At 43.9% G+C, this 57,671-nt stretch carries 47 protein-coding genes and 1 other annotated feature (1 of these 48 running past the window's edge); of the genes, 6 read left to right on the forward strand and 41 right to left on the reverse strand.

The window, feature by feature from the left end:
* Positions 1-141: 141 nt before the first annotated feature.
* The 6 genes from KHM83_RS00005 to KHM83_RS00030 form a co-directional block, all read right to left on the reverse strand.
* Positions 142-1,833, reverse strand: a complete 1,692-nt coding sequence (locus KHM83_RS00005) for a bifunctional diguanylate cyclase/phosphodiesterase (protein WP_213234839.1) — start codon at positions 1,831-1,833, stop codon at positions 142-144.
* A 59-nt stretch (positions 1,834-1,892) separates the two neighbouring features.
* A complete protein-coding gene (locus KHM83_RS00010; protein WP_246542784.1) occupies positions 1,893-3,170 on the reverse strand; it encodes a cation:proton antiporter in 1,278 nt (425 codons plus the stop codon).
* Positions 3,171-3,332: 162 nt separating this feature from the next.
* On the reverse strand, positions 3,333-3,755 hold the full coding sequence (locus tag KHM83_RS00015; RefSeq protein WP_213234840.1) for a Fur family transcriptional regulator: 423 nt from the start codon (positions 3,753-3,755) through the stop codon (positions 3,333-3,335).
* 1 nt (position 3,756) lies between these two features.
* The gene (locus tag KHM83_RS00020) at positions 3,757-4,572 is read right to left on the reverse strand and encodes a metal ABC transporter permease (RefSeq protein ID WP_213234841.1); all 816 of its coding nucleotides are present in this window, start codon (positions 4,570-4,572) and stop codon (positions 3,757-3,759) included.
* A complete protein-coding gene (locus KHM83_RS00025) occupies positions 4,569-5,231 on the reverse strand; it encodes a metal ABC transporter ATP-binding protein (RefSeq protein ID WP_213234842.1) in 663 nt (220 codons plus the stop codon). Before KHM83_RS00025 ends, KHM83_RS00020 begins: the two co-directional genes overlap by 4 nt.
* Positions 5,224-6,273 (reverse strand): metal ABC transporter solute-binding protein, Zn/Mn family, encoded by a 1,050-nt coding sequence (locus KHM83_RS00030; protein ID WP_213234843.1) that lies wholly within the window; start codon positions 6,271-6,273, stop codon positions 5,224-5,226. Before KHM83_RS00030 ends, KHM83_RS00025 begins: the two co-directional genes overlap by 8 nt.
* A gap of 245 nt (positions 6,274-6,518) precedes the next feature.
* Between KHM83_RS00030 and KHM83_RS00035 the strand changes: the two genes are divergently transcribed.
* Positions 6,519-8,255, forward strand: a complete 1,737-nt coding sequence (locus KHM83_RS00035; protein ID WP_213234844.1) for a methyl-accepting chemotaxis protein — start codon at positions 6,519-6,521, stop codon at positions 8,253-8,255.
* Positions 8,256-8,411: 156 nt separating this feature from the next.
* Here KHM83_RS00035 and KHM83_RS00040 read toward each other — a convergent pair whose 3' ends face one another.
* Positions 8,412-9,428, reverse strand: coding sequence for a pirin family protein (locus KHM83_RS00040; RefSeq protein WP_213234845.1), 1,017 nt, complete (start codon positions 9,426-9,428; stop codon positions 8,412-8,414).
* Positions 9,429-9,592: 164 nt separating this feature from the next.
* Positions 9,593-9,795: a binding site (T-box leader), on the forward strand.
* A 124-nt stretch (positions 9,796-9,919) separates the two neighbouring features.
* On the opposite strand from KHM83_RS00040, the gene serA reads away from it, so the two are divergent.
* Together serA and KHM83_RS00050 are read left to right on the forward strand one after the other, a co-directional pair.
* Complete coding sequence (serA, locus tag KHM83_RS00045; protein ID WP_213234846.1) at positions 9,920-11,500, forward strand: phosphoglycerate dehydrogenase; 1,581 nt, start codon at positions 9,920-9,922, stop codon at positions 11,498-11,500.
* 11 nt (positions 11,501-11,511) lie between these two features.
* Positions 11,512-12,582 (forward strand): tartrate dehydrogenase, encoded by a 1,071-nt coding sequence (locus KHM83_RS00050; RefSeq protein ID WP_213234847.1) that lies wholly within the window; start codon positions 11,512-11,514, stop codon positions 12,580-12,582.
* Positions 12,583-12,790: 208 nt separating this feature from the next.
* Here KHM83_RS00050 and KHM83_RS00055 read toward each other — a convergent pair whose 3' ends face one another.
* The 9 genes from KHM83_RS00055 to KHM83_RS00095 all read right to left on the reverse strand — a co-directional run bounded on the left by KHM83_RS00055 (position 12,791) and on the right by KHM83_RS00095 (position 23,116).
* Positions 12,791-13,789 (reverse strand): lipoate--protein ligase, encoded by a 999-nt coding sequence (locus tag KHM83_RS00055; RefSeq protein WP_213234848.1) that lies wholly within the window; start codon positions 13,787-13,789, stop codon positions 12,791-12,793.
* Positions 13,790-13,894: 105 nt separating this feature from the next.
* Entirely contained in the window at positions 13,895-15,280 is a 1,386-nt protein-coding gene (gene lpdA, locus KHM83_RS00060; protein WP_213234849.1) for a dihydrolipoyl dehydrogenase, read from the reverse strand.
* A 214-nt stretch (positions 15,281-15,494) separates the two neighbouring features.
* Entirely contained in the window at positions 15,495-16,901 is a 1,407-nt protein-coding gene (locus KHM83_RS00065) for a dihydrolipoamide acetyltransferase family protein (protein WP_213234850.1), read from the reverse strand.
* Positions 16,902-16,912: 11 nt separating this feature from the next.
* Positions 16,913-17,890 carry an alpha-ketoacid dehydrogenase subunit beta gene (locus KHM83_RS00070; protein WP_213234851.1) on the reverse strand — a complete coding sequence of 326 codons (978 nt, stop codon included), beginning with the start codon at positions 17,888-17,890 and terminating at the stop codon, positions 16,913-16,915.
* A complete protein-coding gene (pdhA, locus tag KHM83_RS00075) occupies positions 17,891-18,976 on the reverse strand; it encodes a pyruvate dehydrogenase (acetyl-transferring) E1 component subunit alpha (RefSeq protein ID WP_213234852.1) in 1,086 nt (361 codons plus the stop codon).
* The gene (locus tag KHM83_RS00080; RefSeq protein WP_213234853.1) at positions 18,976-19,833 is read right to left on the reverse strand and encodes a lipoate--protein ligase family protein; all 858 of its coding nucleotides are present in this window, start codon (positions 19,831-19,833) and stop codon (positions 18,976-18,978) included. Before KHM83_RS00080 ends, pdhA begins: the two co-directional genes overlap by 1 nt.
* A gap of 300 nt (positions 19,834-20,133) precedes the next feature.
* Positions 20,134-20,904, reverse strand: a complete 771-nt coding sequence (ygiD, locus tag KHM83_RS00085; protein ID WP_213234854.1) for a 4,5-DOPA-extradiol-dioxygenase — start codon at positions 20,902-20,904, stop codon at positions 20,134-20,136.
* Between the two features lie 79 nt (positions 20,905-20,983).
* Positions 20,984-22,180, reverse strand: a complete 1,197-nt coding sequence (locus KHM83_RS00090; RefSeq protein WP_213234855.1) for an HD-GYP domain-containing protein — start codon at positions 22,178-22,180, stop codon at positions 20,984-20,986.
* 123 nt (positions 22,181-22,303) lie between these two features.
* Positions 22,304-23,116: a 4Fe-4S binding protein gene (locus KHM83_RS00095; RefSeq protein ID WP_213234856.1), complete on the reverse strand. Its 813-nt coding sequence runs from the start codon at positions 23,114-23,116 to the stop codon at positions 22,304-22,306.
* 140 nt (positions 23,117-23,256) lie between these two features.
* On the opposite strand from KHM83_RS00095, the gene KHM83_RS00100 reads away from it, so the two are divergent.
* Positions 23,257-23,928: a uracil-DNA glycosylase gene (locus KHM83_RS00100; RefSeq protein ID WP_213234857.1), complete on the forward strand. Its 672-nt coding sequence runs from the start codon at positions 23,257-23,259 to the stop codon at positions 23,926-23,928.
* Positions 23,929-23,998: 70 nt separating this feature from the next.
* Here KHM83_RS00100 and KHM83_RS00105 read toward each other — a convergent pair whose 3' ends face one another.
* On the reverse strand, positions 23,999-24,910 hold the full coding sequence (locus KHM83_RS00105; protein ID WP_213234858.1) for a LysR family transcriptional regulator: 912 nt from the start codon (positions 24,908-24,910) through the stop codon (positions 23,999-24,001).
* A gap of 378 nt (positions 24,911-25,288) precedes the next feature.
* On the opposite strand from KHM83_RS00105, the gene KHM83_RS00110 reads away from it, so the two are divergent.
* A complete protein-coding gene (locus KHM83_RS00110; RefSeq protein ID WP_213234859.1) occupies positions 25,289-26,650 on the forward strand; it encodes an amidohydrolase in 1,362 nt (453 codons plus the stop codon).
* Between the two features lie 49 nt (positions 26,651-26,699).
* Positions 26,700-27,989: an SLC13 family permease gene (locus KHM83_RS00115; RefSeq protein ID WP_213234860.1), complete on the forward strand. Its 1,290-nt coding sequence runs from the start codon at positions 26,700-26,702 to the stop codon at positions 27,987-27,989.
* Between the two features lie 105 nt (positions 27,990-28,094).
* On the opposite strand, the gene KHM83_RS00120 is transcribed toward KHM83_RS00115, so the two are convergent.
* The 24 genes from KHM83_RS00120 to ilvD form a co-directional block, all read right to left on the reverse strand.
* A complete protein-coding gene (locus KHM83_RS00120) occupies positions 28,095-28,859 on the reverse strand; it encodes a Na-translocating system protein MpsC family protein (protein WP_213234861.1) in 765 nt (254 codons plus the stop codon).
* Between the two features lies 1 nt (position 28,860).
* Positions 28,861-31,101 (reverse strand): ATP-binding protein, encoded by a 2,241-nt coding sequence (locus KHM83_RS00125; protein ID WP_213234862.1) that lies wholly within the window; start codon positions 31,099-31,101, stop codon positions 28,861-28,863.
* A 254-nt stretch (positions 31,102-31,355) separates the two neighbouring features.
* Complete coding sequence (locus tag KHM83_RS00130) at positions 31,356-32,855, reverse strand: tripartite tricarboxylate transporter permease (protein WP_213234863.1); 1,500 nt, start codon at positions 32,853-32,855, stop codon at positions 31,356-31,358.
* A gap of 8 nt (positions 32,856-32,863) precedes the next feature.
* A complete protein-coding gene (locus tag KHM83_RS00135; protein WP_213234864.1) occupies positions 32,864-33,355 on the reverse strand; it encodes a tripartite tricarboxylate transporter TctB family protein in 492 nt (163 codons plus the stop codon).
* 165 nt (positions 33,356-33,520) lie between these two features.
* On the reverse strand, positions 33,521-34,582 hold the full coding sequence (locus tag KHM83_RS00140) for a Bug family tripartite tricarboxylate transporter substrate binding protein (protein WP_213234865.1): 1,062 nt from the start codon (positions 34,580-34,582) through the stop codon (positions 33,521-33,523).
* Positions 34,583-34,703: 121 nt separating this feature from the next.
* Complete coding sequence (gene citX / locus KHM83_RS00145) at positions 34,704-35,219, reverse strand: citrate lyase holo-[acyl-carrier protein] synthase (protein ID WP_213234866.1); 516 nt, start codon at positions 35,217-35,219, stop codon at positions 34,704-34,706.
* Positions 35,194-36,648, reverse strand: a complete 1,455-nt coding sequence (gene citF / locus KHM83_RS00150; protein WP_213234867.1) for a citrate lyase subunit alpha — start codon at positions 36,646-36,648, stop codon at positions 35,194-35,196. Before citF ends, citX begins: the two co-directional genes overlap by 26 nt.
* A 7-nt stretch (positions 36,649-36,655) precedes the next feature.
* On the reverse strand, positions 36,656-37,525 hold the full coding sequence (gene citE, locus KHM83_RS00155) for a citrate (pro-3S)-lyase subunit beta (protein WP_213234868.1): 870 nt from the start codon (positions 37,523-37,525) through the stop codon (positions 36,656-36,658).
* Positions 37,518-37,823, reverse strand: a complete 306-nt coding sequence (gene citD / locus KHM83_RS00160) for a citrate lyase acyl carrier protein (RefSeq protein ID WP_213234869.1) — start codon at positions 37,821-37,823, stop codon at positions 37,518-37,520. The genes citE and citD overlap by 8 nt, the downstream gene beginning before the upstream one ends.
* Positions 37,824-37,833: 10 nt before the next feature.
* Entirely contained in the window at positions 37,834-38,871 is a 1,038-nt protein-coding gene (citC, locus tag KHM83_RS00165) for a [citrate (pro-3S)-lyase] ligase (RefSeq protein ID WP_213234870.1), read from the reverse strand.
* Positions 38,872-39,079: 208 nt separating this feature from the next.
* A complete protein-coding gene (locus KHM83_RS00170) occupies positions 39,080-39,943 on the reverse strand; it encodes a triphosphoribosyl-dephospho-CoA synthase (RefSeq protein WP_213234871.1) in 864 nt (287 codons plus the stop codon).
* A 241-nt stretch (positions 39,944-40,184) separates the two neighbouring features.
* A complete protein-coding gene (locus tag KHM83_RS00175) occupies positions 40,185-43,118 on the reverse strand; it encodes an ATP-binding protein (protein WP_213234872.1) in 2,934 nt (977 codons plus the stop codon).
* A gap of 1 nt (position 43,119) precedes the next feature.
* Positions 43,120-44,238 (reverse strand): ABC transporter substrate-binding protein, encoded by a 1,119-nt coding sequence (locus tag KHM83_RS00180; protein ID WP_213234873.1) that lies wholly within the window; start codon positions 44,236-44,238, stop codon positions 43,120-43,122.
* Positions 44,235-45,686, reverse strand: coding sequence for a GGDEF/HDGYP domain-containing response regulator (locus KHM83_RS00185; protein ID WP_213234874.1), 1,452 nt, complete (start codon positions 45,684-45,686; stop codon positions 44,235-44,237). The genes KHM83_RS00180 and KHM83_RS00185 overlap by 4 nt, the downstream gene beginning before the upstream one ends.
* On the reverse strand, positions 45,683-46,093 hold the full coding sequence (locus KHM83_RS00190; protein WP_213235082.1) for a response regulator transcription factor: 411 nt from the start codon (positions 46,091-46,093) through the stop codon (positions 45,683-45,685). The genes KHM83_RS00185 and KHM83_RS00190 overlap by 4 nt, the downstream gene beginning before the upstream one ends.
* Entirely contained in the window at positions 46,086-48,680 is a 2,595-nt protein-coding gene (locus KHM83_RS00195) for an ATP-binding protein (protein WP_213234875.1), read from the reverse strand. The genes KHM83_RS00190 and KHM83_RS00195 overlap by 8 nt, the downstream gene beginning before the upstream one ends.
* A gap of 385 nt (positions 48,681-49,065) precedes the next feature.
* Entirely contained in the window at positions 49,066-49,671 is a 606-nt protein-coding gene (locus tag KHM83_RS00200; protein ID WP_213234876.1) for a hypothetical protein, read from the reverse strand.
* Positions 49,634-49,936, reverse strand: coding sequence for a hypothetical protein (locus KHM83_RS00205; protein ID WP_213234877.1), 303 nt, complete (start codon positions 49,934-49,936; stop codon positions 49,634-49,636). Before KHM83_RS00205 ends, KHM83_RS00200 begins: the two co-directional genes overlap by 38 nt.
* A gap of 293 nt (positions 49,937-50,229) precedes the next feature.
* Positions 50,230-51,597: a tripartite tricarboxylate transporter permease gene (locus KHM83_RS00210; RefSeq protein WP_213234878.1), complete on the reverse strand. Its 1,368-nt coding sequence runs from the start codon at positions 51,595-51,597 to the stop codon at positions 50,230-50,232.
* An 11-nt stretch (positions 51,598-51,608) separates the two neighbouring features.
* Positions 51,609-52,022 (reverse strand): hypothetical protein, encoded by a 414-nt coding sequence (locus tag KHM83_RS00215; RefSeq protein WP_213234879.1) that lies wholly within the window; start codon positions 52,020-52,022, stop codon positions 51,609-51,611.
* 12 nt (positions 52,023-52,034) lie between these two features.
* The gene (locus tag KHM83_RS00220) at positions 52,035-53,306 is read right to left on the reverse strand and encodes a hydroxymethylglutaryl-CoA reductase, degradative (RefSeq protein WP_213234880.1); all 1,272 of its coding nucleotides are present in this window, start codon (positions 53,304-53,306) and stop codon (positions 52,035-52,037) included.
* A gap of 50 nt (positions 53,307-53,356) precedes the next feature.
* A complete protein-coding gene (locus KHM83_RS00225) occupies positions 53,357-54,280 on the reverse strand; it encodes a hydroxymethylglutaryl-CoA lyase (RefSeq protein ID WP_213234881.1) in 924 nt (307 codons plus the stop codon).
* Between the two features lie 241 nt (positions 54,281-54,521).
* A complete protein-coding gene (locus KHM83_RS00230) occupies positions 54,522-56,096 on the reverse strand; it encodes a sigma-54 interaction domain-containing protein (protein ID WP_213234882.1) in 1,575 nt (524 codons plus the stop codon).
* A gap of 199 nt (positions 56,097-56,295) precedes the next feature.
* Positions 56,296-57,671, reverse strand: the 3' portion of a protein-coding gene (gene ilvD / locus KHM83_RS00235) for a dihydroxy-acid dehydratase (RefSeq protein WP_213234883.1). The gene runs 295 nt beyond the window's last position; the window shows 1,376 of its 1,671 coding nt (coding positions 296-1,671); its start codon lies off the right edge, out of view; its stop codon occupies positions 56,296-56,298.

Consider the following 57,671-nt stretch of genomic DNA (forward strand, 5'->3'; position numbering starts at 1 on the left):
AATCATCGGCTATTTTGATTTGGTTGGTCTTTCTGATATACATGAGGCGCCTCCATCTGCAAGGTTTTTGTGGAAGAAATGTTAAAATCCTTGCATTTATTATATCAAAAAAGCGTTTCAAAGTCAGTATTCTCAATGGTTTTAACTTCGTTCAGCAAGCCCTAAGTATGCCTCCGCTGCCGCAGCCTTCATCGGTTTGGCATAATAGAATCCCTGCAAATAGTCTGTTTGCAATTCTGCAACCTTGTCACACATCACTGCTGTCTCAATGCCTTCACTAATGACCATTAATCCCTTTGAATGGCAAAGATACATCAATGCACCCATAAAAATTTTTATTTCCGAATCCATAACCATCTTATGGATAATCGCTTTGTCAATCTTAATAAAATCAAATGGAATATTGAGAATGGAAGCAAGTGATGAATAACCGGAACCAAAGTCGTCAAGGGCGATCTTAATCCCAAGTGCACGAAAAAGCTTAATGACTTCTATTGTCCTCGTCGTCATGTCGAGCGCCACGGACTCTGTGATTTCAAAAATAATATGTGCGCCTGACAGCGAATACTTTGCAAGCGTTTTAAGAACATATTGATAGAAGCTGGAATCAAAAAGCTGTATGGCTGAAATGTTAATCGAAATCGGTATGCTGACATTGGCGGTATCAAGCATCTTTCTAACGGTTTGGCAAGCGCTGTCAAGCGCAAATTCACCGAGCTTAATAATCGTACGCGTCTTTTCGGCGATCGGGATAAATTCATCCGGCATAATCATGCCAAACGTTTCACTCTCCCACCGCATAAGCGCCTCCATCATGGCAACGCGTTCACTTCCAAGTGATACAATCGGTTGATACGTCATATAAAACTCATGATTTTGAAGCCCATTCAAAATGCCCGTTTCTATAAAGAGAACGCGTTTTGTATGTTGGCGAATCTCTTCATTATAATCAATACAATAGTCGAAGCCGCGTTTTTTACCATAGAGCATCGCCCACTTGGCTTCTTCCATCATCCGCAAAGAGCCGTCTGCTGCACTGGAAGTGTCCGAATGCATCGCACGGCCGATATTGATTGCGATCTCCATACCTGTGCCGAGCTCATGGAGGGCTGCTTGAAATTGTTCCTTTATCAAAATCAACTGACCTTTAAGTTTAATTTCTTCTATTGCCGAAGGCAGTAGAATGGCAAATTCATCGGCGTCTACTCGAAAGACATCCCCGATTTCTACAAAATAAACTTTTAATATGTTGGCAAATGCTCTAAGCACTTCATTGGCGCGCTCATAGCCATAGGTGTCGTTAATTGTCCTAAATTTCGAAAGATTTAAATACAGCATTTGCGCATGCTGTTCATAAATCAATTTTTTAACCAGCATTGCGCGGTTATAGAGCCCTGTCAGCTGATCATGATAAGCCAAATGATAAATCTGCGCCTCAGCATTTTTGCGATGCGAAATATTCGAATGTGAACCAACCATGTATTCAAACTTTCCCTGTTGATCAAACTTTGCCACACCCTTTGCTTCAATCCAAACAAATTCACCGCGCCGATTTCGAACGCGGTATTCACTGACAAAGTCTTCGATGCCGTTAAGCGTCTGATTAGAGACATTATTCGAAAAGCTGACGCGGTCCTCAGGGTGAATCAATGCTTTCCATTCCGTTAATGTCGAAGCCTTTAGATTCACTTCAAAATCTTTATAGAAATTCTGATTGAAAAACTTAACAGAGCCATCCGGCTGCATGTCCCACAGCCCCTCTTTTGAAGCATCAAATAGCATTTCCAGATGTTTGAGTTCCAATTTCGTAAATGAATTATTTTGCACTGTCATCAACTTCCTTCATTTGGAAAACTTTCACAGTTGAAAGGCCTACAAGATTCATTATAAATTTAATTGTTTAAAGGGTCAAGCGTCGTGCTTTTGCTTTGTTTTGATGATTTTTCAATTAAACCGAGCTTCGTTGCAACGATTTTCGTTGTTGTCGCCTGAAACATGAGGGTTAATAAAATGGTCATAAAGACAACTGCGGAAACAATGCTCGCATGCGGTATCTTTTCACTGACGATTACCCCGGTTAGTGCAGCGGGAATAACACCCGTTTCACGTACCCACATCATAAACAGAATTTCGTTTTTTTGCCAGCCCATACGTCTGTCCAGTTTCGTACAAATGAAAACTGTCAGCGGTCTTGCTATGAAGATAAGAACGGCGACAATGATGAGCGCCTCTTTCCAATATATCTGAAGCGCACCAAAATCAACATGAATCCCCAACAGGATAAATATTGATATTTTCATAATCGTCGTAACCGTTTCGCGCACATGCTTCTGAATTTCAAAATCAACTGTCGGCACCCACAACTTGAATTGTTTTTTATTGCCGCAAATCAACCCTGTCACAAAGGCGGACATGTAGCCGCTGCCGCCTAGAACCTCTGCGAGGGAATATGAAATAAGCACTGCCAAAATAGAGACCACTGGCGCGAATTCTGTAAACAAACCGTATTTGCCCTCTGATACAGAAAATGAAAACAACAAGCCGACAATGGCCCCGCTAAGGACGCCGAACAGGATCATTTGCACCAGTGATTCTAAATTGAGCATCAGTGAAAACTGTCCCGATTGAATAATGGCAATGATAGAGAGTACCAAAATGGCACCCGCCGCATCATTAAACGCCGATTCACTAATGACCGTTTGCTTGACGCGATCAACAATGCTAATTTTTTGAAAGATCGGCACCAGCGCCGCCGGGTCTGTCGACGCAATAACAGCACCAATTAAAAGACCGTAAATTGGTTCAATATGAAAAACAACAGTCGAAACGGCACCAATAATCGCAGCGGATAAAAAAACACCTGCTGTGGCAAGCAGTGCAACCGTAATCTTCACCTTATTCAATACTTTAAGCTTAATTTCCCGACCGCCATCATAAAGTATAAAGGCAGAGCCAAAAGTCAAAATAAATTGATTTGCCGCAGAAGTCGTCTCCAAATTCGCGATATTTAAAACGGCAGGTCCAATGATGACACCTGCCAATAAATAAACGACAATATCCGGCACTTGAAGCCACTTACTGATCTTCGCCGCCATGACACCCAAAAATAAAATTAGCGCTGGCAGCGCTAAAATCGTTGCATCCAAATTTCCAGCATTTCCTTGCATCATACCCACACCTTTCACATAAATTCAAAACTCAGTATACGCCGATTAAAATAAATTACAAGGCGCTAAAACATAAATTGTGTTAAAAATTTGTGAACGTTTTGTGAATGTTGTGCATTTATAGAATTAGTGGCATGCATTTTGCTTAATTAAATTTAAAGATGACTATTTTCCATGCTTTGCTTGGCACCTCGGACAAATACCGGTAATCTCCAGTTTGTGCTCTAGAATTTGATAATGAGTCGTCTTGCTTAAGTCTTCAACATATTGTTCCAGCGGACAACCTGAAATAGCCACAATTGAATGGCATTCAGCACAAATCAAATGATGCTTGTGTTCTTGTCTGTTTAGCTCATAAATAGCCGTCACCGACTGACCGAGTGTCGCTTTAATCGCAATGTCTTTTTCAACAAAACTTTCAAGAATACGGTACACCGTCGACAGATTAATGGATTCCGACAGCAATTCTTTATATATTTGTTCTGCATTAATCGGGACATCGGCCTTTTCAAGCACGTTATAAACGCATTCACGCTGTTTTGTGCGCTTCAAACCGCTTCGCTGCATCGCTTGTTGAAAACTACCCATGTCATCGCCTCCATTTCCGAATTAAAAAGAATACACCAAATAACATCGCATTAATCATTACAATCGTTGCTCCCGACGGCAAATTAAAGACATAAGAACCAATAACACCTAAAACGACGGCGACGACTGAGACAAATGCCGACAGAAAAATCGTCTCCTTAAAACTTCGCGCCACTTGAAGTGCCGTTACCGTTGGGAAAATGATCATACTGGAAATCAGCATGGTCCCGACAACCCGAATCCCCAGTGATATTGTGATTGCCGTCAATGCCGAAATCAAATAATTCATACGCTTCGTCTTGATGCCGATCACTCTGGAAAATGCCTCATCCTGTGTAATCGCAAACAAATCGTGATAAAAAAAGATGACAGTACCAATTACGACAGCCGCCAAAAAGAGCGACAAATAAACTTCAGAACTCCTGATAACGAGTATACTCCCAAAGAGATAGCTGAAAAGATCAATATTAAAGCCTGTGGATACAGACGAAATCAGCACCCCCACGGCAACCGAGAATGATGAAACGAGACCAATCGCCGCATCGCCGTGTACCCGTGCCGCATCATTGAGCTTTAATATAAAAAACGACGCCACCATGACGACGGGAATCGATATAAACAGTGGTGACTGATTCAGTAAAAGTGCAATGGCAACTGTTGCAAAACTCACGTGCGCCAGCCCATCGCCGATCATTGACATTTTGCGGAGCACTAAAAAAATGCCCAAAACTGCACTTGACAATGCAATGAGGACCCCCACCAACAATGCCTTCTGCATAAACTCATATTGAAATACCTCGCTTATTAATGCCATCATTTAACCTCGCCATTCCTTTGCATCGTCACCGTATTCCGCTCAATTACCATCGTCGTCTTTGCGTGTTCCTGAATGGCGTGCATATCGTGTGAAATGAGTATAATTGCCGTTTCATCTGTTTGATGAAATTCTTCAATCAGTCTGAAAAAATCTGATCGTATTTTAGGGTCTAGCGCACTGGTTGGCTCATCTAAAATCAGTAACTGCGGCTTATTCACCAATGCTCTTGCCAAGTAGACGCGCTGCTGTTGACCACCGGAGAGATCTCCGATGCGCCTATTTTTAAATGATAAAATATCGAGCCTTTCAAGCATCTCATCAATACGCTTATGATCCCCTATCGTGATGCGCTTTGGATATCGCTTTTCACCGAGCAAGCCGATCCCAACAATTTCACTAACTTTTGCTGGAAATAAATGATCATTGCTTAAAATAACCTGTGGCAAATAACCAATTTTGACTTGTCCTTCATAAGCGATTGATCCTCGCGTAACGGGCATCAATCCTAAAAGCGCTTTAATCAGCGTCGTCTTTCCAGCACCATTTGGTCCAACAACACCAATGTAGTCATTGGAGCACACTTTGAAATTGACATGCTCCAAGATAACATTTTTGCCGTAATTAATTTGAACATCATCCAGTTCAATGAGTTTACTCATCCACTAACCCTTCCTTGAGTCTTTCTAAATTATCATACATAATACTGACGTAGGTTACACCTGCATCGAGTTCTTCTTTCGTAACATTGTGGGCGCCGTGCAAGAGCAGCATATCAGCACCTGTTTCCTCAGAAATAACTTCCGCTACTTTTGGCGAAATCAGTTCTTCATAATAAATGGCCTTCGTATGCGTCGCTTCAATTGCATCAATTAACGAGGCAATTCGCTGCGGTGTCGGTTCTGCATCTGGCGAGAAGCCATTGTATGGAGATATATAGTCAAGCTCATAGCGTTCAGCAAAATAGGCAAATGCAAAATGACCGCCATAAATAATCGTCTTCTGAGGCGTTGCATCGAAAAACGCTTTTAAATCACGATCAAGTCCTTCGAGCGATTCGATATAAGCCGCCGCATTCGCTCGATAGATTGCTTCATGATCTGGGTCCACACGTACAAACTCATCAGCAATGTGTTCTGCCATGATGATCGCATTCGTCGGATCCAGCCAAAAATGGGGATCATACTCGCCATGGTCGTGCTCATCCGCATCGTGCTCGTCTGCATCATGCTCGTCTGCATCGTGCTCGTCTGCATCGTGCTCGTCTGCATCGTGCTCATCCGCATCGTGCTCATCTGCATCATGCTCATCTGCATCGTACTCGTCGCTGCTCTTTAATAGTGAAATACCCTCACTCAAATCGACGACATGCAGCTTATCCCCTTCAATCGTTGCCGCAATATCCGCAACCCAAGGCTCCATACCTTCTCCAGTATATAGCAATAAGTCTGCATTGCCAATATCGACGATGTCTTTTGGTGTCGGTTCAAAACTATGCGCTTCAACACCCGGCGGCAATAAAAGCTTTACATCAACATAGTCGCCGCCAATTGCCTTTGCAAAATCATATTGCGGAAAAAGTGTCGCCACGACTGTTATTATATCATTTGACGCTTTATTATTTTGTTCAACTTCCGCCGTTTTAGCTGTGCAGCCGCCGAGAACGAAAATGGACAGTAATATCATTAGTACTTTTCTTTTCATAATCAACCTCCTCATATGCAAATGCAAATTATTTGCAAATATTATACCACATCCTGAAACTTCTACGCATTCATTTTGTTAAAATTACGAAATGATTGTCAGAAGTCTTCTGTTTACTATATCTTTTCCAACGATCACTTCAACTTTACACATAAGTTTGTTAAGATTGTTGTAAACAATATGTTAACAATCTTAAGTTACAGGGTAAATAAAATAAAAATGATTTTTTTATTGGGGAGGCGCTTATGATCAAACACTTAAGCATCACAAAGAAACTCATGTCACTAATTCTACCGCCGATGCTCGCACTCATCCTGTTTTCTGCTTTTGCCATCACTCAAATGATAAACATTAGTGAAACGGCAGAGGTTTCGCTATATGAAGAAGCTTATGTCAGCACGGCCATGGTTCTCAATGCGGACCGCGATTTATACCAAGCAGCAATCGCGGAAAAAGAACTTATTCTCGACGATCGACTGGATGAAACATTAAAAGCAGATCTCATCGCATCCTACGAGGAAAATGCCGACCAAGCATACACCCGCGTTACCGATGCCCTTAATAATTTAAAAACCAACGAAATGCTATACAATCAATTCAAGCACAGTTCCGGCGCAACACTGTCAGATTTGGAAAGTGTCTTTATTACAGAATTCAACGCCTGGTACGATACCTTTGATCCCAATACCATAACGGGCGATTTCAAAGCCAATGCTATGCATTTTGAAACCGCACGTGAACAAATCGATATCATGACCGAAATTCTTGAAAGCTACGGTCAGAGCGAAGCTAAAGAACTTCTCAGCGGATCCAGACAAATGGCACTTTCAGCCGCTATCGTCATCGCTGTCATTATTCTTATCGTTTCATTTATGATGTATCACATCGTTAATCTCCTCAGAAAATCTATTCTGAGCGTTACCGATAATCTCGAACAAATGGCCAATAAGAACCTCGTCGTCACCATTGATACGAAAGTGACTGAATCAAAGGACGAACTGGGTACCTTGGCTAGATCCGGGCAAAAAATGATGACAACACTTCGCGATATCATTCACCAGCTCAAGTCCGGCATTGAAAGTTTGAACAATACTTCAGAGACCATGCGATCCAGTTCAAATGAGATTAACATAGCCATGAATGAAGTCGCAGAAGCGATTATGGATATTGCCAAAAGTGCAACATCTCAAGCCGAAGAAACACAAAATGCCACTGATGATGTTAACGAGCTCGGTCAGATGATCGTCGCCAACGGTGAAAACACTGCTCAAATTTATGATCTCAGCAATAACATTGAACTTATTACCCAAGATGGTCTTAAATTAGTTAATCAGTTAATGGACGATACGAAAAAGAATGTCATCATGTTTGATGAGATCTTTGATGTCATTACACAGACGAATAACAGCACCGCCAAGATTGGAGAAGCCAGTAAAATCATATCGGATATCTCAGAACAAACCAATTTACTCGCACTCAATGCAGCCATTGAAGCAGCGCGTGCCGGCGAAGCCGGTAAAGGCTTTGCCGTCGTTGCAGATGAAATCCGAAAACTCGCCGAACAAACATCTGATTCAACCGGTCTCATTGACAACATGCTGAATGAACTGATCAAAAACGTTCAAAATGCTCAAACCAAGAGCGACGCCGTTAAGCATGCCATTGGCAGCCAACAACATACTGTCAACAGTACCGAAACAAAATACCGTGAAATCGTCGATATCGTCGCTGAAATGAAAGTTCGCATTACCACACTTAAGGATTATACCGATAATATGTCGCAAAGTCGCAACAGCGTCACCGGCGTTATTCAAAGCCTAACAGGGATCGCGCAGGCAAATGCAGCTAGCACTGAGGAAACCTCTGCATCTACAGAACAGGTGCTCGCAACGGTTAACGAACTCGCCTATGCTGCTGATGATCTCAAATCTCTCGTCGAAGCACTTAACAACCTGATTAAAGATTTTCAAGTAGATGGTTAAACAGGCGCTCTACCTCCCTAGACGCCAAACACCATTCTTTCAAAACTTATAAAAAGTCCCGCATGACACTTCTTTCTTAAAAAGTGTTATGCGGGATTCTCACTTGAGGAAATTGCATCATTCAAAATGCAATGCGCTATTCGCTGTTCCATTCTCTTACGCTTTTGGAGATGCAACCGTGCCATCAGCATATTTGGCAACACGCCCTTCATGCCTAGGATGTACAGGATCTGCCTTTTCCCATGGCCATCCGCCAAAACGCGTTTTCTGATAATCTTCATACGCTTCTGTAATTTCAGCCCTCGTATTCATAACAAATGGCCCATAGGCCGCCACTGGCTCCCCAATGGGACGGCCTTGCAAAAGCAAGCACTTTGCTGTTTGCATCCCATTTTTAAGTGTTAGTGCATCTGCCGTTAACATCATGCCCGTTTTGGCATTGATCATCTCGCCGTCAACGGAGAGTTGCTCACCCTGATAAAAGTAGAGCGTTCGCTCAACGCCTTCTGGTGCTGCTGTTAGCGTCAACATTTCATTCGGTTCAATATCAATCAGTGCGATCACGACTTCTGCATCGCGATCTGACGCAACCGAATCAGGTGCAGGGCATATCGTTTGGCTTTCAAAAATCTCGCCGGCAATGACTTTCACTTTACCGACCTCGCGGCTGTTTTGTCTAATTGGCTTAAACGGTACCGTTTCTGACCACAGCATTTTGTAATAAGGCTCGACAAATTTTCGCGCCTTTGGCAAATTCAGCCATATTTGAAAGAGTTCAAGCGGATTGGGCGCCGTTTCGTGGAGGCACGGAAACATTTCACAATGCTGCATCCCTCTACCGGCAGTCATCCACTGGACATCACCGTCACCATAGCGCCCCGATGCGCCCGATGAATCAAAGTGATCCACATAGCCTTCAAGTACAATGGTCACCGTCTCAAATCCCCTGTGGGGATGTGCCGGAAACCCCGGCACCGTGTGTCCATGATACATTTTAAAGTCATTGTTTAAATCGAAATCATTACCCAAATTGCGGTCGCCTAAATTCGCCACCGGCCCCATCTCTGCATTGCCCGCAGGATAGAAATCACGGTGATGCGCCAGAAAAAGAAAAGGATCTTGGGCCTCCCAATGAAAAGATAATGAGAATTGTTTTTTAATCTTTGTTGCCATACAGCCACCTCCTAGCCGCTTGATACCCAAATGACGCGTGAAGATGCATCTAAAATTATTTTTAAAAGTTTTCTTGCATTTCATCTTGACATGCCGTTTTCGGTTATGTATACTTACCATTAATAACTTCATATGAATAAACTGTAACAATTCACTTGAAACAGTTAAACGCGATGAGAAAGACTATAACGGGAATGCTTAACCGCTAGAGAGTCGTCATTTGGTGGAAGACGACGGGAGCACCTGTGAATCTACTTTCGAGCAGTCAAGAAAACTTGGACCGGGTGGTTTCGATAATGACCGAGAGATACATGGACCAAGTCCATGAAAAAAGGTGGTACCGCGGGAATATGAGCTCGTCCTTTGCATTTTGCAGAGGACGGGCTTTTTTAGTTGCTTTATAACATAAAGCTGTCATTTAAGCCTATTAAAATATTCCAGAAGGGCGCGCGTCACCACCCTTATAGAAAGTGATAAACAAGGAGGAAGGTATGAAAATACTAATTGCAGAGCACATTGCAGATGAAGGTATCCATTTTTTGAAGCAAACGGGATTTAATGTGGACATTAAGCTAAAGCTTTCACGTGAGGCGCTTTTGGACTGTATCGGCGTCTACGACGCGATCATCGTCCGCAGCGTTACAAAAGTTAACGAAGAACTTTACGAACATGCAACGAACTTAAAAGTCGTCGGTCGCGCCGGCAACGGCGTCGACAATATCGAGATGGACGGTGCGACAAAAAGAGGCATTATCGTCGTCAATACGCCGGATGCCAACACCGTCTCCGCCGCTGAACACACCATTGGTTTAATGCTCTCCATGTGCCGCAACATTCCACGCGCCAATGCACATATTAAATCAAAGCAATGGGATCGAACACTTTTCAGAGGTGTCGAACTCATGGATAAAACACTTGGTATCGTCGGCCTCGGCCGTATCGGTTCCATGGTAGCAACGCGGATGCAGTCTTTTGGCATGAATGTTATCGCCTACGACCCCTACATTCGCCGAGAGCGCTTCGATCAATTGAAAGTAACGCGAATTGATGAACTCGGTGAATTAATGCGCCAATCAGATATCGTCACCGTGCATACGCCAAAGACGAAAGAAACACTGGGAATTATCGGTGCAGAGGAATTCAAACTCTGTAAAAAAGGCGTCCGCGTCGTCAACTGCGCCCGAGGCGGCATTATTGATGAGGCAGCATTACATGAAGCACTGGAAAACGGTACCGTCGCAGGCGCAGCTATTGACGTCTTAAAAGATGAGCCGCACCCGATTTCACCATTGCTCGATCTAGACCAAACCGTCATTACACCACACCTCGGCGCCGATACCTATGAAGCACAGAAAAATGTCGGCGAAGCTGTTGCACTAGAAGTCTTTGAAGCACTTCAGGGCAAGCTCGTCGCCAATGCCGTCAATCTGCCTTCACTGAAATCTCAAGAACTTGAAGCATTGCATCCTTACTTGAAACTTGCAGAATACATCGGCAAGATCTACCATCAAATCCGCAGAGACGCCGTTCAAAAAATCGAACTCATCTATAAAGGCGAAGTCGGTAAAATGGATAAAACAACTTTAACGCTGGCTTACCTGAAAGGTCTTTACGAAATTATTCTTGAAGACTCCGTCAACTATGTCAACGCACGCTACATTGCAGAAAGTCGAGGTGTTACCATCGTCGAGGGCACCGATACCATCAGCGGCAACTATACAAGTTCTATTGCCGCCAAAATTCATACTGCCAACGGCATTTTCACATTAGAAGGCGCATTATTCGGCAAAGATGAACCGCGTATTGTCGATATGAACGGTTATGCTTTTGATGTATCGCCAAAAGGCAACATGCTGCTCATCGAAAATATTGACCAGCCGGGTATGATCGGCAAAATCGGCCTCACACTCGGCAACGAATGCATCAACATTTCAACGATGAATGTCAGCCTGTCAAAGACGAGTGCAAATGCACTAATGTTTTTAACGGTCGATGCACCTGTCAGCACTGAATCACTTGAAGTCATCCGCAAAACTGACGGCATTAAAAATGCATGGTCACTAAAAATGTAGAGGAGGCAGCCATGAAACACTTTAAACTCGCCGTTATCGCCGGAGACGGAATCGGCACAGAAGTCATGGATGAGGGTATTAAAGTTTTAAAATATTACCTTGAAAAAACCGGTTATGCCACCGTTTCCTTCGACTATTTTCCTTGGGGTTGTGAATATTACCATAAAACTGGTGAAATGATGCCTGAAAATGGTCTTGAAATATTAAAGGACTATGACAGCATTTTGCTCGGTGCCGTGGGATATCCGGGCGTTCCAGACCACATTTCCTTGAGAGACCTGCTTTTAAAAATCCGACAGGGCTTTGACCAAGCGGTCAACTTAAGGCCTATCAAGCTCTTAAACGGTGCGCCGTGCCCGTTGAAATTTAAAACACCGGAAATGATAGACTTTGTCGTCATTCGTGAAAATGTCGAAGGCGAATACGCCGGTAACGGCTACTTTGAAAACCGTGGTACCGATGCTGAAGTCGCCTATCAAACGGGCGTCTTTACGAGAAAAAATACAGACCGCATTATGCGCTACGCTTTTGATCTCGCGCAAAAAAGCGAAAAGGGTAAAAAACTCACCAGCGTTACGAAATCAAACGCACTCAACTACAGTATGGTCTTCTGGGATGAACGCTTTAAAGCGATCGCAGCAGATTACCCCGGCGTCAAAACGGAGAACAATCACGTGGATGCCATTAGCATGTACTTCATTCAGCGTCCTGAGAGCTTCGACGTCGTTGTCGCATCCAATCTCTTTGGCGACATCATTACCGACCTCGGCGCCGCACTCCAAGGCGGCCTTGGCTTTGCCGCCAGTGCCAATCTCAATATCGAGGGCACTTACCCATCCATGTTCGAACCCGTGCATGGCAGCGCACCTGAGATTGCAGGCAAGCAGGTCGCAAATCCGATGGCAATGATCTGGACGGTAAAACTGCTCCTCGATCATCTTCTGCCAGCGTACAAACACGATAGCATTGTCGATGCCATTGAAAAGACCTTGGTCGATGCTAAAACCCTTACACCGGATTTAGGTGGAACTGCAAAAACAGCAGCTGTCGGTGATGCAATCTGTCAGGCATTAACCTTTTAAAATTCAAAATGAAGAAAAGCCGTTATCATTGATATCACTTTCAAACAGGCAATTAAAATGCCTTTCGTCTGTGCTATCATCTGATAACGGCTTATTTTTATTGGATTGCCTTCGTCGTTCTTCTCGGCTTTTTCATTCGAGAGGATTGCATCATTACTTTATTCATCAACTTTGTATTCAAAATGGTTTATTCTAATGCAAATACACCTTAAATCGGCAGTGTTTCTAACCAGTCCAAAACATTCTGCTTCATTGTTGTTAGATCTTCTGCTACTTCGACGCGGCGTGCCGCCTCTAAAATTGCTTCACGCTTAAACGGAATCCCATCAAAAATACCTTCAAAAGCATCGATAAATGCCGTCGACATCGCATCGGAGTTCACTTCTGCATGATTGATCACACCTTGCTTGGATTGAATGTTGAGGATAAATTCCCCCCATTCAAAACGCTCGTCGAATGTCGCGTCAAACGCAGGCGTTTTTCCAAATCGCCATTCCCACGAAGCATAGTGATGATAACGGTCAAGCGCTGTCCCCGTAATGTTTTCTTCATTAATAAAGATTTTAGATTCAGGCACCCCGTATATTTCCGAAAAAGCTGATTCAAGTACCGCCTTGAGGCCATCAATGGTAATCTCAGGATTAATCGACTTGAGATTAACCACTCTGGACTTGACAGATTTAACACCTTTTGCCGACAGTTTTTTAACCGATGCGTTAAGGTATTTACCTAAATGCTCCATGTTGACGTCTACAAGCAGTGTGCCATGATGATAATAATTTTCTTTGCCATTGTAAAAAGCATTGCCTGAAAACTTGCGGTCACCGGCTAAAATGTCATTGCGCCCGGAAAATGAAGCCTCAATGCCAAGTGCCTTAACAGCCTTCAACAGGACGCTGAGCTGGCGCTCAAGGTCTTCATGCTGTCTGTTCATGGCAAATGTAAAGTTCAGATTGCCAAGATCATGATAAACAGCACCGCCGCCTGATAGGCGCCGTGCCAATTTTCCCTGATCGCCTTCCAGTGCCTTGACGAGGACTTCGCGCCAAGGATTCTGATGCTTCCCAATCACAACTGTATGCGCATTTTGCCATAAATACAGGACAACTTCATCCGGTTTAACGGTATTCACCAATTGTTCTTCATAAGCTAAATTAAACCACGGATTCGTCGATTCAGAAATGACGAGCTTCGTTCTAATGGGCATGTCAACACTCCTTCATACGTTATGCGGTCATCATAACACTCGTAGCCATCCGATGTCAACCGGTCTGTTAAATCACACCACAGACAGCAGCCAGTATTTTGGAAATCAACGTTTAATTAAGTGAATGGGTTTATCAACCGCACCATGTGCCGCTTCCATCACAATTTCAGAAAGCGTTGGATGTGGATGGACTGTTTTGGCCAAATCATAAACGGTTCCCTCAAGCGCCATCGTCGCCGCGGCTTCGGCAATCATGTCCGTCGCATGCGATGCGACGATGTGAACGCCAATCACTTCACCATACTGCTTGTCGTGAATAATTTTAACGAATCCCACCGTCTCTCCCTCTGCCACCGCTTTGCCATTGGCACTGAGTGGAAAACTGCTCGTTCCGACATCAAATCCCGCAGCCCGCGCCTCATCTTCCGTATAACCAATAGCACCGACCTCCGGAAAACTATATATACAGGATGGAATCTGTCGGTAATTGATCGTCGAATCCTTGCCCATAATGTTTTCGACAGCGACAATGCCCTGAGCAGATGCGACGTGCGCCAGCATCATCCCGCCACAGACATCGCCTACGGCATAGACATTTGATACGTTCGTCTTCATATGTTCATCAACGGTAATGCCCTGTTTTGACATTTTCAGCGGCAGCACTTCTAGGCCTTTGGTATTTGGCGATCTGCCAAGACTCGCCAGAATATAATCGCCAGTCGTTTCATGATCGCCCTGTGCATCTTTATAGTAGACGCGGTGCCCGTCAATACGCGTTATCGCAACACCTGTCTTAATGGCAACACCGCTTTCTGAAAGGTGTCGCTGGATCAACACCTTGACATCTTCATCTTGATTCTTAAGAATCTGTTCGGAGCGCTGTAAAAGCGTCACCTCAGTTCCCAAGCTGTTGAAGAGCGTTGCAAATTCCACGGCAATGACACCGCCGCCTAATATAATCATGCGTTTGGGATGCTGTTCCAAATTGATGGCACGCGTGCTGTCAATGACGATGCCGTCATTCAGTGCACTTTGCAGGCCTTCTATTGCCGGGTATTGCGGCGAAGATCCCGTCGCAATAATCAAGTGTTTGTGCTGAAGTGTTTCAGCGCCGACTTTAACCGTTCTTTCATCTGCAATGGTCGCATAACCTTTGTACACATCCACTTTGTTGAATTTTAAAAGCTGTTCAACGCCGCCGACAATCTTATTGACCACGGACGTCTTGCGCGCCATGAGCTGCTGCCAGTCAACGCGTATGGCATTCCCATTTTCTAGGGATATCCCAAAAGATGCTGCACGCAGCATATCCTGATAGAGTTTTGCGCTCCTCAAAAGCGTTTTCGTCGGAATGCATCCGTCGTTTAAACAAACGCCGCCGATGCGGTCTGCTTCAATCAATGCAACACTTGCGTTCATTTGCGCTGCTTTGATCGCCGCAACATAGCCACCTGGACCGCCACCGATGACGACAATGTCATATGTTTTCATGTGGCCTCCTCGTTTTATTAATCCTATTTAAATAAGGAAATTGTATCCCTGCTTTTCTCGTTAATCGTTAATCGTTAATCGTTGATCGTTGATCGTTAATCCTTCACGGCAATCTGTTGAATTTTACCTTGTGATCATGAGCCCTATTACCGTTAAGGATTCAATGATGCATGATTGAATTTCCTTACCATCCGTTACAAGAAATCATTTGTTTTTACATCAGTATCAATTTTTTTGGATTTGACAGAAGTCTTTTCACTTCGTTGACAAACCGCCCCGCGTCGGCACCGTCAATAATGCGGTGGTCAAATGACAATGAAAGCGGCAGTATTTCTCTAATCACAATTTCATCTTCAATCACCACAGGCTTTTTCTGTATGCTGCCGACACCCATAATACCAGCTTCAGGATAGCGAATGATCGGCACGCCAAAGCTGGAACCAACTGAGCCATAATTGGTAATGCTGAATGTACTGTCTTTCAGTTCGGCAATTTGAAGTGTTCTTGCCCGTGCCCCCTGACTAAGGCGTTCAATCTCGCGCGCGATTTCGAAAATGCTCAATTGGTCGGCATTTTTAATAACGGGAACCATTAAGCCATCCGGTGTATCCACGGCAATGCCAATGTGATATGCCTGCTTTAAGAGCACTTCGCTGTTTGCCATATCTACACTGGCATTCATAAACGGAAATGCTTTAAGACCTAAGACAATTGCCTTGATAAAAAACGCCAGATAAGTCAACTTAACGCCTTCTTCCGTCGCCAGTTCCGCAACCTCTCGCTTAAGCGCCACCAGTTCATGGACATCCACTTCATCCATCATGGTCGTATGCGGAATTGTAAAGCGCGACTGAACCATATTTTCTGCAACAGTCTTTCGCAGCATCGACATTTGGACGCGTTTGACCGGCACATCACTTGACGGAAGCGGTTTTGATGTATTTGCCACAGGCGTATTCACTGCACTTTGCGACAAAGGCACTTCCGCTGCTGCACGCTGCTGTGCGTCAGCAAACGCACGAATATCCGCTTTCATAACGCGGCCATTTGGCCCAGTCCCATTCACGCGCTGTATATCAACGCCGAGATCTTTTGCCAGCGACCGCGCCACTGGTGTTGCTAACACTTTTCGCTTCACGCCAGTTTCAGCTGCATGCGCAGCACCTTCCTCACTGGCTGGAATCAACTGAGAAGATACCTCAATTTCACCGACGACACTGGCACCCTTCGCCTCTTCAACGGTTTCAACAACCGAATCGCCAGTATCAAACCGCGGCTCTGTGTTTTTTGGCGTTTTTTCGCCGCCCGTCTCAGATTTGTCAACGTTTGTATCAGTCGATTCCATTTCTGATTCACTCATCGCCATATTCGAACGCACACCAGGCTGGCCGTCATCGATAACGACAATGGTATCACCGACGTTGACGCGATCGCCAACGGCGTATTGAACAGATTTTACCATTCCTGATACCGGCGACGGTATTTCGGCATTCACTTTATCCGTCTCAAGTGTAAAAAGATTCTCACCTTCTTCAACGGTTTGACCAATATCAACAAATAGTTTGAGCAGGACACCTTCATGAATGCCCTCGCCTATATCTGCAAATTTAACATTAAACACGACATCACCTCCTAAAATGTGAGTACAGCTCTGAGTTCCGCGACGATGCCCTCGACAGACGGTACATAGTGATGTTCTCCCTTAGGCAACGGTACAATGGTGTCAACACTGGTAATGCGCGTTGGCGGTGCTTCCAAATGCAGAAATGCGCCCTCATTGACAATAGAAATGAGCTCCGCACCCGGTCCAAACGAACGCGCCGCTTCATGAACCACGGCAAATCGTCCCGTCTTCTGAACCGATGTGATGATCGTTTCACGGTCAATAGGCGATATCGTCCTCAAATCAATCAATTCAATGCTATGGCCTTCTTTTTCCAATATTTCAACAGCTTTCTGCACGTCTCTGAGCATTGAGCCCCATGCGACGACCGTCAAGTCATCACCCGGTTTGACAATTTTTGCCTTTCCAATTGGAATTTCATAAATACCTTCAGGCACTTCTTGCTTAAATGCCCTGTAAATACGCTTTGGCTCCATAAATATCACGGGATCGGGATCATTAATCGCTGCCATCATCAGCCCTTTTGCATCATAAGGCGTCGATGGAATCACCACTTTTAGACCTGCCGTATGCGCAAAAATCGCTTCAAGCGATTCTGAATGGTGTTCCAATGCCCGCACGCCGCCGCCATATGGCATTCGAATGACCATTGGCACCGTGTATAGTCCCCTGGAACGGTTGCGCATGCGTGCCGCATGTGTCACAATTTGATTAATGGCGGGAAATACAAAACCTGAAAATTGAATTTCAACAACGGGTTTTAAACCGTTGATCGCCATGCCGATACCTGAACCGACAATTGACGATTCTGCAAGAATACTGTCAAAGCACCTGTCGACGCCGTATTTTGCCTGCAGTCCCTTTGTTGCCCTGAAGACGCCGCCTTCAAAACCGACATCCTCGCCATAGACGATAATACTGGAATCTGCTGCCATCGAAACATCCAGCGCATTTGTCAGCGCTTCAATAAGGTTCAATACTAACATTTATTTCCCCTCCTTTTCGTAAAAGGCTTTGCGCGACTGATACTGTGCTTCCAAAATCGGCGTGCGTTCAGCATAAACGTAATCGAAAATGTCTTCAAGCGGCGTAAAACCTGATTTTTCAACGGTTTCAAATGTTTGTTTCACACGGTCAGCCGTTTCGCGCACAAAAGCATCTTCCTGCTCTTCTGACCAAAGCCCCTCGGCGACGAGATATTTATACATTCTGTCAATTGGGTCCTTGCCGCGCCATGGATCAACTTCCATCTCTTCACGATAAACCGTTGGATCATCCGATGTCGTATGGGCGCCCATGCGGTAGGTATAGCATTCGATAAGCGTCGGCCCTTCACCTCGGCGCGCACGTTCAACCGCCTCTGACACCACTGCGTAGACAGCAAAAATATCATTGCCGTCCACAATGACGCCGGGCATGCCGTAAGCAAGTGCTTTGGCAGCCAAATTAGGCGCCTTTGTCTGCAGTGCACGGCGTGTTGAAATTGCAAATTGATTGTTTTGTATAATAAAGACATTCGGCAGTGCATTTACCGCCGCAAAATTAAGCGCCTCATGGAAATCACCCTGACTCGTGCCGCCGTCGCCAACATAGCCCACGGCCACATCATCAAGTTTTCGATACTTAGCTGCATAGGCAAGCCCTGTGGCATGCTGAAGCTGTGATGCAATCGGCACAGAGACCGGTAGTATACGAATGTCTTCTGACATTTTCATCCCCTCTTCATTGCCAAACCAATATAGGAAAATCTTATCGAGCGGCGCACCCTTCGTCAGCCAGACGCCCAGTTCTCGAAATGACGGCGCCACCCAGTCCGTTTGTCTAAGTGCACTAGCGGAGCCCACTTGTGTTGCTTCCTGTCCCAAATTCGGCGCATAGGTCAACATGCGACCCTGCCGCTGATACTGGAGTGTTTTTTCATCAATGATACGGCTCTCACGCATTGTCTGGTACATTTTGATCATTTTAGCTTCAGAAAGTGCCGGCATATTTGCCGTGTCGACTATCTTTCCGGACGGATCCAAAATTTGAATCATATCATCCTTTAAAGGATCAAATTTTTCAATGAACATCATTGTCCTCCTTCAACTCTAACCCCGGGAAGGGGTGGTTTCGCAGTGTTGCCAAATATTTTTGTGACAACGCCGCCCTCGATTAAAGCATATGAGGAAGCATCAAAATAGTAAGTAAAATTAGGGGTTTCACCATAAGCCCAATCCCACGAAGTCAATTTTTGAATGACTTTTTGGTAATCGACATGCAGAGATGTCGGCAGGATTGACATCGGCGTTCCAATGATCGTCGCTGCTCTGGGATACATCCTCAAATAAGTTTCTTGTATCGCTTTCATAACGCGCTGGATTGTAATGGTCTCCGAAACGGCACTGAGTTTCGTTACCGCACTTCGCTTTGAGGGAATTCCCCTTGCTTCAATCGGGTGTGCCATTGGGTTTAAATAACGCCAAATGGCTGCTTCATCTGTGTCAACGAGCATTGTTCCATGGTGCAGTTTTCGATTGCCCCTTATAAAAAATGCATTCCCCGACACTTTTCTGCCATTAAAAATCATATCATCGCGTTCATTGCGCACCAGCGTAATACCAAGTGATCGAATAGCTTCAATGATGAGTTCATAGTGACTGTCTAAACGATAATCCCGTGCTGATTCGATAAAGGTAAAATTCAGATTGCCTAGGTCATGATATACAGCACCACCGCCGGACAGTCGCCTTATCAGTGGAATACCATCAGCCAGCATATTCTCAAGATGCACTTCACGCCATGGATTTTGGTTGCGTCCAATAACCACACTCGGAGCATTGATCCATAAAAGCAAAATGGATTCATTTGGCGGAAGTCCAAAAAAGAGCGCCTCTTCCAAGGCAAAATTCTGTATGGGATTATGTAATGTCGATACGTAAAGCGTCATCATATCCTCCTCAGCCTTATGTATATACCCGAAGTAATGACTATTAACCCAATTGATAACCATTTTCAATTGTAAACTATTTTTAACATTCCCCTCTACCAATTCACTGCATACCACTTTGTGTTTAAGCACAAAAAACGCTCTCACATCTGATGAATACACCAGTGATTGAGCGGTTTTTATGTTCTGTTATTCAAATTTCATTTGCAATTTAGCGCTTGTACGAACAAACGTCTTAACCAACTTCGCTTTTTTGATTCACACCTGAGAAAATCGCATTATTACCTTGCTTGTTACCTGCTACGCCTTATCCCTGAAAATATAACTTGTCATGGAAAGACTGCCCATCACACGGGCTTCATTAAAAATTTCTACCGTATCGCTTTCCAGTGACGCACCAAGGCAGTATAGCAAAGGATCATAGTGGTCCGTCGTCGGGACTGCCAGTTCAGCAACATCGCCAAATTGACGGTAATTCAAGCACTTATCATAATCTCTTGCGACTATGGCATCACGAATTTTTAAATCAAATGCATCTGCCCAAGCTTCGCCGTTTTCTTTATGAAAATCTACTTTTCTGAGGTTATGAACAATATTACCGCTACCCATAATAAGGTAGCCTTCATCTCTTAGAACCGAAAGTTTGCGGCCTATTTCAAAATGCGCCTCCGGCGCTTTCAGCGCATCTACGCTGAGTTGAACGACTGGCACATCACGATTTGGAAACATGTGTACAAGAACCGACCACGCACCGTGATCAATACCCCAACTGTTGTTAATATCAACCGTACTGCCGAGACATTGTCTAACGCGATTCGTCAGTCCGAGATCACCTTGCACTTGATAGTTTACTTCATAAAGCGGTTTGGGAAAACCATACATGTCGTTGATCACTTTCGGCTGTTTTTCATCTTGCGTCCATGTACCTTTAGTAAACCAGTGTGCCGAAACCATCAGAATCGCCTTTGGTTTGATTGCTTTACCCAATGTTTGCCATGATGCTGTAAATGCATTTTGTTCAATGGCATTCATCGGCGAACCATGCCCAACAAAAATAACTGCTTGCTTCATATATTCCCTCCGTACTGCTGTTCAGCATTCTGATTTATCTCATTTGACGCTGTCTATTTATTCATATCCCATTTTAATATTACGAAACATTTGTTTGTTTAAGCCCAATCACTGTCCCGACATCCACATTTTCAGGATCAAAAAATTCCTTCTCAGGGATTCGCGTAAAGAAGCTGTTGAAGTCGGCAACATCCCACGTGTCGACGATGAACAGCGTGTGACACGCTTCTAAATTAATTTCCGTTACCTCCAGCTGTCCTGTTTTAAGACAGAATTCTATGAGCTTGACCTTTGGTCGCGATGGACTGTGTATGCGATATGCTGAGACGATACCCACACGGCCATCTGAAAGCAAAACACCCTGCCCCGGCGGGAAAATACAAACGGTACTGGTCATTTTACGGTAAACGCCTGCATCAATTTTATAGACGGCATCGCGCATGAGCACTTCAAGCGCCAGATGTACAGGCATGCGCTTTCGATAACTGCGATTCGCCGTCATTGCGTCAAACATGTCACACAGCGTAACAATGCGAACATATTCCGGGATTTCCATCTTCTTCAATCCCAGCGGATAACCACTGCCATCTAGTTTTTCGTGATGAAAGCGTACAATTTGCTTCACGCTGTATGGAATTATTTCAATATCTTTTATCAGTTCATAACCATACTCCGAATGCTTCATCATTTCTTCTTTTTCCGATTCGGTAAGCGGCGACGGTTTTTGAATTAAGCCATATTTAACATTGGCCTTGCCAATATCGTGCAGCAGGCTGCCAAGGGCGATATCCCGTATTTCACCATCGCTGTAGCCCATGGCATTCGCCGTCATAATGCTAAGAATGCAAACATTGACACTGTGTCGATACGTATAATCATCAGAGGCCATCAGATTGGTAACTGTGTAAAGCAAATCCTCTGAGCGCATCAGGATCGCCATAAGATCCGCGATGACTTCGCCGACCAGTGCCAGCTGATCCTCGGGGATATTTGCCTTGACACCGCCTACATCACGTTGCATCACAGACTCAAAAACATTTTGAACAGCACGAATAGAGGTCTGCATCTTCTCTTCTTCGATCAACGGCGTTGATTGAATAGAGGAAGCTGCCTCCTCGACTGCGGCCCCAAAATTTATGTCGTGTTTCTTGAGTTTTGAGGTGATTTCATAATTAATAATCGTACCCCTGCTTACCAACAAGCTGCCGTCACGATTAAAAATATCTTCTTTAACCTCATTCCCAGGCTCAAGCTCATCTGAATTCTTTAACGTCATGTACGCGTGCTCCACCTCTTAGTGTTATAAGATTGCCATGCTTGTTATGACTTTGTACTAAAACAACTTTGTACTCATTATAATGATATATATCGGCTATTTCTGCAAAAAACTTTACATGTTTTATAAAAACCAGACAGGATCTTTCCTTTTGGCGTAAGTCTTTTCTAAATCCAAGCGATGTTCTTCAAAATACGGGTCATCAAAGCGAACCGCGTTCACTGGACAATGCACGACGCAGCTGCAGCATTTAATGCATGCGCCGGTTACTGACGCATGGCCTTCAACAGTCAGCGATCCCATGGGACATCGTGCTGCACATATGCCGCAGGCAGTACACGCTGTCGTATCAATCACAGGTTTTATGCCCTTAAACGGCATTGGTTCACCGGCAGCATTGCGCGGTCTATAATAAGGACGCACCGGCAGTGATCCTTCAATGGATTCGATAACCAACGGCACTTGACCCTTGGCGAGAAGATCTAATGCAAAGGCATCCAGCGCCAACAAATCCTGCTGGTCCGGTCGGCCGGCAGCCAGTGTTTTTGAAAAGGAATGCTGTCCTATAAAGGCTCCGGCGCCGATAACATTGAAATTTTTACGTCTGAGCAGGTCGGAAAGCTCAATGAGGGCATCGTCAAAATGGCGATTGCCATAAGTTACCACAGCCACTGCTGCAGCACTGTTGCCAGTCATTGTTTCCAAAAAGGATAAGAGCACATTTGGAACACGCCCTGCATAAACCGGCAGACCGAAAATCACATAATCTGACGGTTCGAAAGACAGCGCACTGTTCCGCCGAGGCTTTGGCGTAATGTCACAGTAGACAACGTTCTCAAATAAATTCGGCTGCGCCCGAACCAATCGGTCGGCTATCTCTCGGACAACTGTTTTGGTCCGCTCTGTTGGACTAAAATAAACACATTTTAACTGCATATGGTATCCCCTCTCTATGCCTCCCCAAAACACTGTTACTTTTATGATACCTTATCTCAATCACTTTGACAATTCACATCACTTTTTCAAACGATTATAATTTTGTTATAATGGTGTAAACAACAGGAGGTGCCTGAAAAATGCCTATTTTACACAACCATTGGCAAGAAGTGCTCGAGGCAGAATTTGATAAGCCCTACTATTTAGAACTCAGGGCTTTTTTAAAGCATGAATACAAAAATCATACCATTTATCCCGATATGTGCGATATTTTTAACGCACTGCATTTCACCGACTATCCGGACGTCAAGGCCGTCATTCTCGGACAGGATCCCTACCACGGAGAGGGGCAGGCACATGGCCTCAGCTTTTCTGTCAAACCAGGCATACAAATGCCGCCTTCACTCCAGAACATCTTTAAGGAAATGGTCGACGATCTGGGCGTCCCGTATCCAACACACGGCTATCTGAAGCAATGGGCTGCCGAGGGCGTCCTTATGCTCAACACCGTTCTCACCGTTCGCGCCGGGCAGGCCAATTCCCACCAGGGAAAGGGCTGGGAAACCTTTACGGATGCCGTCATCGACCATCTTAGCGCGCGCAAGGAGCCCATCGTCTTCATTTTATGGGGCAATAACGCCCGCGCGAAGCAAAAGCGCATTGCACCACATCACTATATCATTCAATCACCGCACCCCAGTCCGCTGTCAGTCTATCGAGGCTTCTATGGCAGCAAGCCTTTTTCAAAAACCAATGCATTCCTCGAATCGATTGGCAAAACGCCAGTCAAATGGGCGCTTGACGACCTCTAAAAAAAGCACTGATTTTAAAGCATGCAAATAAGCAGCTCTAACATCAGTGCTTTTCTTTCTCTTGTGTTTGTCATGGCGTTTCATTAAATTCTTCTTTAAGCAAAGCTAAAAAATCTTTGGCTAACTCGTTAAGTGGTTGATGCGCTGAATAAAGCACCAAAACATCAACTTTTGCATTATCTACCGGAAGTGTACATATGCCTAGATTAGACGTGTAGGTTTCAGACATCTGTGTGCCAAGACTAAAACCAGAAGTTCTTTTTACAAGCTCTATTTTCCAATATCGATCATCTATTTTTATCGTCTTTGTACGATCAATGCCTTTCAATGAATCCTCTATCTTAGATACATAATTTAAGAGAAATGTATTATTATCATAATCAATCATGGGATACTTTGAAAAGCGTTCGTAAGGAATAACGTTCGTTTTCTGATATTCTAAAACGATAGGATGGTCCTTTCTAAAGTAGAAATTAATCCCCATGGAAGCAATTACCTTTGTCACAATGCCTTTTTTGGTCCATTGTATTGTATCATAATAGCCCTTTGGTGCAACCATTAGACCCAAATCACTTTCACCTATTAATATACTGTTTGGAATATCCCTGCAATTCGTTACAAATTGCAATTCTACCCAGTCTTCATTTTCATATTTGCTTACAAATTTTGTGAACGCTTCGAAAAAAAACGAAATCGGTGTCCCCGCGATTTTGAGTCTGTGTATCGGCAATTTCAAATCAAGGTTATTAATGCAATCGAGCTCTACGAAAACGGCTTTAGTATGCTTTAAAAACAGCTTTCCCCTATCAGTAATCTCGAGCCCTTTAACCGATCTATTAAATACCTGATAACCAATTTCCACCTCCAAATTATGAATCGCTTTGCTTATATTGGATGTTGATGTAAACATTTCTTTAGCCGCCGCTGAAAAGGATCTGTTTTTTTCACATGCAATTACATATTTCAATTGTATCAACGTCATACTTATCCCCCAATACCAACACCATTATATCTCTTCAATAAATTATATGAGGAAATCGCATCATTTCCTTATACATTCAGATTACATTTGAAGCTTGTTTCTTTTTATCACTTCTCCCACATTCATACTATCATCAATTCTTTACTTTTCGATTTATCATCTCTAAATATTCTGAATATTTTTCATCACCCCCATAAACTCACAGTATATATTTTTAATATTTTTTCAATGCTATGATATTTTTAAGCCATTTTCTTAGCCTAATAAATTCACCATGTATTAGGTATCACAATACGAAGGAGGTAAAAAATCTAAACACCCCTGTGCTAATAAAAATTAATCAATGGGGCATTATGCTTCTACATGGAGGTCGACACAATGTATAAAAATGAAATTAAAGCAATTATGCACGACAAAAAGACAGAATTTGAAAAAATAAGCGATATGATATGGGACACGCCTGAATTAAAGTTTAAAGAATTTAACGCTGTAAGCATTCAAAAAAACTTTTTTGAGGCACATGGATTTCTCATAAAAGAAAATCTTGCTGACATCGAAACGGCATTTTCAGCAGAATATGGCTCTGGTTCTCCAATCATTGCCTTTTTAGGCGAATATGATGCGCTCCCGAAAATGAGTCAAGTTAATGATATAACTTCTAAAAAACCTGTGCAGGCTAATGGTGCAGGTCATGGCTGCGGGCATCATCTATTGGGAACTGCCGCGATGGAAGCTGCTTATGCATTGAAGGTATTAATGGCACAATATCACCTGAAAGGCACCGTTCGATACTATGGGTGTCCTGCTGAAGAAGGCGGTTCAGGCAAAGCGTTCATGGTGAGGGAAGGTGTATTTAATGATGTTGACGCAGCGTTCTCGTGGCATCCCGGTGATGCAACAGTCCTTATTAATCAATCATTGTCAAATGCTAGAGTTCTTTTTAATTTTAAAGGTGTGAGTTCTCATGCTGCTGCTGCGCCACACTTGGGGAGAAGTGCACTTGATGCAGTTGAATTAATGAATGTCGGAACAAATTACTTAAGAGAACATATAATTCCCGACGCAAGAATTCACTATGCAATACTAAACGCAGGGGGTGACGCACCTAACATTGTGCCTCCGGAAGCTGAATCAATTTATGCAATCAGGGCACCAAAATTAACACAGGTCGTCGAAATTTTAAACAGAGTTACCAACATTGCTAAAGGCGCCGCTCTAATGACAGAGACGGTATCGAGTGTTAAAGTGGTTAGCGCCTATGCCAATTTGCTTCCAAATAAGACACTTGATAGCATATTAGAAAACAATATTAATCTTTCTTTGCCAATAAAATATACCACAGAAGAGATTGCTTACGCAAAGTCTTTCAATTCTCTGACCGCCGATTCAGACCCTGAAAATCCAATTAAAACGAATTTGTATAAATTTCCAGAACATTTCGTACCACCCATGTCAACCGATGTCGGCGATGTGAGTTGGCTTGTCCCCACGACAACATTAGGCGCACCCACATTTGCAAGAGGCACACAAGTTCATAATTGGATGGCTGTCGCTCAAGGCAAATCATCCATTGCTCATAAGGGAATGCACTTTGCAGCTTTAGTTTTAGCATGCAGCGCCCTAGATATTCTCGAAAATCCAGATTTATTAAAAGATGCGCACAGAGATTTGATAGAAGCTAGAAATGGCGATGAATATAAATCCATAATACCATCAGATATTCATCCTGGGGAGTTTTAATACGCCTGAATCTATTGGCACTAAACAAATAATTTTTTTGGGGGAACATATGTTTCAAATTATAGTAACATTATTAATCTTTCTATTCACTATTGTAAGTTTTTTGATGAATAAGATACCAATGTCAGTCACAGCAATGATTAGCATGCTTTTACTTGTAATCACACGATCGCTGGAACCAGCAAAGGCTTTAGCCGTTTTTTCAAATTCCAATATTATCCTAATGGGTTCCATGTTTATTGTTGCAGCAGGGTTCGGAAAAACTAGAATGGTTGAAAACATTGCAGGTTTGTTGTCGAAAGTCGGCGGCGGCAATTATCGAAAAATAATGATAGGCTATATCTTAATCGCCTTTGCACTGGCACAGTTTATTCCGAGTTCATCTGCTGTTTTTGGAATGGTATATCCTTTGGCTTTAGCGATGACAAAAGAATTAAAAATAAGCCCTTCAAAAGTAATGTTTCCTTTAGGCTTAATTTGTATTACAACCGTAATGAATATGCCTATAGGCGGTGGCGCCACAGCCTATGCCCAATATAATGGACTATTAGAAAATTACGGGTATACAACTTATCAATTCAGTCTTCTTGATCCAATTATCGCCAGAATTCCAGTAATCATTATTGTATTTATTTATGCGATGTTCTTCTCATACCGATTCACGCCAGATACACCTTCTATCGTTATCAAAGAGCTTGATCGCGCCAGCATTTCAGAAAAGAAGTACTTGGACCCAATTCGCGAAGTTCTTGGATATACTATTTTTATTGCAGTCACGCTTGGATTACTGTTTCAGAGCCATACGGGTCTTCCCTCTTGGGTGATTACAATGGTTGGAGCAGTCATTATGGTTGCCTCAGGTATACTGAACGAACGCGAAGCCGTTCTATCTATGAACATCCAAATGCTTTTATTGGTAGCTGGATCTTTTGCTTTGGGATCTGCACTGGACGCTACCGGCGCAGGTGAAATCATCGGCAATTCAGTTGCCGCATTAGTTGGTGAGAGTAGAAACGGCTATATTCTAGGTGGCCTATTTTTCATTGTACCTTTTTTATTAACGCAAGCGATGTCTAATTTGGCAATTGCTAACATTTTTGTACCCATTGCAATCCTGACCGCTAAATCATTAGGTGCAAACCCTATGGGCCCAATGATTCTCGTTTGGATTGGCGCATTTGCTGCGTATATGACACCCTTATCAACACCGACTGTCGCAATGGTAATCACTGCTGGTGGGTACAGCATTAAAGACATGCTAAAGATGGGATGGCTGCCAGCAATCTTAATTGCAGTCACTGTCATTCCTTGGGTCATGACAATTTTTCCTGCTTTTTAACATATGGTTTCTTAATTAAAGCTCAACCCAAACAGTGTCTTCAACTAAGGTAGTTTCGAACGATTAACAATACTCGTTCGAAACACTTTAGTTGAATTGATACGTCTACACCTCCAGCATCAGCTTGATGCGATCCTCATCCTTTTCGCTGTTGCAGGTTAAGCTCAGCCATATGGCATGATACGCTGTTGACGTCATGACGATATTGCGAATCGCCTCTTTCAACTGCTGGTAGTAGGTTTCGCGCAGGTAGTCGACAATTCGCCTGTTCTCTTCCGTTTCAAGCAAAGTGTTTTCCAGAAGTGTCCTAGATTCACGCAGCGTAATTTCGACGATATTTGCATTGAACTGGCAAATGACGCGTTTTGGCCCCTTCCCCGATGAAAGCTTCACCAGCTTTGCAATCTCCGCCTCAATCTTTCGCTCATATTGCTGGATCTGTGCGGCGCTCATAGCGCCGAAGGCCTTCAGCTGATCCTTCTTCCCTAGCTTGTCGCTCACAGCTTCCAGTGCAGATACCAGCACCGTTACGTCAATGGGCTTTAACAAATAGCGTTCAATGCCGACTTCAATAGATTCCTGCATCAGCCCAACATCGCTGATGGCCGTTGTGATAATAATAGGCACATCGGCGTCAAACTCTCGAATGCGCTTGGCCATCTCCAAACCGCCCATGTTCGGCATTTTTAAATCCGTGATCACGAGGTCAATTCGCTCGCGCTGGAATATAGCGATCCCTTCTGCGCCGTCCTCTGCCAGATAAAGCTTGCCAATCCTTCGCTTTAAAAATGTTGCAATTTCCTCTCTTAAATACATTTCATCTTCGACGTACAAGACTTTTAGATGACTGTAACCCTTTTCGTCCGTCATGTTATACTCCCCTCATTTCCTCAGGGTGAATTAACGGCAGAACCATCGTAATACATAATCCATACTGCCCATTTCTCGCCATAATTCTTCCTGAAAAATTCTTTTCAACGATAACTTTTGAAATATAGAGCCCCAGTCCGGTACCATTATGCGCCTCTTTTGTCGTATAGTAGGCGTCAAAGATCTTTATCAAATGTTCATGTGCGGTACCGCCGCCGGTATCCTCTATTTCGATTGTCAATTGATCCTCGTTTTGCAAAATCTTTATCCAAATTTTACGCAGATCCGCTTCGCAGATGACAATGGCGTCAATGGCATTTTTTAAAATACTGAACAGCACTTGCGAAAGCTGGTTAGGCCTGCCGTAAATTAGCGAATCCTTTTCCAGTTCATAGATAATTTCAATGTTGTTAAGTCTGACGCTTTCATTTAGGAATTCAAGCGTTCTGTCGACGACACTTGAAATCAGGAAATCTTCCCGGTCATTTTTAGGATTGAAGAAAAATCTAAAGTCATCAATGGTCTGAGACATATACTTAACCAATGCCTGCATGCGCTTTCCCTGTTTTTTTAAGTAGTCCTCATCCAGTTCATTGTAGTGATAAGCATCCTCTAAATTATTGAAGATCATGGATATACCGCTAAGCGGCTGTCGCCATTGATGGGCAATACTGCCAATCATTTCACCCATCGCCGCCAGACGCGACTGATAGATCATCAGCGCCTCCCAGCGCTTCTTCTCTTCCATCTCGCTTTCATAGCGCTTTTTAATGCTGATATCCCGAGAAATCATGACGAGCTGCTCCGCTTTTTCATCTTCCAAAATGCGCACGTTGATCTCGACGGGAATGGTTTTGCCGTGATTGGCTTTTAAGGTATCCTCAAACATGACATTCTGATTGCGTTTCAATTCCTCCAGCAGTTTCTCAAGGTATTTTTCTGTTACAATACTGCTGATGTCAAAATACCGCTTGCCGAGCAGCTCAACTTTCTCGAATTCAAGTGATTTGACTACTTTATCATTGACCTCATCAATTTTTCCGGGGTCTTTGGTATTAATGACAAAGATGCAGTCCGAGCCTGACTGAAAGATATTTTGGAATTTATTGCGGCTCATGATGAGTTCTTTTTCAAGAATGATTCGTTTAGCAATATCTTCTTCCAGTTCTTCGTTGAGCGACTTGACCTGTGTCAGCAGCATGCGCTCCTTTTCCATCAACGCCCTGTCCTTTTTTCTGCGGTAAGCATAAAACAAAATCGTCACGTACAGCAACACGATAAAGAAATTGACAATCATAACCGCATACGTGCGCTGCTTAAGGAACGTAACAACTTCTTCATAATCCTTCGAAATGTTAATGACCCAAAAGTCATTGCCAATAAAAGCTGGTGCAAAGGCATTGAACTTCTTAACGCGCTTTTGATCGTTGTCTGTAAACCAAAGCGAATGGTAAATCCCGACCCCGGATTCCCCGCGCTTCTGCTTTTCAATTAGGGTTAAGAGTTCAGACCAGTCAAATTCCGGATAGGCGCCAACCCGCGCTTCAATAACGTCTACGCCAATATCTTCTCTATTGGGGTGCATAATGAGCACACCGTCGGAATCCTTAACCGATGCATAGCCCATATCCCCGGCTTTAACAGGTGCCACCATGGCATAGTAAATGGTGTCAAGTTTCACTTTCACATAGAGAACCGCCGTCAGCTCATCTTCTATGCAAACGGGTTCGAGAACATTCACATACAAATAGCCGTTTTCTTTATAAATATCTCCTGTAACGGTGCTTTGAACTGCTTTAACATGCGGCAGATCGACCTCGAGCCCTTGACCATAATCAATTGACGGATATGAAAAAATCTCAGCGCCCTCTGAATCGACAATTCGTATAAGCTCTATATTGTCACTCTGAATCACATAATAATCTACAATATTCTGAAATTGTGTTTTATAAATGTCATCTCCTGCTTCCGCAACTTCACTATAAGCTTTCAAATCATTGATGAAATTACGGTTTTTAGCCAAAATCTCTAAATTATGCCGCTGGTTCGTAAAGAAGTTTTCAATACTCTTCGCCAGCGTCTGCGCCTGTGAAAGCAATTGGTATTGTTCAATTTCAACAACATTGTCCTGGATCGCCTTATAGTTTAAATAAGAAGCTGAGACAATAATCAGCATCACAACTGATGAAAAAACCAAAATGATTAAGCTCTTCAGTTCAATTTTATGATGGCGTATATTCATCTTTTTCACTCATTTCCATTTTATTCACAATCAAGGAAATGACATCACTCCCTCAATCTATAATCAACTGCTTATTTTGTACAGAGCGCAACAGATTTCCGATTTCAGCCGCTGCTTTCGGAAATGAATTTGCTTGTATTTTTACACCCTTCTATCTTATACCATCAACCGGCAAAAGTCACCCGTAGGGTGACTTGAACCATCGCTTATAAAACGCTTAATCTTCTATTTATGATCAATCATCTGTTAACTGTCTATACGGTTTTTGCTTTACGTTTTGCCAATGATGCTTTAATGGCAGGGTAGACAACAGAAATAACGGTGATTGCAATAAGTGCAAGTGCCAATGGCGATTCGACAAAGATGCCGAGTGAACCATTTGAAATCCGCGTCGCCTGTCTAAAAGACTGCTCCATGGTCCCGCCGACTATAACCGCCAAGATCATCGGTGCCGTTGGAATTTTGATTTTATCCATAAAATAGCCGAGAACGCCAAAGATGATAAGGATAAAGAAATCGACAACTGAACTTGAAATGGCGTAAGTACCGACAAAAGCTAAACCCAAAACAATTGGATACAGTATTTTAGCATCAACCGAAAGTACGCGAACCAATAGACCAGCCATTGGTATATTGACAATCGCAAGGACGAAGTTGCCAATTACCATGCTGGCAATAAGTCCCCAAGCGACATCTGGATGCTGTGTAAACAGCAATGGTCCTGGCTGAATGCCCAACATCAGCAGCGCACCCATCATAACGGCTGTCGTACCCGAACCGGGTATACCGAGTGTCAACATTGGAATAAACGCACCAACCGACGCCGCATTGTTTGCTGCTTCCGGTGCCGCCAGCCCGACGATTTCACCTTTTCCAAAATCATCCGGATTGTTAGAAAACTGCTTTTCATTATTATAAGCCATCAGTGATGCCATCGTACCGCCCGCTCCCGGCAAGGCGCCAACGACAAATCCAAGCGGTGTACTTCTTAAAATCGGCAGCCATGTCTTTTGCCATTCTTCTTTGCTAATCCAAATTCTCCCGAATTTCTTCTGCGGGATTTTCTTGCCTTCATTGATGGCTTTGAAAGCCTTAAAAACTTCACCCAGCGCATAGAGCCCAATGATGACGACCAAGAAGTCGATTCCCGTTTGAAGCTCCAAAATACCAAAAGTAAATCTTGGAATACCCGACTGCGCATCAATCCCGACAGTAGAAATCATAAGTCCGAATAATGTCGCAATAAATCCCTTTACCATATTGCCCTTCGACATAGATGCCGTCATGGAAAGTGCTGCAACCATCAAGAGAAAATACTCAGCGGGTCCAAATTTTAATGCAAATTTTGCCACTGGCGTTGCCAGCGCAATGAGAAAGACAACAGAGATGAGGCCGCCGATAAATGAGGCAATCGCACTAATCGCCAGCGCAGATTCAGCCTTGCCGTTCATCGCCATTGGATAACCGTCAAAGGTTGCCGCAAGTGCCGCGCCGTCTCCCGGCGTGTTGATGAGAATAGAACTTCTCGAACCGCCAAACATCGCGCCATAGTACACGCCTGCCATTGTGATTAGCGCAGCCGTCGGACTCATTGAAAATGTAATCGGGAGAAGGACCGCCACACCAGTTGCGGGTCCAAGCCCCGGCAGCATGCCGACAATAGTCCCCAATACACCGCCAAAAGTAATCAATAAGAGGTGATATGGCTGTATTGCGGTCAGCAGGCCGTCAAAGAATAATGATAGAACTTCCATAAGACCTCCTAGATGTTGAGAAACGGTGTTTTAGGTAAGATAACACCTAATAAGTAGCTAAAAACATAATAGACAACAATACTGAAAATCAATGATGTGAGCAAATTCATCAGCCATTTTTTCCCGTTTGTAATCGTCAGCATAAAACTCATAAACAAAAATGTTGCGATGACATAGCCCACGCGTTCAAATAAAAAAGCATAAATAATGGCAGCGGCAACAGTAGCAAAAATCATTTGATGACTGAGCTTATCTTTCGCGGTCGTTGTCGCTTTTATTTGCGCAAATGCCCTTTTCGTTGTTTCTAAATCACTTCTCAACAAAAGGATTATGCCGAACAACACCATACCGCACGCCAATATCAACGGAAATATGGATGGCGATAACGGATTCCCCATGGGGCTTCTCTTAAGCATGTATGACATAATCCCGTATACGATACCTATGACGATCGTAATAAGTCCTGTTAAAAAGTCAAAATTCGTTTTTTGCTTTTCCATGATGCCTCCATTTAATGCAGATATGCCTTTGGCATGTCCACCGTCATTCTAAATACGTATTTCAAATCAAGTCCTTTGCGTCCCAGAACTGCCCCGGGTATATAACCCAGGGTAATTCTGCTTGAGAAGAATCTTATGTGATAAGAGACGCAAAGCTTTAACTGATTACTCTGCTAAAAGACCTATTTCTGCAAGAATACCTTTGTATTCTTCATTCTTTTCAGCCAAGAAGCTTTCGAAGTCTTCTTTGTCCATGTAAGCATCTGCCCAACCGTGTTTTGTACGCTCAGCATTCCACTCATCTGTTTCAGTCATTTTCTTAAGTGTATCTCGCCAGAAGTCAACGGCATAATCAGGCATGCCAGGCGCTCCAAATAAACCTCTCCAGTTTTCAAACGTCACATCAATCCCTTGCTCTTTACAAGTCGGAATCTCAGCGAGAGCACCTTCACCAACACGATCGGAAGCTGTTTGCGCAAGCGCAATGAGATCCCCGCTTTCAATCAGAGATTGAACGTCACCGAGACCTGTTGTCAAAAGATCTACGTGACCGCCCAGAATTTGAGCCGTTGCCGTTCCGTCTTGGAAGCTGATATAGTCGATCTCTTTAAGATCGGTAACACCAGCGGCTTTTGCTACGATGAGAAATTGAATATGATCCATACTGCCCGCAGAAGAACCGCCGCCTATTTTGACGCTTTTCGGATCTTTTTTAAGAGCATCCATCACATCCGCTATTGATTTATACGGTGAATCTTTCGGTACGACAAATGCACCGTAATCTGTAATCAATCTTGCAATAGGTGTCGTTTCTTTATAGCTGTATTCACTCGAACCATTGAGGTTGATGAGCAGGATAGGTGGTGAATAAACAGAAATGAGCTTGTCAGAGCCTTCTTGCGTTTGCATGTAAGCGAGATTGACGCCCCCGCCGCCGCCTGAGTTATTGGTAACCGGCATCGGCACATTGACTAATGATGTATCTTGAAGTACTTTTGCAACGGTTCTGATCGTGAGGTCCCAGCCGCCGCCTGCGCCGGACGGTGCGATAAATTCCATTGCACTTTTAGGATAGTCAGTCGATTCACTGCTCGAGCTCGAGCTTGTGCTTGAAGACGAAGCTGCTGGTTCTGACGATGATGATTGACTTGCGCAACCAGAGAGTGCAAGCGCACCAATCAACGCAACGGACAGCATTGATGAAATGAGTTTCTTGTTCAATTTCATGTTTTTCCTCCTTTTTGATGATGTCGAACATCCCAATTCCCGTATAGGATTTTCATTTTTTAGACGGTAATCCAGTCTTATGCCGTTTGTTCGACTCATTTTTCTTCCCCTAAGATTTATATCAAAGCACATCGGCTTTCGATATCAGGTATTGTTCCAAATCCTTAAAGCTGTGAGCCCGGCTCCGTGCACAGGCATGAGCAGGTTCGTCACAAAGATAGCATTTTCGCTCATGTCCTTCCGCTCTCGATAACGGTATGCCATCAGCCATATAAACATCCAGATCAAAGATTCTGCCGATCTCGCATGATTCTTCAATTTCAACGAGATACCGCTTTAAAGTCGGCGCCTCTTTGTGTGCCACAACCAGCGTTAAAAACTCATAGTGTGCTTTCATTTCAATGCTGCAATAAACAATGCCTTTCTCATCCAGCATTTTTTCAACGGCATCAACTGCTGCACGATAGAGCTTAAATGCCCAAGGCGTCTTTTTTTCAGGACCCGGAATATTCACGCGAATACCGATCACGGGCGCATGATACTTTGTCGCAAGTAATTTGACTTTTTCTGCTTTGGCTTCCCGGTCGGCGAGCACGGTTTCAAGCGTTGGGTTATGCTTTACTTTGGTAGATAACATCAATCATACTCCCATCGCGATACTCAATATTCGCGACAACACGATCCGTAAACTCAATTGGATCGGGCTTGCCGACAATTTTAAGTGCCGCATCTGCCAATGCATCAATGGAAACAACCGGTAAGTTTGTTTTTTCAAGGATTGCCAAGATGTCCTTACGTGCAGGATTAACCGCAATACCGCGTTCTGTCACTAAGACATCAACGTCTTTCCCAGGTGTAATGACACTGGTTACTTTATCCACAACCGTTGCAATGCGCCCCCTATAGAGCGGTGCCACGATTACCGTTACTTTAGCAGATTCCGCCGTGTCGCTATGGCCGCCTGACGCACCCATGATAATGCCGTCAGACCCCGTCATAACGTTGACATTAAAATCTCTATCAATTTCCAGTGCACTTAAAATCACATAGTCCAGTTGAGAGGCAACACTTCCCATGCTCCACGGATTTGCATACTCAGAAACCGAAATTTCATGATGATTAGGATTTTTTCTGAATGATTCAATGGCATAGGCGTCAAATGTCTGCGTATCGAACAAATGGTCCGTAAGGCCTTCTTCGAGAATTTCGGCAATTGGCTGAGAAATCCCACCGAGGATAAAGGAAGCTTTGATCCCGTCTTTTTTCATAAAGTCCTTTAAAAATCGCGTGACGGCAAGTGAAGCCCCCCCTGAACCCGTTTGAAACGAAAACTGGTCTTTAAAGTACGGCAGTGCCCTAATCACTTTCGCGGCATTTTCTGCAATCTTTAATTCTTTAGGGTTTTTCGTAAAGCGTGTTGCATCTGCCGAAATGCCTTCGGGATCGCCGATCTTTTCGAGCTTTACAATATAATCAACCTCTTGCTGACGAATACTTGCCGGCATATTCGGGTAAGATTTTAAATCATCCGTCAGCAGCACCACCGTATCCGCATAGTGCGCATCGACAATGGCATAGCCCAGTGAGCCGCATTGCGTATTGGCGCCAATGCCGCTGGCGTTTCCCATTGCATCTGTGCTTGGTACTGCTAAAAATGCAACGTCTATTTTAATTTCACCTGCTTCAACAGCACGCGCTCTCCCGCCGTGACTGCGAATAGTAATGGGTTTTTCAAGTCCACCTTTTGAAATGAATTCGGCGAGTTTACCGCGAAGCCCACTCGTATGGATTTCTGTTACAACACCATTTTGAATGTGTTCAATTAGCGGTTCATGAATTTTTCCAAGCGAACTGGATGCAATACAAATATCTTTAATGCCTTTTTTCGCAATCGCCGCCATGACCATGTTCAGTGTATAGTCGCCTTCTCTGAAATGATGGTGAAAAGAAATGGTCATACCATCTTTAACGCCCGCTTTATCAATAGCCTCTTCCAGTGAGGACAACACTTTGTTCTCGCCTTCATAGACCTTAATTGCTTTTCCATGTCTTTTTAAGTCGTTCATATGTCACCTACTCACTTAGTTTAGAAAGTTCAAGTATCCGTTCAGCGCGTTCTACAATTGGCTTATCTACCATTTTCCCCTTGAGCGAAATAACGCCGTACCCCTTTGCCTCTGCCTCTTCAATGGCTGCGACAACAGCTTTTGCATGCGCTACCTCTGCATCCGTCGGCTTATAAACAGCATGTACAACCGGAATTTGTTTCGGATTAATCACTGATTTGCCGTCAAAGCCGAGCTGTTTAATCAGTTTTACTTCATTTTCGAAGCCTTCCATGTCGTTAATATCAGAGAAAACAGTATCCAGTGCGGCAATACCGGCTGCTCTTGCCGCATTGAGGAGCTGCGAACGCGCATAGAGAATTTCCACGCCACTTGGCGAACGCTTTGTCTTAAGGTTTGTTACATAATCTTCAGCACCAATGGCAATGCCGATCAAGCGTTTTGAAGCCGTGGCAATTTCGTAAGCGTTAATGATCCCAAGGGCGCTTTCAATAGCCGCCATCATGCGAACACTGCCAATCTTTCTGTCATATTTCTTTTCATATTTTTCAATAAGTGCTTCAACGTCGTGGAGGTCTTGCGCCGTTTCTGTTTTCGGCAGTCTGATGACGTGTATGCCCGCAGCAACCATGGCTTCTATATCGCGTTCACCATAAGGCGAGTCGAGTCCGTTAATTCGGCAAACCAATTCTGTATTGCCATAGTCAACTGTTTTAACGGCATTGTAGACGAGCATTCTCGCCGTGTCTTTTTCTTTCAGTGAAATTGCATCTTCAAGGTCAAACATAATGGCATCGGCGCCGTAGATGGCAACGTCTGCCAACATGCCGGGCTTGCTTCCCGGCACATAGAGCATGGTTCGTCTCAGTCTACTCATGATCGATCACACTCCAATCTAATGCGTGTTCTTTTCCAAGTCCGCGGTATATCGCGCTTTCCAGCCGCGCTTTAATGGTGCAGTCAAGTGCGCCTCTGTCTACAGCATTGACCGTTACACCCTTTATCTGATGTTTTTTAAGTACTTCGTGAATAAGTGCCACAATTTGTTTGCCGTACTGCTTTTCAACAATACTGGATAAAAACACTTCATTCTCTGTGCCGGTATTGTTTTCAATGCGGATACTGATATCGCATGAATCCATCGTGCCCGATGTCGCAGGTTTGTTTAATTGCATCTTCAGCCTCCTAATGTCTTGATGTAGATCGCTTAATGCGCCCAATGGTCTGACGACCCTTCGGTGATTTTAAAAATATGAGTGTCGTCTCAGGTACCAATTCTCTGACGCCGTCCAAATCATTCTCTTTAAGAAGATTGCGAACGCGTGAAGCACTGATCCATGTATCATCTACCATGCGCCTTGGTATTTCGATGACTTCGATGCCGGCCTCCGGTAAAATCACCTTCATGGCTTCGTTGTATGCCGATGTCGTTTGACAGTACGGCTCTTCACCGATGAAGCGCCTATTGATTTTAAGCGCTGCGGCAAAATACTTCGAAAAAATTTTAAGATCCAAAACCGCTTGAACGCGTGTTGCATCCGATGCATGCTTTAAAAAGTAATTGGGGAATGTCGCATCGGAAATAATATACTGACCGCCGTGGATGACCATGACATTTTTTATATGCACAGTACCATCGACAATCATTTTATAGCGATCTTCGTGTTTAAAAGCAGAGTGCTCTGCTGTAACGACAAATATATATAAAAAATCACATTGCGCTGCTGCGGTTTCAATCAAGTATTGATGCCCCAGCGTAAAAGGGTTGGCGTTCATGACGATGGCACCAATGGCATCACCAATCACCCGGAACGATTCCAGATAATGTGCAAAATTTCGAATGCCGTTTGGCTGGCGTTCCAGCAATACCACATCCGGTTCGACCCTTTCGATTTCAAAAAAACCCAAGTGTTTAAACGTATCGGCATAAAGGCATTTCGTATAGATAAACTGATTTTGGAACCCTGCATCGTACAGTACGAGGATAATTTCATTCAGCATTTCCGCCAATGCATTGCTGCCTTGATGTGTTTTTTTAACGGCAATACTCCGAATGGTATTTTCGCAGGTAGATGCCGTACCAATTAGCTGATCATCTGAAAAATAGCCAAATGTCTTTTGGACGGCATCATCCATGCGGATGCCGTTTTCCAACAGCAGGCCCATCACTTCCTCATATGCTTTTGTGCCTGGTTTTACAGTTTCCAAATATGTTGCTTCCATATTATTCCTTTTCATTCCTTTTTAAGCAACAAAAAAAGCCAGTATACAAAATCTTAGATTTTATATACTGACCTTCATAGCTCTTCACTAATCCTTGTCCGTAACATTCACTTTTTTAAAATATGCCCGCAAATGTCGCTTTTAGGTCAACCTTTGCTTGGCTACATGTCAATTTTAAATCATCATTTTCAAAAATGCAACAAAAATTTCAAATTTCTTTTACAAAATGGAGATAGACACTTACCGCAAGAAGATCAGCACAACCACCATGACTGACATAAGAATCAATACACCACTGGTCGTAAGCGGTAATTGCCGCCATCCCCTCTATGGTAAAAACACTGCCCATTTCCAGCACTTCGTTGGCACGGCACTGACTTGCCTTTAGCATCTCGACATTATGACGGCCAATGACATTCGAATCCATCACAGATGCCATCAAGCCGATAAGCGCATGCAGCATCGCACGGTTAATATCACAGCCTCGTTCAAGTGCCGTTTCCAGCATCGGTATGCCGACTTCTGTCGCTGAGGCATACTGATGATAGGCTTCACCTCGCGCACCGAGTAATCCCATTTGTTCATACTGAATCTGGCCGTAGCTCAATTTCAACGCTTCCTTCTGATGTGCAAAATCCTTCTCAAGTGTTGGCGCCACATAATCGCTGACGCGCTTTAAAATCTTCGGAATCTCACAGCAGCCGTGTAGATACAGACATTCAAGCGAAGCAGACGTCAAAAGTCCCAGTGCGTAGATTGCCCCTTTGTGCGTATTGACGCCGCCCGTTGCCTGTTTCATTTTAGCTTCTGCATCAATCCCCAACGGCACTAGTTTTTGAAACACGGCTTCCGCAGGCGGCAATGTCCGCCATTGGCGGTACAGAGCAGCAATTGCCTCTTTTATTTTGTAGAAATACGTGTGAAGTGCCACACTGCTGTCAATAAAACTAAAAAAGTCCATATCGTTGTGTGCACCATTATTTAATCGATCTACCAAACCCGGCTTCGGCGTCGCGGAAACCTCATACAGCAATGCGCGTATTGCCGATTCCATTATTTTTTCTTCTGACATTGCCCAACCTCTCGTCTCTGTATGGGCATCTTAACACCTTGACAGCCTATTGGTCAAGGTAAATTTCCATTCATCGGCGCTTCCTGGGATTTATCTTTGTATTTCGCTTATCGTTTGCGTCTCAGCGACATCTATTTGAATGCATCATGCACGTTAAACCATCGACAGCGCTATCATACTAGGCACTCCAAAAACAATATTTCTAATTTACAGAGCCTTTGAGCGCTTTTTCGTTTTGTTATCACAGCATAGAATGGTACTGATCTGAAAAAGCCCTTCGATAAGAATCCAGCTGCTTTTCAATATTGTCAATCAGTGCAAATGTTTCCTTATGATTTCCCATTTTGTATAATGTTTCTGCCCGCTGGGCGAGGTTCATAATCGCTTCTGCTCTGACATTACCGGATGATCCCTTGAGTTTGTGAAGCAATTTCCCTGTATCACCATCGGCTCTTAGGGCCGTCATTATTTCAGCAGACTGTTCTAAATAGGTCTTTATTACCTCTATGCATGTCATTTCATCAAGCCCCGAGGCTATTCTCAGCGCTGACATAACGACGTCGAGCGCTAGACCATCGGCCGCATCTGTCGCATTGAGATGCGTTTCAGACGTTATATGCTGAACCTCGATATCAGACACTGACTGTTCATTTGTTCCGACCTGTTCGCGATAATGGGAAAGGCGATCGATCAGCAATTCGAAATTAATCGGTTTACTAATGTAATCATCCATTCCTGCATTAATGCATTTTTCCCGATCGCCCTGCATCGCATATGCCGTCATGGCAATAATAATCATCGATTTGCCGGCGCGGTTTAAAATGCCTTCTTTGCGAAATCGCCTGCTCGCCTCAAGACCGTCGACATAAGGCATATTGACATCCATCAATACAATATCAAAAGCTTCTGACAATGCCTTTGTCACCGCCTGTTCACCATCTGATACACGATGTACTTCAATACCATAGCGTTTTAAAAAGGTTTGCATCATAAAGGCACTGGTTGGATCATCTTCTGCCAGCAGCAGCTTCCAACCTTCAAAGGTGATTTGCTGTGCTTCCAGTTCTTGATTACCGTCAGCTGTTAATGCACTGTACTTTTCAAAGGTCATCTCTATATAGAATGTACTTCCGACGCCCTTTGTGCTGTTGAAACTAATACTCCCACCCATGAGTTCCACCAACATCTTAGAAATCGCCAGTCCAAGTCCCGTTCCCTGCACGCGTGATTCCCACTTGTTGTTAAATCGTGAGAAGCGCTGAAAGAGCCTGTCTTTATTGGCATCGTCAATGCCAATGCCCGTGTCTTTTACCGCAATTTGTATTTTTGCTGTCTTGGCGCTTTCGTTCAGCAATTTGACTTGAATGACTACAGCGCCGTCTTCTGTAAACTTAATCGCGTTGCCTACGAGATTTGAAAGCACTTGCCGCAGGCGATTTCCGTCACCGAGGAGCATCATTGGGATACCGTCATCGCCAAAGATGTCCAGTGTAATCCCCTTTTGCTTTGCAGATGTTAAAAAGAGGTGATAAATGTCTTCTAGTGTCTGATGAAAATCAAAAGGCTCATGCTGGATCTGTACTTTGCCTGCCTCCATTTTCGAAAAGTCCAAAATATCATTAAGGATTGTCATCAATGTCCTTGATGAAGCACGAATGGTTTTTAAATAGCTCAGTTGCTCTTCCGATAAATCTGTGGAAGAAAAAATATCAATCATGCCGATAATGCCATTCATAGGCGTTCGAATTTCATGGCTCATATTAGCCAAGAATTGGCTTTTAGCTTCGTTAGCAGATTCCGCACTGTTGACGGCACGTTGCAGGGCAGCCTCCTTCTCTTCTAATAGCGAAACCGTTTCCTTGTGCTCTGCGATTTCGCGTTCGAGTGAATTGTTAAGTGCTTCTAAGCGTTCCTTTGATTCTGAAAGTGCTTTGGTTCGCGCTTTAACTTTTGCTTCCAGTGTACGATTCATCTGTACCATCTGCACTTCAATCTTTTGGCGTTCAGCCATTTCTGTTTCCAGCTGCACATTGGTTGCCGCCAAAATGCTATTGGTCGACTCGAGCGTCGTATTTGCCTCTTGCAGCTGTTCTGTTCGCTCAATCACCATTTTTTCCAAATTGTCATTCATCTGCTGGATTTGCTTTTCGCGTTTTGATATGCGCCCCGCCATCGTTTCCATATAGTGCTGCAATTCGTTGAACTCTTGAAATTGACTGTCTGCTGGCGAATAGTCATAATGCCCTTCTGCATAGGCAAGTGCCCTGTCGTGAAGATTCTTAAAGTCGCGCATCGTGCGCCTTGCGTTCATAAAAAACAGCAGCAAACTGAGCACGATCATAATAAACAAAATTGCAGCAATTCCTATTTTCAGAATCGCCAGCGGCTTCTCTGCATCGCGTCTATCTATCTGTATGATGAGAAAGAGATCGTGAATAGGTGTCATCGCGTAGAGTGTATCCGATACGCCGTTTACCGCAGTAAACGCTTCTCCCTGTTCCATGGATGCTTTAATCGCATCAAAATTAGGAAAACGCAGTCGCTGTGATACATTGACCATTTGATCGTCAATAAGATAATTGCCATGTAAATCAACTAGCGACATGCCTTTAAGGGCTTCATAGCCCTCATAGGCAATAATGTCCGTCATTTTATCCAGCCTTAAATCGACCACGACAAAATAGCCCTCCAAATTTGTGGAAAGCGTAATCGTAGGCTGGTATGTGATTTGAGAAATATAAACATTTGACCACACATAGTCAAAGGTCTTATTTTGTATACCAAAAAAACTTTCATTTTTGACATTGGTATTTAAAACCATTTCATTTTCCGGCACAACGATACAAACATTACCTTCACCATCGACAATGCGGATTTGACCAACAAATGGATAGACGGCTTCGACGCTTTTTAAGTAATTGACTGCCTCTTCAGATGTCACACTGCTGCCGCTGAGTTCGAGGTGCGCTTTTAGTTCTCGAACCAAATAAACCGGCTTTTCCACCGCCTGATGAATACGTTCAGTGACAAGATTCACCAGCAGCACATTGTGTTCCTGAATGTCTTGATAAATCATCTTTTCGGAAACTTTATACAAGGCACTGGCAAAAATCATGAACATAACGATGAAAATGACGACACTTTTAAGCATCAGCTCACGCTTGAGACTTCTCATCTTAATCTACCTTTCTCATTTCGCCACCGATATTCTGAAAGAGCATATACGCACGTGTGTTATCACCATAGGCATCAATTTGGTAAATGCCTTGCAGCCCCTCATAACTGCCAATTTCAATCAGCGCCGCCTTCACTGCATCAGGTTCCGCAGACTTTGCCTTTTCAACAGCTTGTGCAAGTGCCTTCACCGTCTCATAAGAGTAAACAGATGCGAATGTCGGCGCTTCACCGAAGCGCTCCGTAAAGGTTGCAGAAAAAGCATTAAATGCAGGATTGCCGTTTTCGGGATCAATGCCGCCAATGACGACAATCCCTTCAACTGCTTTGCCGCCTTTTCGCATTAGTTCAGGGGTATTGGCCCACAACGGCCCAAAGAGTTTTGCGTCAATAGCTTCTTGGTGCAATCGCTGTGCAATGAATGCCAAGTCCTCTGCAGAAGCGATGATAAAGATGCCGTCGGGCTGTAAAGTCTTAACTTCTTTAATGACCGTATCTAAAGCAATATCCTGCTGTGGATTAAACCTTAGCGCCGACACATCGATCCCCATTTGAATCTTAATCTTTTCTTCAAAATTTTGTATAAGCGCATCAGCAAAACCATCGTTGCGAGAATCTGATAGTATTACCACTCGCTGTAATGAAACCTCCGTAATGTAATTTGCAAGAATCACTGCCTGTTCCTGCGTAGATGCAATAAACCGTATAAAGTGATCATCTTTTCCCGACAGCTCATCCGCACTGATCGTCGGCCCTAGCAATAACATGTCAAGGGCATTGACTTTTTCAATGTTCGGGGTAATCATACCGCTGGTATAGGGGCCTATCACCAATTTGACACCTTCGTCAGCACAGATATTAAGACCCGCCATCGCAATCTGCTTATCATTCTCGTCATCAATGCGTTTCAATTGTACTTCTCTCCCAAGCAATCCGCCGGACTGATTGATTTCATCTACTGCAATTTCAGCGCCGCGCCTCCCCGATATCGATAAGTCAGAGTTCGGTCCCGTCATCGTTCCCATCAACCCAATGGTTAATGGTTCTTTCTGACAGCCGCTGAAAAGAAGTATCACCATGAGTATTGCCAGTATTCCCTTCAATCGCCAACTTCGAATCATACACGACCTGCCTTTCCACACACATGACACTCGCTTGCGATCACTTTCTCAACAAAAATGGCTGTCAGCGCTTCATCAAATTGTGTGCCGCTGTGTTTGATCAGTTCCTCTGCGGCCTCTTCTGCACTTAGTGTTTTCCGATAAGGCCGTTCACATGTCATCGCGTCATAACTGTCGATAATGGAAAGCAGCTTTGAGTAAAGCGGTATATCATCACCGCGCAGACCGTTGGGATAACCTTTGCCATCTAACCGCTCGTGATGACAGAGAATGATATGGGCATATTCTCTCATTTCAGGTGCACCCGATAATATTCTATGCCCTATTTCCGGATGGCGTTTGATTTCAAGCCATTCCTCATATACCAATTTACCGGGTTTGTTTAATATGTTTTCATCAATGGCAATTTTGCCAATGTCATGTAAGAGTCCGATAACTTTGAGGTCGTGAAGCTCTTTATCACTGAGCTCCAGCGCTTCCCCCATCCGGTAGCAAAGCTCGCTGACACGTCTGCTATGTGCTTCTTCTCGCGGATTTTTTTCGTGTAATGTATGTAAAATTGCAATAATCATGGAGCTTCTCGCACTTTCACTCTCCAATATTTTATCTCGAATCATTGCATCTTCTGCATTCGTCAGCAGTTTAAATAGGTCACTTTCGCGATCGGTATTCGAATCCCAACCAAAGGCGAGACTCATACTAAGCTCTGCTGTTTGCATTTTGGCAAATTGCTTTCTTATTTTTGATGCATACTGTTCAGCACATTTTTTATCAGCATCCGGAAGCAAGATGGCAAATTCATCACCACCCCATCTCGCACAAATCGATTCTTTCGGCATCACATCCTTGATAATCTGCGAAACCTGAATCATGTACTGGTCGCCATAGTCACTGCCAAAGGCATCATTGACAAGTTTGAGGCCGTTAATATCCGCCATGAGCATGGCATAAGACCGATTGCCTTTGGTATTTTCCGAGGCAATATGCATTTTAAAGTAATGACGGTTATAGAGCCCTGTTAAAGCATCAATTTGACTAAGCTCAATAATGTGTTTTGTGCGCTTGCTGAGTTCGATGGCATTTTTAACTTTCAGCGGTAGTGCAATTTTCATGACTTCTTCTGAAAGCGGTTTTGTAAAATAATCGTATGCACCCAATGTGAGCACTGAAGACAGCGTTTCTGAATCCATTACGGCACTACAGACAATAACGGGAATATCCATAATCTGTGCATCCGACTTAATCGTTTCTAAGATATCAATGCCATCACGATAGGGCATCCTAAGATCCAGAATACAGAGCGCGATATCCTCCAACCGCAGCATCTGCTCGACATTCATACCATCATCTGATTCATAAATAATTGCTTCCGATACATTTTTCTTAATGATATTGGCAATAATACTTCTGTCTACACGTGAATCGTCTACAATTAAAATATTGCTCACGTCTTACCACCTTTCATGCTTTTGATGCCGAGGCTCCCAAGTACTTCAACAAATTTTTCAGTATCAATCGGTTTTGAAGCATAGGCATCACAACCGTTATCAAATGCCGTTCTCACCATTTCCGTTTCACCTAATGCCGTGGTCATAATAATACGTGACCGTCCACCCTCTAAGGTCTCTGATTCCAATTTGCGTATCGTTTGAAGCACTTGAATACCATCTAATTTCGGCATCATAATATCCAGACAAATCAAATCATATGGATCCCCTTCCTGAATGCCGAGCAAAAATGCATCAACAGCTTCGTAGCCATCAATCACCAAATCGCATGAACCGAATTGACTCATAAACTGGTTTAAAAATTTACGGCTGACAGCGTCATCCTCAGCAATCAAAATCTTACTCATCATCGTCCACCTCCGGCACACTTGCCTTAAACTCATCAAACATGGTACGCAATGTCTGCATTTTTTCATATGCCATATCATACTGCGCTTTTCTTAAATCCAGCGCAATTTTAAATGTCATCGTCTTCATCGACTCGGCATTTAATGCTTCCAACCCCTTTTTCATATCGTTGACGATCACTTCAATTAAGTCAAATTGCTGTTGTTCATAAAGGCGAAAAACTTGATTCACCTGATGGCTGACGACATCAATACGGTGCTTGGTTGCAGTACGCCGCTGGTCACGATAGCTGCCGCCGGATTCGATACGCCTGCGGCCAAGCTTATGTGCCATATGAAGATGCTTATCCAGCGTTTCTTTTAAGATATTTAGACTCACCGGTTTCGATAGGTAGTCGTCCATGCCGCTCTTCCGAAAGAGCGCTTCGTCATCTTGCAACGCATAAGCCGTCAGCGCTATAATCGTCGTATCGGCATTCTGAGTCGTGCCGCTTCGAATGCGCTTGGTCGTTTGAACACCATCCAGTACAGGCATCTGAATATCCATTAAAATCGCATCATAGGATTTTTTTTCACAAAAGCTTAGTGCCTCGCTGCCGTCCCCTGCAACGTCTGCTCTTAACCCAATATTCTCGAGCATTTTAGTGATGACAATTTGATTAACCTTATCGTCCTCGACAATGAGAAGCCGTTTATCTTCTTCAAAGGCCGTCGTCGATTGCATCTTTTTCACTTCATCATGTGTATCGGCAAATATTAATGGAATGGTAAAGAAAAATGTCGTCCCCTCGCCCACTTCACTGATAAAATCAATTTGACCGTTCATAAACATAACGAGTTGTTTTGAAATGACGAGACCAAGTCCCGTACCGCCATACTCGCGCGTGAAAGTACTGTCGATTTGTGAAAAACGCTGAAACAGTTTATCTCGTTTATCTTCTGAAATGCCAATGCCCGTATCAACAACACTGACACTCAATTTTGCCAGATCCGATTTTTCAGTCTCTTTTACTGTAATCTCTAAGGTGACGCTGCCTTCTTGTGTAAATTTTATCGCATTGCTCATAAGGTTATTGATGATTTGTTTGATTCGGTTCACATCCCCCCGCAGCATTGGTTTCGGTACTTCTTCAAGTACTAGATCAAGCTCGATCCCCTTGGTCATTGCATGCGGTTGATGCGCCCGTATCAATTCCTTAGCCATTTCGCGCACATCAAACTTTGAAGGTGTAATCGTCAGTTTTCCAGCTTCCATTTTAGAAAAATCCAAAACGTCGTTGATAATCCCTAAAAGATTATTGGCACATTCCTTTGCTGTCTTGAGATTATCGACATTCGTTGAACTGAGTTCGTCCATCAGCGTTAAATCAATCATTCCCAGAATGCCGTTTAACGGCGTTCTAATTTCATGACTCATATTTGCCAAAAACTCTGATTTTGCCCTGTTTGCCGATTCTGAGCGATCTTTTTCATATTTCAAAGCCTCTTCAAGGCGACGATGTTCTTCAATATCTGCCATCATCCCAATAATCCCCATAAACTGGTTGCCTTTATCAAAGACGGGTTTTAAGGTACAATGCATCGTCCTGTATTCCCCAAAGGGATTCTTCATTTTCAGTTCAACTGCTTCGACGGTGTGCGCATTCATGCCCTTTTCAAGATGCTCGTGAAACAGCGCGTAGGCTTCGGTCGCCATGTATTGTTTAATAACGCTGTCAAAAGTATAGCGCCTAATGGGAATGTACTGCATAAATGTTTGATTTAAAAAATCACAAGTCCCATTGGGAAGAATCTGAAAAATCAGCAGCGGCAGTTCGTCGAGCAGTTTCAGACTGTGTCTGCGCGCACTGTGAATCCGCCTGTCGGCGAGCACCTGGTCTGTGATATTTTCAACACTAATGAGATAGTATACGGCATTTTTTATTGTAATGGGAAACATATTAATACTGAGCCATACTTCTTCTGAATGAGGCTGAAGTATCATACTGATGACCATGTTTTCTACGGTCTCACGAGCTTTTACTTTATGTTGGATCGCCTTTCGAAATGTGCAAAACTTGCATTGATTCGAGTGACCGCATTGATCTTCCATGGTGTTAATGCACCTTATGGTATCACCAAAACCCGTGCCGACAGCACTGTCCGATACATGGAATTGCCGCTTGAAAGCATTGTTGATCGCTACGACGAGAAGCGAATCATCCAGCAAAAGCTGTGGAATATGTATGGATGCAAAGATGTTCTTCAATGCCCACTCACTTATCCCTTCAAGCATTTCGAGCTTCAAAAGAATGAGCGTGTTTTCCCCATTTAGGCGCGTGTACGTCAACGTCGCCGGTTTCATTTCCAGCGTTAAAACAGCATCTCGAATCTCAGTCAATCCCGATTCGATCATCCGCCTAAAATTTAATTGATAAGTATCATAAGGTGCTCTATTTGGATATAAGAGTTTCAATTGATTCCAAATCAAGTCACCTGCAGCAGCTTCGTTGAGCACTGCTGAATTATCATAGGCCACGATGTGGCCGTCCGATGCCACAATGATATTCATGACACCTTCTTTTTCAAGTTCCACATTTGTTTGCATCGTGGTTAAATTCCTTTCTACCGCTTTATCCAGCTGTTCTCTTTCTATTGGTGTCCCAACTTCCTACCACCTTCCATTCGATTAAGGCAAATCCCCTTTGGGTACTATTTTCTTATAGTGATTAACGGTATTATACCCAATACCGCTGCGTCTTCAACACGATAATTCGCATCAGTGGCTTCTGTTTTTTATTGATCTGAACCGGCCCCGCACACCGTGGCTCATTTGCAATCGCCTTTTATTACCATTGAAAAAAGCCAGCACTTTTCGTGCTGACTTTTCTTTAGCCGTTGGTTTGTCAAATTTTCTTATGGTGCGATCCGCTCACGCAATCGCCTCACTTCATTTAATTTTTGTAGCCGTTATTCAGGCTACACTACGCTGATTATAGAGATTTTGAACGCATACGCATGCCTTTGTAAATGTAAAGGCATAGAACGACGCCAACGATTCCGGCCACCCAAATAAGATATGATTCTCCCTGTGCGGCGTAACCGCCCATTGATTTCTCATTTGAATGATTAATCGCAATGATCTGCATCGCTTCCAGTACATCGTCCGCAGCATATGGCGTATACAAGGCATACTGGGAAAGATTTTCTGCCGCATTATAAAATGGGATGATGTAGTCTTTATTCTCCATTGCAACATAGAGGCCTTTAAACTGATAACCTAAAAAATCAACCATTTTAATGGTGTCTGCTTTTTCGAGCGAGGCCGCTTTTAAGGTCTCTTTAATCAGCTGGTCATCATAGCAGTTTTCGAGAAAGTCATCTGTAAATCCAATGGCACCGTGCTCCAGAATGTCATCCCCGCTTATAATAAACCGCAGGGATGCTTTGGAGCCATCCTCCATCGTTAAAAGGGTATAATAACTGATGCGGGTCTCATCCATAATACGCCGAACACTTCCCGCTTCATCAAGATCGTATGCCTTTAAGGGATTGACAAGGTTATAAATGACAATATAGGTGTCTTTTTTTGTTTGCATAGAATTTTGAAGCCTTGATATTTTTATCGCCAGCGAGGATCGTCGCGTTATCATTACTGGATTCAGTTTCAATAAACTGATTCAGCCTATTCATCACTGCTGCATCTTTTAACTTCAATGACAACGCTTCAGCGGATGGTTCCAAGGATTCTTCCATCGATGCTTCTGTGGATGCCTCTGTCAAAGCTTCAGCAGGCTGAACTGGCAGAAATAAGGCACTTAAGATGATAACGATGAGCATTATGTATGTTTTCTTCATTTTCATACTGACCAGCTTTCTCTTTCAATCCCTTCAAGTTCTCTCATAGTCCGTTCATATCTTTTTCGATTTCACATCTATGAAAAGTCGTATTTTGCATCTTGTACATTAAAATCTTGAAAATTAGAACACTCGCGGTCTTTCCACTAATCATCTTCATTATAAGCATTTTGCAGCCATTGTAAATCCTTCAAAAGTCTCGCATCAATACTTAAAACCCAGCACTTTCGATACATTTAATATCTGAAAGCACTGGGTTTCAATATTGTCATACCATTATATTGTCACGTCAAAGCAGATTAATTAAACAGCGTCGCCAGAAAAATAACCTTTGTCACGATCCAGCTCGATGCGTAGAAACCCATAAACTGAACGCCTGTGTGAACGCCAAACAGGTTATGCAAGATCCCGCCGAATACGCCGATACAGAGGGCAATAGCAATCCCTAAAATACCCGCTTCATAATAAGCCAACATGAAGATTAATCCTAGGAAGGCGCCAATCAGCGCTTCATGACTTACGGATTTAAACATTTTACCTGTCCATGAACGCGCATAGCGAATCGCCAGTGGGTACGCAAACAGCGAACCACCCAAGACACCAATTAAGCCGTATAAAATGTACTCCCAGCTCGCCATAAACGTATGGAGATTATTAATAGGATCAATAGTAAAGACAGGCGGTGCATTAAAGAGCGGCGCCGCAGGCCCCAGTGCCACCGGACTCAATGGAATACCAAACGCCAATAATGGAATAATCAGCTCACCCATATAAGTTGCGTTGCTGACGGCATCCTGTACGCCAAGCGTTGTCGTGATTCGATCGTACATCTCCTTATTTCTGCTGCTGATGAGCTCCCCAAGCATAACTGTCATGCCAACCGGTGAAAAGGTAAAAGTACAGGCTGATATGGCAGATGCTGCCACCGCATAGCGTCCCTGTTTCTTCGTAAGTACTTTCAGTGGATTCGGAAAGAAGCTCTTGCCTACCTTAACATCCGGTGCCAGCCAAATTTCATTGGGTTTGTCACGCATTTGTTTAGCTTTAACATGCGGAATAAAAATATTGAAAATTTCAGAAATCATCGGTCCAATGGTAATCCCCATGAAAATTGAGATAAAGAGTGTTTTACCAACGCCTTGGAGTGCGATTTGCTGGAAGCCCTGTATCAGGAAAGCAAATGGAAACAATGCAATGACCGCACCGAGTTTCGCTCTCGACATATAGGCAATGACAATAGCACCAAGTGTAAAGATCAAGCCGATATAAGGTTTAATATATTCTCCCAGCGGTGCCAGCAGCATTGCAAACCCCACTGAAATTGGAATGGCAACAACTGAACCAACAATCGAACCGGCTGCCATTTTACGCATGGCGATATGCGGAATACCCAGTTTTTTTGCAATGGCGCAATTGTACACCATCGGCACAGCCATGGTACTTCCCGGCAGGGCTGCCATCGCCGTCGGAATAGTATGTGTAATCTGCATGGCGACAATAATGCCGATAAACCATGCAAATAAAACAACGGGTGGAAAACCAAGCAAAACCAGTATTAGGGTTACAGGTGCCATCGTCGCCGTTTCATCTGTTCCCGGTATAATCCCGATAATTGAATAAATAATGCCGCCGATTACTGCTGCCACAAACGCCTGAATAATCAACATACCTTCTCCCCCTATCCTTTATTTCTGAGATCGAGCATCGCTTTAAGCTGTAACGCTTCAAGCTCTGCCACAATTTCAGGATCGACATCTTTAATTGCTTCGATCTCTTCCGCCATGGACATCCCTGCAAACTTGACAATTTCTTCAATGCTGTCATTTTCAAATTGTTCATCAACAATTCGTTTCGGTTTAAAGAGTTTCGCCGAAATCACCGCAGACACAACACAGCCCAATATTCCAACCATGAGTGAATACCCTTTTTGCAGACCGACATCGAGACCCTCAATGCTGCCAAAATAACTTCTCCCCAAGATATATCCTGCCATTGTCAATACGATTCCAAGAACCGATGCTATAAACAGTTCCTTGAGGACGACCGTATCGCCCCACACTTCAGCTAAACGCTTATCTGAATGCTGATCCATTTCCATACCCCCTTAACGCTTTTGATTGGTTAATGTTTCAATAATCTCCTTTGCCCGATCCATTCTGACTTTGCCTTCAGCAATCATTTGTTTGACAACAGCATCCACAAGTTCCGGCGGCGCACCTGCCATCACGGCGATATTACGTGAATGCAGAGACATATGACCGCGTTGAATGCCTTCCGTTGCCAGTGCTCGGAGCGCCGCAAGGTTTTGCGACAAACCTGCTGCCGCAATAATTTCACCGAGTTCAACCGCTGATTGAACACCGAGCATTTTGACGGCGATCTTGGCTGTTGGGTGTACTTTGGTCGCGCCGCCAACAAGGCCTACCGCCATAGGGATTTCAATGGATCCCGCCAAGTCACCTTCGGCTGTTTTTTCCCAGTGCGTCAGCGACGTGTAAACCCCGTTTCGCGCCGCATAGGCATGTGCACCTGATTCTACAGCTCTTGTATCGTTTCCCGTTGCCAATACGACTGCACTAATGCCATTCATAATGCCCTTGTTATGAGTCGCCGCCCGATAAGGGTCTGCCGCTGCAAAAGCATATGCACTAACGATTCCGTCGACGACATGTTCACCACCAATTGCTTCTTTGTCAGCCACTGTTCTAACGCGAACCAATCGCTTATCGGCAAGATTGGACAGAATTCTCAGGTATACTTTGCCGCCGGTCAACGATTCGATCTTTGGTGCAAGTGCTTCAGCCATGGTATTTACTGTATTGGCGCCCATAGCGTCTTTTGTATCAACGATAATGTGAACAATCACCATCGGCCCAATTTGCGAATCGATAATGCGCACCTCTAGGTCTTTCATGCCACCGCCAAGGCTGATGAGAAATGGATCTTGCTCATTGGCAATGGCGATTAGCGCTTCACGTGCTTCAAAAATCTTAAGCCGGGTAGCATAAACGTCCTGCACGCCGACAATCTGTATCTGGGCAATCATGGTCGGCCCAGTATTGGATGTAAAAAAGCCGCCTTTTTTACGACAGATGCGCGCCATATTGCTGGCCGCCGCAATAACGGAAGGTTCTTCTGTCGCCATTGGTATAATATAGTCTTTGCCGTTGATTAAAAAGTTCATCCCGACGCCAAATGGAATGGACAGTGTGCTGATGGCATTTTCCACCATACGATCTGCCACATCGATTCCAAGTACAGACGGCGTTCTAAGGACTGCCACATCTTCTTCCGACAATCCTGAAAATTCAACCACCTCTTTTAGCCGTTCCTCTGGTGTTAATTTGTAAAACCCGCTAAACAAACTCGATTTCATGATAGCTCCCTTCTCCTGTTAGAATTGATGACCCTATGATCATGACGTGTTCATGACAATGATTTTCGAAATTTCCAAACCGGATCCGTCTTGCCCAGTGCCGCCGGCAGTTTTTTATGAAGCAATGTGCCAAGGTAATCATTCGCTTCTCTCAAGATGTCAAAATCTAATCCCGTATCAATCCCAAAGAGTTCAAACATATGCGCTAAATCTTCAGTTGCAATATTCCCGGTTGCACCCGGCGCAAACGGGCAACCACCTAATCCGCCAATGGAAGCATCAAAAACGGTAATCCCGCTCTCGTAAGCTGCATAGGCATTGGCTAGTCCAAGGCCGCGCGTATCGTGAAAATGCACCGCAAGGCGTGCCTTGCCGTCAATTTCCCGTTGAACACTTTCAATAACCTTTTTGACTTGTTCGGGATTAGCCATCCCCGTTGTATCACCAAGTGATATTTCCTGCACACCCATCTCCAAATAGGCGCGGCACACGTTTAGCACCGATTCAATGGGGACTTCACCTTGGTAGGGACAGCCAAATGTCGTAACGATATAACCTCTGAAAAAATCAATCTGCTCTTGAATAGACCGACTTACAACCCCTAACTGTGTAAGGGAATCTTCAATACTCATATTGACATTTGCACGGTTATGCGCTTCACTTGCCGACATAAAGACGGAAACAGCACGTGCACCACTTTCAATGGCACGTTTCGCGCCTGTCACATTTGGCACAAGACTCGACAAAACGACGCCTTGGTCTTCAAAACCCTTAAAATGCTTTAAAACGTCTTCGGCATCATAGAATTGCGGCACCATTTTGGGATTTACAAATGATGTGATCTCTATGTTTTTCAAGCCGGCTTTCAGGAGTTTGGCAATGAGCTCAATCTTTGCCGATGTCTCAAGCAGGTCGAGTTCATTTTGAAGACCGTCTCTTGGTCCTACCTCCCAGATTTCAATTTTTTTCCGCATTGCGCTCTCCTAAATGTATATTGTCATGCGTTTGCTGCCTTCGAAGTCAGTTGTTCGCTTACAGTTATACTTAAAAGCAAAAGCTGTGCCAATATCCTCATTAGTGGGAAAAACAGCTAAATCGCTGTCTTATCAATTCACCGTTATAGTCATAACGCCGATCGGCAACCCAAAAAGTGCCATAAAGGATACACTTTTATCCATTCATCATAGCATTGTGTATCTTTCATGGCACTTATGTTTACTTTTTGTCACTAATGGCTAATTCATTGAGTTTCCGATAAAAAGTTCTTCGACTTAGCCCCAATTGCTGCATAGCCGCCGTTTTATTGCCGTCACACGCATCAAGCGCTTTTTCAATGCATTTTTTCTCAAACAGACGCACACTTTCCTTTAAATCATCCGGATACAAAACAGCCGTTTCAAGCACAACAGCCTGTGTTTCAACGGTTCCCCGCAGATGTTTTGGCAAGTCATCCGGTGTCAACGCACCCTCTTGACACATGATCACGCCGTATTCAATACAATTTTGAAGTTCACGGATATTGCCGGGCCAATCGTGCGCTGAAAAGAACTGCATAAGTGCTTTGGACAACGTTAATGTCTTCTGATACCGTGCATTGTAAATCGATAAGAAATGACTGGCAAGCAATCCGATATCTTCTCTGCGTTCACGCAGTGACGGGATATTTATTTCAACCGTATTGAGGCGATAGTAAAGATCTTTTCGAAATTGTTTCTGGGCAATCATTTGCTCCAAAGGCTGATTAGTCGCGGCAATAACGCGGGTGTCTACCGGTATACTGCCTTGGCGCCCTATTTTTTCAATTTCCGATGTCTCAAGCACTCTGAGCAGTTTTGACTGCATCATCAGAGGCATATCCCCTATTTCGTCCAAGAAGAGTGTGCCGCCGCTGGCAAGTTCGAACTTGCCTTTTTTGCCGCCCTGCTTTGCACCGGTAAACGACCCTTCCTCATAGCCAAAGAGTTCACTTTCGATAAGGCTTTCGGGGATTGCCGCACAGTTGACGGTTATCAATTGACTGTCTTTTCGATCGCTGCTCTGATGAATAGTCTTTGCAATCAATTCTTTTCCGACACCGTTTTCACCTCTGATAAGGACATTGGCTTTTGTCTTTGCCACGACGACTGCCTGAGATATAACGTTGAGAAATGCAGGGCTCTTGCCAATCAGTCCCAATTTTTCGATTTGCTCGCTGGCATCCGCTTTTTGCTGCAAATGAGCAACCACTTCTTTCGTGCGCTCAACTTCTTCATTTAACAACATGATTTCCGTTGCATCGGTAAAAATGGAGACCACTGATTCCAAATGTCCATTTTCATAGATCGGAATAATTCGAACGGAGACGTAGCATTGCAGCGATTCAATATACTGTCTTGGCTTTACTGTTACTTGCGGATTTTTTAAAATCTCAAGAATCAATGCAGCCGGTTCAATTGCCTGCATTAATTTGCCAATAATCTTACGGATGGGAATTCCCAATATCTTGGAATACGCCTGATTGACAAAGCAAATTCGGCCATCGGCGTCAATGGCGATGACGGCATCCTCAATATTGTTCAGAATACTGTTTAAGAGCGTTCGCTTCGCTGCAGTATGCAGATATGCAATTAAACCGCCATCTATTTGTCCAATGAGTTCTCCTTGCTTATTGCGGACATAAATCATTTGATCCAGTGCAATATCGCGATTACCAATATCAAAAATATCATCGTCAAGATTAATACAATTTGTCTGGCTTGAAACCAATTTCTCTTGATTGCTTAGCTTGCTCATGATATCCTTCGCCTTCATCACAAACTCCCTTCAATATCTCTCTGTTTGAACCCATTATAACAGAATAATCATTTTTGCACAGATTGCATATAAAAAGAGGCTTTGCACAGAACATCTCCGGCAAAGCCTCTTTGAAAACACTTCAATTTACTATTTTATTTTTATTTGAGAGCATTGTCCCACTCATTTCACATGAATGCTTTTAAAATTTAATGGTCTATTTCTTTGGCAGTTCCAGTACGGCACCACGATTGCCGGAAGTAACGAGTGCTGCATAACGCGCGAGATAGCCCGTGGTGATTTTAGGTGTTCTCGGCTGCCATTTTGAGCGGCGCTCTGCCAATACGTCATCTGAAACCAAGATCTCTATGCTGTTGGCATTGATATCAATTTTGATTTGATCGCCTTCTTCAATCAGTGCAATGTTGCCGCCTACTGCCGCTTCCGGTGAAACGTGACCAATTGACGCACCTCTTGATGCACCGCTGAAACGGCCATCTGTAATCAGCGCTACTTCACTGCCAAGACCCATGCCGGCAATTGCTGAAGTCGGATTGAGCATTTCACGCATGCCCGGTCCACCCTTCGGACCTTCATAACGAATGATGACCACATCACCAGAGACGATTTTACCGCCTTTAATGGCCATAATCGCATCTTCTTCACAGTCAAAGACGCGCGCAGGGCCTTGATGCTGCATCATTTCAGGCACGACCGCCGAACGTTTAACTACACAAGAATCCGGTGCGAGGTTTCCTTTGAGTACGGCGATTCCACCTGTTTCACTGTAAGGCGATTCAACCGGACGGATAATGTCGTGGTTTTTATTGACGCAATTCACAATATTCTCGCCCACTGTCTTGCCGGTAACTGTCATAACCTTTTGATCAATGAGTCCTTTTTTATTTAATTCATTCATCACGGCATAGACGCCGCCTGCTTCATCGAGATCTTCCATATAAGCATGACCTGCAGGTGCCAAATGGCAGAGATTTGGTGTTTTTGCACTGATTTCATTGGCGATGTCGAGATTGAGATCAACCCCGGCTTCATGTGCAATTGCAGGCAGATGCAGCATACTGTTCGTACTGCAGCCAAGCGCCATGTCTACTGTCATTGCATTCATAAACGCTGCATCGGTCATGATATCTCTCGGACGAATGTTTTCTTTAAGCAGCGTCATGATCTGCATGCCCGCCATTTTAGCGAGTTGAATACGCTTTGAATACACAGCCGGAATAGTACCGTTACCTTTAAGTCCCATCCCCAGCGCTTCCGTCAAACAGTTCATACTGTTGGCGGTATACATCCCGGAGCATGAACCGCATGTCGGACAGACATTTTGTTCGTATTCCTGCAATTCGTCAAGGCTCATATTGCCAACGGCATAGGCGCCAACGGATTCGAACATCGTCGAAAGACTCGTTTTTTCACCTTTAACACGACCGGCGAGCATTGGTCCGCCGCTGACAAAGATCGTCGGAATATTGAGTCGCGCCGCTGCCATCAAAAGGCCCGGCACGTTTTTATCACAATTTGGAATCATGACAAGGGCATCAAATGCATGCGCAATGGCCATAGATTCTGTGGAAT

This window comes from Fusibacter paucivorans (assembly GCF_018390735.1).
Lineage (GTDB): Bacteria > Bacillota > Clostridia > Peptostreptococcales > Acidaminobacteraceae > Fusibacter > Fusibacter paucivorans.

Bases quoted from the DNA above. Each gene is read 5' to 3' on its own strand.
- KHM83_RS00090 (WP_213234855.1), bottom strand. From the start codon at position 22,180: ATGACGTTAAAGAATTCAGATGAGCTTGAGCCTGGGAATGAGGTTAAA.
- lpdA (WP_213234849.1), bottom strand. From the start codon at position 15,280: ATGAAAACATATGACATTGTCGTCATCGGTGGCGGTCCAGGTGGCTAT.
- KHM83_RS00050 (WP_213234847.1), top strand. From the start codon at position 11,512: ATGAAACACTTTAAACTCGCCGTTATCGCCGGAGACGGAATCGGCACA.
- KHM83_RS00215 (WP_213234879.1), bottom strand. From the start codon at position 52,022: ATGGATCAGCATTCAGATAAGCGTTTAGCTGAAGTGTGGGGCGATACG.
- KHM83_RS00055 (WP_213234848.1), bottom strand. From the start codon at position 13,789: ATGCCCATTAGAACGAAGCTCGTCATTTCTGAATCGACGAATCCGTGG.
- KHM83_RS00225 (WP_213234881.1), bottom strand. From the start codon at position 54,280: ATGCGGAAAAAAATTGAAATCTGGGAGGTAGGACCAAGAGACGGTCTT.
- KHM83_RS00035 (WP_213234844.1), top strand. From the start codon at position 6,519: ATGATCAAACACTTAAGCATCACAAAGAAACTCATGTCACTAATTCTA.
- citC (WP_213234870.1), bottom strand. From the start codon at position 38,871: ATGGAAGCAACATATTTGGAAACTGTAAAACCAGGCACAAAAGCATAT.
- KHM83_RS00200 (WP_213234876.1), bottom strand. From the start codon at position 49,671: ATGCAAACAAAAAAAGACACCTATATTGTCATTTATAACCTTGTCAAT.
- KHM83_RS00120 (WP_213234861.1), bottom strand. From the start codon at position 28,859: ATGACGGACGAAAAGGGTTACAGTCATCTAAAAGTCTTGTACGTCGAA.
- KHM83_RS00020 (WP_213234841.1), bottom strand. From the start codon at position 4,572: ATGATGGCATTAATAAGCGAGGTATTTCAATATGAGTTTATGCAGAAG.
- KHM83_RS00205 (WP_213234877.1), bottom strand. From the start codon at position 49,936: ATGAAAATGAAGAAAACATACATAATGCTCATCGTTATCATCTTAAGT.
- ygiD (WP_213234854.1), bottom strand. From the start codon at position 20,904: ATGAAGCAAGCAGTTATTTTTGTTGGGCATGGTTCGCCGATGAATGCC.
- KHM83_RS00175 (WP_213234872.1), bottom strand. From the start codon at position 43,118: ATGAGAAGTCTCAAGCGTGAGCTGATGCTTAAAAGTGTCGTCATTTTC.
- KHM83_RS00190 (WP_213235082.1), bottom strand. From the start codon at position 46,093: ATGAGTAAGATTTTGATTGCTGAGGATGACGCTGTCAGCCGTAAATTT.
- KHM83_RS00180 (WP_213234873.1), bottom strand. From the start codon at position 44,238: ATGATTCGAAGTTGGCGATTGAAGGGAATACTGGCAATACTCATGGTG.
- KHM83_RS00135 (WP_213234864.1), bottom strand. From the start codon at position 33,355: ATGGAAAAGCAAAAAACGAATTTTGACTTTTTAACAGGACTTATTACG.
- KHM83_RS00040 (WP_213234845.1), bottom strand. From the start codon at position 9,428: ATGGCAACAAAGATTAAAAAACAATTCTCATTATCTTTTCATTGGGAG.
- KHM83_RS00210 (WP_213234878.1), bottom strand. From the start codon at position 51,597: ATGTTGATTATTCAGGCGTTTGTGGCAGCAGTAATCGGCGGCATTATT.
- KHM83_RS00015 (WP_213234840.1), bottom strand. From the start codon at position 3,755: ATGGGTAGTTTTCAACAAGCGATGCAGCGAAGCGGTTTGAAGCGCACA.
- pdhA (WP_213234852.1), bottom strand. From the start codon at position 18,976: ATGTTCATTGAAAAATTTGATCCTTTAAAGGATGATATGATTCAAATT.
- citD (WP_213234869.1), bottom strand. From the start codon at position 37,823: ATGCAATTAAACAAACCTGCGACATCGGGCACGATGGATTCATGCGAT.
- citX (WP_213234866.1), bottom strand. From the start codon at position 35,219: ATGTTATCTACCAAAGTAAAGCATAACCCAACGCTTGAAACCGTGCTC.
- KHM83_RS00230 (WP_213234882.1), bottom strand. From the start codon at position 56,096: ATGAAGGCGAAGGATATCATGAGCAAGCTAAGCAATCAAGAGAAATTG.
- KHM83_RS00095 (WP_213234856.1), bottom strand. From the start codon at position 23,116: ATGCAGTTAAAATGTGTTTATTTTAGTCCAACAGAGCGGACCAAAACA.
- KHM83_RS00195 (WP_213234875.1), bottom strand. From the start codon at position 48,680: ATGCAAACAAATGTGGAACTTGAAAAAGAAGGTGTCATGAATATCATT.
- KHM83_RS00115 (WP_213234860.1), top strand. From the start codon at position 26,700: ATGTTTCAAATTATAGTAACATTATTAATCTTTCTATTCACTATTGTA.
- KHM83_RS00110 (WP_213234859.1), top strand. From the start codon at position 25,289: ATGTATAAAAATGAAATTAAAGCAATTATGCACGACAAAAAGACAGAA.
- KHM83_RS00140 (WP_213234865.1), bottom strand. From the start codon at position 34,582: ATGAAATTGAACAAGAAACTCATTTCATCAATGCTGTCCGTTGCGTTG.
- citF (WP_213234867.1), bottom strand. From the start codon at position 36,648: ATGAACGACTTAAAAAGACATGGAAAAGCAATTAAGGTCTATGAAGGC.
- KHM83_RS00125 (WP_213234862.1), bottom strand. From the start codon at position 31,101: ATGAATATACGCCATCATAAAATTGAACTGAAGAGCTTAATCATTTTG.
- KHM83_RS00070 (WP_213234851.1), bottom strand. From the start codon at position 17,890: ATGTTAGTATTGAACCTTATTGAAGCGCTGACAAATGCGCTGGATGTT.
- KHM83_RS00080 (WP_213234853.1), bottom strand. From the start codon at position 19,833: ATGACGCTTTACGTATCGACATTACATAATCCCATACAGAATTTTGCC.
- serA (WP_213234846.1), top strand. From the start codon at position 9,920: ATGAAAATACTAATTGCAGAGCACATTGCAGATGAAGGTATCCATTTT.
- KHM83_RS00005 (WP_213234839.1), bottom strand. From the start codon at position 1,833: ATGACAGTGCAAAATAATTCATTTACGAAATTGGAACTCAAACATCTG.
- KHM83_RS00025 (WP_213234842.1), bottom strand. From the start codon at position 5,231: ATGAGTAAACTCATTGAACTGGATGATGTTCAAATTAATTACGGCAAA.
- KHM83_RS00010 (WP_246542784.1), bottom strand. From the start codon at position 3,170: ATGATGCAAGGAAATGCTGGAAATTTGGATGCAACGATTTTAGCGCTG.
- KHM83_RS00030 (WP_213234843.1), bottom strand. From the start codon at position 6,273: ATGAAAAGAAAAGTACTAATGATATTACTGTCCATTTTCGTTCTCGGC.
- KHM83_RS00100 (WP_213234857.1), top strand. From the start codon at position 23,257: ATGCCTATTTTACACAACCATTGGCAAGAAGTGCTCGAGGCAGAATTT.
- KHM83_RS00170 (WP_213234871.1), bottom strand. From the start codon at position 39,943: ATGTCAGAAGAAAAAATAATGGAATCGGCAATACGCGCATTGCTGTAT.
- KHM83_RS00105 (WP_213234858.1), bottom strand. From the start codon at position 24,910: ATGACGTTGATACAATTGAAATATGTAATTGCATGTGAAAAAAACAGA.
- KHM83_RS00130 (WP_213234863.1), bottom strand. From the start codon at position 32,855: ATGGAAGTTCTATCATTATTCTTTGACGGCCTGCTGACCGCAATACAG.
- KHM83_RS00220 (WP_213234880.1), bottom strand. From the start codon at position 53,306: ATGAAATCGAGTTTGTTTAGCGGGTTTTACAAATTAACACCAGAGGAA.
- citE (WP_213234868.1), bottom strand. From the start codon at position 37,525: ATGAGTAGACTGAGACGAACCATGCTCTATGTGCCGGGAAGCAAGCCC.